This is a genomic window from Streptomyces sp. NPDC021115 (assembly GCF_044333065.1).
Classification (GTDB): Bacteria; Actinomycetota; Actinomycetes; order Streptomycetales; family Streptomycetaceae; genus Streptomyces.
The window spans coordinates 239,908-297,578 of record NZ_JBIRQF010000009.1 but is presented as its reverse complement, the minus strand read 5'-3'; the positions used below and the strand labels follow the sequence as shown (position 1 = coordinate 297,578).

At 71.8% G+C, this 57,671-nt stretch carries 48 protein-coding genes (1 of these 48 running past the window's edge); 15 read left to right on the top strand and 33 right to left on the bottom strand.

The features are described from left to right. On the bottom strand, nt 1-1,252 hold the 5' portion of the coding sequence (gene hisD, locus ACH4TL_RS27325; RefSeq protein ID WP_398319939.1) for a histidinol dehydrogenase. It extends 74 nt beyond the left edge of the window; only the first 1,252 of its 1,326 coding nucleotides appear in the window; its start codon is at nt 1,250-1,252; its stop codon lies beyond the left edge, outside the window. 157 nt (nt 1,253-1,409) lie between these two features. On the opposite strand from hisD, the gene ACH4TL_RS27320 reads away from it, so the two are divergent. From ACH4TL_RS27320 to ybaK, 3 genes are read left to right on the top strand one after another with little or no spacing between them, the layout of a single operon-like run. After that, complete coding sequence (locus tag ACH4TL_RS27320) at nt 1,410-3,005, top strand: oxidoreductase (RefSeq protein ID WP_398319942.1); 1,596 nt, start codon at nt 1,410-1,412, stop codon at nt 3,003-3,005. A gap of 56 nt (nt 3,006-3,061) precedes the next feature. Then, on the top strand, nt 3,062-3,802 hold the full coding sequence (locus ACH4TL_RS27315; RefSeq protein WP_398319945.1) for an LON peptidase substrate-binding domain-containing protein: 741 nt from the start codon (nt 3,062-3,064) through the stop codon (nt 3,800-3,802). A 17-nt stretch (nt 3,803-3,819) separates the two neighbouring features. Then, entirely contained in the window at nt 3,820-4,332 is a 513-nt protein-coding gene (gene ybaK, locus ACH4TL_RS27310; protein WP_398319948.1) for a Cys-tRNA(Pro) deacylase, read from the top strand. A 123-nt stretch (nt 4,333-4,455) separates the two neighbouring features. Here ybaK and ACH4TL_RS27305 read toward each other — a convergent pair whose 3' ends face one another. The 6 genes from ACH4TL_RS27305 to ACH4TL_RS27280 form a co-directional block, all read right to left on the bottom strand. Next, entirely contained in the window at nt 4,456-5,145 is a 690-nt protein-coding gene (locus ACH4TL_RS27305; RefSeq protein WP_398319951.1) for a hypothetical protein, read from the bottom strand. 62 nt (nt 5,146-5,207) lie between these two features. Beyond that, nucleotides 5,208-5,951 (bottom strand): SDR family NAD(P)-dependent oxidoreductase, encoded by a 744-nt coding sequence (locus ACH4TL_RS27300; RefSeq protein WP_398319954.1) that lies wholly within the window; start codon nt 5,949-5,951, stop codon nt 5,208-5,210. After that, nucleotides 5,948-6,727, bottom strand: coding sequence for an SDR family NAD(P)-dependent oxidoreductase (locus ACH4TL_RS27295; RefSeq protein ID WP_398319957.1), 780 nt, complete (start codon nt 6,725-6,727; stop codon nt 5,948-5,950). Before ACH4TL_RS27295 ends, ACH4TL_RS27300 begins: the two co-directional genes overlap by 4 nt. Before the next feature lie 22 nt (nt 6,728-6,749). Then, the gene (locus tag ACH4TL_RS27290; protein WP_398319960.1) at nt 6,750-8,105 is read right to left on the bottom strand and encodes an MFS transporter; all 1,356 of its coding nucleotides are present in this window, start codon (nt 8,103-8,105) and stop codon (nt 6,750-6,752) included. A 73-nt stretch (nt 8,106-8,178) separates the two neighbouring features. After that, a complete protein-coding gene (locus tag ACH4TL_RS27285) occupies nt 8,179-9,057 on the bottom strand; it encodes a polysaccharide deacetylase (RefSeq protein WP_398319963.1) in 879 nt (292 codons plus the stop codon). After that, nucleotides 9,050-10,069, bottom strand: coding sequence for an asparaginase (locus ACH4TL_RS27280; RefSeq protein ID WP_398319966.1), 1,020 nt, complete (start codon nt 10,067-10,069; stop codon nt 9,050-9,052). Before ACH4TL_RS27280 ends, ACH4TL_RS27285 begins: the two co-directional genes overlap by 8 nt. A 215-nt stretch (nt 10,070-10,284) precedes the next feature. Between ACH4TL_RS27280 and ACH4TL_RS27275 the strand changes: the two genes are divergently transcribed. Further along, entirely contained in the window at nt 10,285-11,310 is a 1,026-nt protein-coding gene (locus tag ACH4TL_RS27275) for a LacI family DNA-binding transcriptional regulator (protein ID WP_398319969.1), read from the top strand. A 9-nt stretch (nt 11,311-11,319) separates the two neighbouring features. On the opposite strand, the gene ACH4TL_RS27270 is transcribed toward ACH4TL_RS27275, so the two are convergent. The 4 genes from ACH4TL_RS27270 to ACH4TL_RS27255 all read right to left on the bottom strand — a co-directional run bounded on the left by ACH4TL_RS27270 (nt 11,320) and on the right by ACH4TL_RS27255 (nt 15,452). Further along, nucleotides 11,320-12,000, bottom strand: coding sequence for an ABC transporter permease (locus tag ACH4TL_RS27270; protein WP_398319972.1), 681 nt, complete (start codon nt 11,998-12,000; stop codon nt 11,320-11,322). A gap of 59 nt (nt 12,001-12,059) precedes the next feature. Further along, nucleotides 12,060-12,902, bottom strand: a complete 843-nt coding sequence (locus tag ACH4TL_RS27265; RefSeq protein ID WP_398320642.1) for an ABC transporter permease — start codon at nt 12,900-12,902, stop codon at nt 12,060-12,062. A gap of 142 nt (nt 12,903-13,044) precedes the next feature. After that, complete coding sequence (locus ACH4TL_RS27260) at nt 13,045-14,025, bottom strand: ABC transporter ATP-binding protein (RefSeq protein ID WP_398320645.1); 981 nt, start codon at nt 14,023-14,025, stop codon at nt 13,045-13,047. Between the two features lie 110 nt (nt 14,026-14,135). After that, complete coding sequence (locus ACH4TL_RS27255) at nt 14,136-15,452, bottom strand: NYN domain-containing protein (RefSeq protein ID WP_398319975.1); 1,317 nt, start codon at nt 15,450-15,452, stop codon at nt 14,136-14,138. 256 nt (nt 15,453-15,708) lie between these two features. On the opposite strand from ACH4TL_RS27255, the gene ACH4TL_RS27250 reads away from it, so the two are divergent. Then, the gene (locus tag ACH4TL_RS27250; protein WP_398319978.1) at nt 15,709-15,876 is read left to right on the top strand and encodes a hypothetical protein; all 168 of its coding nucleotides are present in this window, start codon (nt 15,709-15,711) and stop codon (nt 15,874-15,876) included. 73 nt (nt 15,877-15,949) lie between these two features. Here ACH4TL_RS27250 and dnaE read toward each other — a convergent pair whose 3' ends face one another. Then, the gene (dnaE, locus tag ACH4TL_RS27245) at nt 15,950-19,495 is read right to left on the bottom strand and encodes a DNA polymerase III subunit alpha (RefSeq protein WP_398319981.1); all 3,546 of its coding nucleotides are present in this window, start codon (nt 19,493-19,495) and stop codon (nt 15,950-15,952) included. A 239-nt stretch (nt 19,496-19,734) separates the two neighbouring features. Here dnaE and ACH4TL_RS27240 point away from each other — a divergent pair, with 239 nt between their 5' ends. The 4 genes from ACH4TL_RS27240 (at nt 19,735) to ACH4TL_RS27225 (ending at nt 24,576) form a co-directional block, all read left to right on the top strand. Continuing rightward, on the top strand, nt 19,735-21,060 hold the full coding sequence (locus ACH4TL_RS27240; protein WP_398319984.1) for a DUF2252 domain-containing protein: 1,326 nt from the start codon (nt 19,735-19,737) through the stop codon (nt 21,058-21,060). A gap of 130 nt (nt 21,061-21,190) precedes the next feature. Then, complete coding sequence (locus ACH4TL_RS27235) at nt 21,191-21,892, top strand: hypothetical protein (RefSeq protein WP_398320648.1); 702 nt, start codon at nt 21,191-21,193, stop codon at nt 21,890-21,892. 64 nt (nt 21,893-21,956) lie between these two features. After that, nucleotides 21,957-22,787 (top strand): DsbA family protein, encoded by an 831-nt coding sequence (locus ACH4TL_RS27230; protein ID WP_398319987.1) that lies wholly within the window; start codon nt 21,957-21,959, stop codon nt 22,785-22,787. A gap of 139 nt (nt 22,788-22,926) precedes the next feature. Further along, a complete protein-coding gene (locus ACH4TL_RS27225) occupies nt 22,927-24,576 on the top strand; it encodes an alkaline phosphatase D family protein (RefSeq protein ID WP_398319990.1) in 1,650 nt (549 codons plus the stop codon). 3 nt (nt 24,577-24,579) lie between these two features. On the opposite strand, the gene ACH4TL_RS27220 is transcribed toward ACH4TL_RS27225, so the two are convergent. Then, nucleotides 24,580-25,161 carry a dienelactone hydrolase family protein gene (locus ACH4TL_RS27220; RefSeq protein ID WP_398320651.1) on the bottom strand — a complete coding sequence of 194 codons (582 nt, stop codon included), beginning with the start codon at nt 25,159-25,161 and terminating at the stop codon, nt 24,580-24,582. Nucleotides 25,162-25,266: 105 nt separating this feature from the next. Between ACH4TL_RS27220 and ACH4TL_RS27215 the strand changes: the two genes are divergently transcribed. After that, entirely contained in the window at nt 25,267-26,391 is a 1,125-nt protein-coding gene (locus tag ACH4TL_RS27215; RefSeq protein WP_398320654.1) for a mechanosensitive ion channel family protein, read from the top strand. 13 nt (nt 26,392-26,404) lie between these two features. On the opposite strand, the gene ACH4TL_RS27210 is transcribed toward ACH4TL_RS27215, so the two are convergent. The 4 genes from ACH4TL_RS27210 to ACH4TL_RS27195 all read right to left on the bottom strand — a co-directional run bounded on the left by ACH4TL_RS27210 (nt 26,405) and on the right by ACH4TL_RS27195 (nt 29,296). Then, nucleotides 26,405-26,881, bottom strand: a complete 477-nt coding sequence (locus ACH4TL_RS27210; protein WP_398319993.1) for a GNAT family N-acetyltransferase — start codon at nt 26,879-26,881, stop codon at nt 26,405-26,407. Beyond that, nucleotides 26,878-27,819 (bottom strand): RluA family pseudouridine synthase, encoded by a 942-nt coding sequence (locus ACH4TL_RS27205; protein WP_398319996.1) that lies wholly within the window; start codon nt 27,817-27,819, stop codon nt 26,878-26,880. The genes ACH4TL_RS27210 and ACH4TL_RS27205 overlap by 4 nt, the downstream gene beginning before the upstream one ends. A 59-nt stretch (nt 27,820-27,878) precedes the next feature. Beyond that, the gene (locus ACH4TL_RS27200) at nt 27,879-28,460 is read right to left on the bottom strand and encodes a signal peptidase II (protein ID WP_398319999.1); all 582 of its coding nucleotides are present in this window, start codon (nt 28,458-28,460) and stop codon (nt 27,879-27,881) included. A gap of 71 nt (nt 28,461-28,531) precedes the next feature. Beyond that, nucleotides 28,532-29,296 carry a TraR/DksA family transcriptional regulator gene (locus ACH4TL_RS27195; RefSeq protein WP_398320002.1) on the bottom strand — a complete coding sequence of 255 codons (765 nt, stop codon included), beginning with the start codon at nt 29,294-29,296 and terminating at the stop codon, nt 28,532-28,534. A gap of 592 nt (nt 29,297-29,888) precedes the next feature. Between ACH4TL_RS27195 and ileS the strand changes: the two genes are divergently transcribed. After that, nucleotides 29,889-33,020 (top strand): isoleucine--tRNA ligase, encoded by a 3,132-nt coding sequence (ileS, locus tag ACH4TL_RS27190; protein WP_398320005.1) that lies wholly within the window; start codon nt 29,889-29,891, stop codon nt 33,018-33,020. 216 nt (nt 33,021-33,236) lie between these two features. On the opposite strand, the gene ACH4TL_RS27185 is transcribed toward ileS, so the two are convergent. The 16 genes from ACH4TL_RS27185 to rsmH form a co-directional block, all read right to left on the bottom strand. Further along, a complete protein-coding gene (locus ACH4TL_RS27185) occupies nt 33,237-34,424 on the bottom strand; it encodes a DivIVA domain-containing protein (protein ID WP_398320008.1) in 1,188 nt (395 codons plus the stop codon). A 49-nt stretch (nt 34,425-34,473) separates the two neighbouring features. Next, complete coding sequence (locus ACH4TL_RS27180; protein WP_009718667.1) at nt 34,474-34,770, bottom strand: YggT family protein; 297 nt, start codon at nt 34,768-34,770, stop codon at nt 34,474-34,476. A 73-nt stretch (nt 34,771-34,843) separates the two neighbouring features. Continuing rightward, a complete protein-coding gene (locus tag ACH4TL_RS27175) occupies nt 34,844-35,458 on the bottom strand; it encodes a cell division protein SepF (protein ID WP_398320011.1) in 615 nt (204 codons plus the stop codon). A 123-nt stretch (nt 35,459-35,581) separates the two neighbouring features. Beyond that, complete coding sequence (locus tag ACH4TL_RS27170; protein ID WP_398320014.1) at nt 35,582-36,301, bottom strand: YggS family pyridoxal phosphate-dependent enzyme; 720 nt, start codon at nt 36,299-36,301, stop codon at nt 35,582-35,584. A 3-nt stretch (nt 36,302-36,304) separates the two neighbouring features. Then, nucleotides 36,305-37,036 (bottom strand): peptidoglycan editing factor PgeF, encoded by a 732-nt coding sequence (pgeF, locus tag ACH4TL_RS27165; RefSeq protein WP_398320017.1) that lies wholly within the window; start codon nt 37,034-37,036, stop codon nt 36,305-36,307. Between the two features lie 40 nt (nt 37,037-37,076). Beyond that, on the bottom strand, nt 37,077-38,315 hold the full coding sequence (gene ftsZ, locus ACH4TL_RS27160; RefSeq protein ID WP_398320020.1) for a cell division protein FtsZ: 1,239 nt from the start codon (nt 38,313-38,315) through the stop codon (nt 37,077-37,079). 277 nt (nt 38,316-38,592) lie between these two features. Continuing rightward, nucleotides 38,593-39,390 carry a cell division protein FtsQ/DivIB gene (locus ACH4TL_RS27155; protein ID WP_398320023.1) on the bottom strand — a complete coding sequence of 266 codons (798 nt, stop codon included), beginning with the start codon at nt 39,388-39,390 and terminating at the stop codon, nt 38,593-38,595. Between the two features lie 13 nt (nt 39,391-39,403). Continuing rightward, nucleotides 39,404-40,498 carry an undecaprenyldiphospho-muramoylpentapeptide beta-N-acetylglucosaminyltransferase gene (gene murG, locus ACH4TL_RS27150; RefSeq protein ID WP_123106667.1) on the bottom strand — a complete coding sequence of 365 codons (1,095 nt, stop codon included), beginning with the start codon at nt 40,496-40,498 and terminating at the stop codon, nt 39,404-39,406. Nucleotides 40,499-40,504: 6 nt separating this feature from the next. Further along, complete coding sequence (ftsW, locus tag ACH4TL_RS27145; RefSeq protein WP_398320657.1) at nt 40,505-41,800, bottom strand: putative lipid II flippase FtsW; 1,296 nt, start codon at nt 41,798-41,800, stop codon at nt 40,505-40,507. 315 nt (nt 41,801-42,115) lie between these two features. Continuing rightward, nucleotides 42,116-43,552: a UDP-N-acetylmuramoyl-L-alanine--D-glutamate ligase gene (murD, locus tag ACH4TL_RS27140; protein WP_398320027.1), complete on the bottom strand. Its 1,437-nt coding sequence runs from the start codon at nt 43,550-43,552 to the stop codon at nt 42,116-42,118. Continuing rightward, a complete protein-coding gene (gene mraY / locus ACH4TL_RS27135; protein ID WP_398320660.1) occupies nt 43,549-44,616 on the bottom strand; it encodes a phospho-N-acetylmuramoyl-pentapeptide-transferase in 1,068 nt (355 codons plus the stop codon). Before mraY ends, murD begins: the two co-directional genes overlap by 4 nt. 59 nt (nt 44,617-44,675) lie before the next feature. After that, the gene (murF, locus tag ACH4TL_RS27130; RefSeq protein ID WP_398320030.1) at nt 44,676-46,103 is read right to left on the bottom strand and encodes a UDP-N-acetylmuramoyl-tripeptide--D-alanyl-D-alanine ligase; all 1,428 of its coding nucleotides are present in this window, start codon (nt 46,101-46,103) and stop codon (nt 44,676-44,678) included. 62 nt (nt 46,104-46,165) lie between these two features. Further along, on the bottom strand, nt 46,166-47,929 hold the full coding sequence (locus tag ACH4TL_RS27125) for a UDP-N-acetylmuramoyl-L-alanyl-D-glutamate--2,6-diaminopimelate ligase (protein WP_398320033.1): 1,764 nt from the start codon (nt 47,927-47,929) through the stop codon (nt 46,166-46,168). A gap of 12 nt (nt 47,930-47,941) precedes the next feature. Beyond that, nucleotides 47,942-49,924: a peptidoglycan D,D-transpeptidase FtsI family protein gene (locus tag ACH4TL_RS27120; RefSeq protein WP_398320036.1), complete on the bottom strand. Its 1,983-nt coding sequence runs from the start codon at nt 49,922-49,924 to the stop codon at nt 47,942-47,944. 4 nt (nt 49,925-49,928) lie between these two features. Then, on the bottom strand, nt 49,929-50,375 hold the full coding sequence (locus ACH4TL_RS27115; protein ID WP_398320039.1) for a septum formation initiator family protein: 447 nt from the start codon (nt 50,373-50,375) through the stop codon (nt 49,929-49,931). A gap of 83 nt (nt 50,376-50,458) precedes the next feature. After that, nucleotides 50,459-51,418 carry a 16S rRNA (cytosine(1402)-N(4))-methyltransferase RsmH gene (gene rsmH, locus ACH4TL_RS27110; RefSeq protein WP_398320042.1) on the bottom strand — a complete coding sequence of 320 codons (960 nt, stop codon included), beginning with the start codon at nt 51,416-51,418 and terminating at the stop codon, nt 50,459-50,461. 419 nt (nt 51,419-51,837) lie between these two features. Between rsmH and ACH4TL_RS27105 the strand changes: the two genes are divergently transcribed. From ACH4TL_RS27105 to ACH4TL_RS27090, 4 genes are all read left to right on the top strand, one after another. Then, on the top strand, nt 51,838-52,395 hold the full coding sequence (locus ACH4TL_RS27105; protein WP_398320045.1) for a beta-class carbonic anhydrase: 558 nt from the start codon (nt 51,838-51,840) through the stop codon (nt 52,393-52,395). A gap of 208 nt (nt 52,396-52,603) precedes the next feature. After that, entirely contained in the window at nt 52,604-53,653 is a 1,050-nt protein-coding gene (locus ACH4TL_RS27100) for an AAA family ATPase (RefSeq protein WP_398320048.1), read from the top strand. Beyond that, nucleotides 53,653-55,041 carry a DUF58 domain-containing protein gene (locus ACH4TL_RS27095; protein WP_398320051.1) on the top strand — a complete coding sequence of 463 codons (1,389 nt, stop codon included), beginning with the start codon at nt 53,653-53,655 and terminating at the stop codon, nt 55,039-55,041. Before ACH4TL_RS27100 ends, ACH4TL_RS27095 begins: the two co-directional genes overlap by 1 nt. Next, nucleotides 55,038-57,464 (top strand): transglutaminaseTgpA domain-containing protein, encoded by a 2,427-nt coding sequence (locus tag ACH4TL_RS27090; RefSeq protein WP_398320054.1) that lies wholly within the window; start codon nt 55,038-55,040, stop codon nt 57,462-57,464. Before ACH4TL_RS27095 ends, ACH4TL_RS27090 begins: the two co-directional genes overlap by 4 nt. Nucleotides 57,465-57,671 lie beyond the last annotated feature (207 nt).

Sequence of the window (57,671 nt, the reverse complement as noted above, 5' to 3'; positions counted from 1 at the left end):
CGGCGAGCGTCACCACATGCCCCGCGACCTCGGCCAGCGCCTCGCGGGTGTAGTCCACGACGTGGATGCCGCGCAGGAAGGACTGCACCGAGAGGCCCGAGGAGTGGCAGGCGCAGCCGCCGGTGGGCAGGACGTGGTTGGAGCCCGCCGCGTAGTCGCCGAGCGAGACCGGTGCGTACGCGCCGACGAAGATCGCCCCGGCGTTGCGCACCCGGGCGGCGACCGCCGCCGCGTCCCGCGTCTGGACCTCCAGGTGCTCGGCCGCGTACGCGTCGACCACCGCGAGGCCCTGGTCGAGGCCGTCGACCAGCACGATGCCGGACTGCCGCCCGGCCAGCGCCGGGCCGATGCGGTCCTCGACGTGCTTGGTGGCCGCGACCTGGACCGCAAGCTCCTTCTCGACCGCGGCGGCCAGCTCCTCGGAGTCGGTGACCAGCACCGAGGCGGCCAGCGGGTCGTGCTCGGCCTGGCTGATCAGGTCCGCGGCGACGTGCACCGGGTCGGCGGTGGAGTCGGCGAGGATCGCGATCTCGGTCGGCCCGGCCTCGGCGTCAATGCCGATACGGCCCTTGAGCAGCCGCTTGGCGGCGGCGACCCAGATGTTGCCGGGCCCGGTGACCATGGAGACCGGACGGCAGTCCTCGGTGCCGTACGCGAACATCGCGACCGCCTGGGCGCCGCCCGCCGCGTACACCTCGTCCACGCCGAGCAGCGCGCAGGCCGCCAGGATGGTGGGGTGCGGCAGCCCGCCGAACTCCGCCTGCGGCGGGGAGGCGACGGCCATCGAGCCGACCCCGGCCTCCTGCGCGGGCACCACGTTCATCACAACGGAGGACGGATAGACGGACCGCCCGCCCGGCGCGTACAGCCCGACGCGCTCGACGGGCACCCAGCGCTCGGTGACCGTGCCGCCCGGCACGACCTGCGTGGTGTGGTCGGCGCGCCGCTGCTCCCGGTGGACCAGCCGGGCCCGCCGGACGGACTCCTCCAGGGCCGCGCGCACGGCCGGGTCCAGCTCGTCGAGGGCGCGGGTCAGCTCCTCGGCGGGCACCCGGACCCGGTCCATGGTCACGCCGTCGAACCGATGCGCGTATTCGATCAGTGCAGCGGTGCCGCGATGGCGCACGTCGTCGCAGATGGGCCGCACCTTCTCCAGGGCGGCCTCGACGTCGAGCTCGGCACGGGGCAGCAGGTCGCGGTCGATCCCGCCCTCCGGGAAGGCGGCACCGCGCAGATCGATACGGGAGATCACGCGATCAATTGTCTCAGACGTGTTCCGGCGGCCCGCCCCCCGTATCAGTGAGTGATACGGACCCCCTAAGTTGATCCTGACCGTTGGCGTTCAAGCGGTTACTCAGCGGGAATGGGGATCCGTACGGGGAGTACGGAGGACAGGAGGCGACACGGCTGTGACCGAGCCACGCGACGGCGATCCTCCCCCGGGGCTCGACCTGACCACCGCCGAGTGGGGGATGTGGCAGGCGTTCCGCAACGGCAGTACGCACGATCTGCGCACCTCCCACCCCCAGCGGAACGACCCCTCGGGGCCGTATGCCTGGGGCCCGGAGCGCAGTGTGCGCGCCCGGGTCGTCGCCCTGCTGCTGCTGGACGGGCCGCCCGCCCAGCCCGGCCGGGTCTCGGCGCTCAAGCTCAACGGGGTGCACATCACCGGCACCCTAGATCTGGCGGGCGGCACCATCGACCCGTACGTGGAGCTGAAGAACTGCCGCTTCGAGCGGGAGGTGCTGCTTCCCGAATCGCACTTCACCACCCTCCGCCTGGTGGGCTGCTCGCTGCCCCGGCTGGAGGCGGCCCGGCTGAGCACCGAGGGCGATCTGCATCTGCCGCGCTGCGTGGTCGACCACGGCATCCGGCTCACCGACGCCCACATCGGCACCGATTTACTGCTGAACCAGCTGATCGTGCGCCGCGACCGCCGAGGCATGTCCATCACCGCCGACGGGCTGACCGTCGCGCAGGACTTCCAGGCCGACATGATCGAGTCGTACGGCGAGATCAGCCTGCGCGGCGCCCAGATCGGCGTGTCGCTCAGCCTGCGCGGCAGCCGGCTGCGCAATCCGTACGGGCGCCGGGCGCTGAACGCGCCGCAGCTGACCATCGAGCGCAGCCTGTACCTCACCGCGGGCGGGGTGAGCACCTACTCCAGCGGTTCGACGCCGCCGTACGGCACGGCCAGCACGCCGACCCGCGGCACCCGCATCCAGCGCTTCGAATGCGAGGGCGGCATCCGGCTGGACGACGGGCGGATCGGCGACGCCATCGACTTCGACCAGGCCCGCTTCGTCATGGAGAACGACCAGGAGCTGTCGCTGCGCCGGGTGCAGACGCCCGAGCTGCGCTTCCTCGGCGAGCGGCCGCAGCGCGGCCGGGTGATCCTGTCCGGCGCCAAGGTGGTCAATCTGGTCGACAAGTCGGTGAGCTGGCCGGGCCCCGGCGGGCTGACCATGGCGGGCTTCTCGTACGAGAACCTGATCCCGCGCGGCCACTTCCCGCTGTCCCGGCGGCTGGAGTGGGTGGCCGCCGCGACCCCCGAGTACGCGCCCGAGCCGTACGAGATGCTGGCCAACACCATGCGGGCCAGCGGCGAGGACGCCGACGCGCGCGAGGTGCTGCTCGCCAAGCAGCGGCGGCGCCGCGAAACGCTGCCGCTCGCCGGGAAGATGTGGGGCTACCTCCAGGACTGGACCGTGGCCTACGGCTACCGGCCGGGCCGGGCGGCGGTGTGGATGGCGGTGCTGTGGGCGGTCGGCTCGGTGTTCTTCGCGCACAACAGGCCGGAGCCCATCAAACCGGGTGAAACGCCGTACTGGAACGCCTCGCTCTACGCGCTCGATCTGCTGATCCCGGTCATCAACCTGGGCCAGGACGGCTACTGGAAACCCGCGGGCACGGTCCAGTGGGCGTCGATCGTGATGATCCTGCTCGGCTGGGTGCTGGCCACCACCGTCGCGGCCGGTGCGTCCCGGCTGCTGCGCCGCCAGTGACCGGCCGCGGCGGCGCCAGTGAACGAACACTGTTGAGGCCATTAGGCTTACGCCCCGTGACCTCCGCGCGCCTTCCGCTCTTCCCGCTGAACACGGTGCTGTTCCCGGGGCTCGTCATGCCCTTGAACGTCTTCGAACAGCGGTACCGCTCCCTGATGCGCGATCTTTCGGCGCTTCCCGAGGACGAACCGCGCCGGTTCGGGGTGGTCGCGATCAGGGACGGCCACGAGGTCGCGCCCAGCGCGATCGGCCTCCCGGAGTCCGCGCCCGCCCCCGACCCGGGCCCGGCCGCGGGCTTCGGCCCCGACCCGGCCAAGTCGTTCTACGGGGTGGGCTGCGTCGCGGACGCGGCCACCATCCGGGAGCAGGACGACGGCACCTTCGAGGTGCTGGCCACCGGCACCACCCGCTTCGAGCTGCTGTCCGTGGACGCCACAGGCCCCTATCTGGTCGGCGAGGTCAAGGAGTTGGAGGAGGAGCCGGGCGACGGCGCCGGAGCGCTGGCCTCCGGAGTGGTCCGGGCCTTCCGCACCTACCAGAAGCGGCTCGCGGGCGCCCGGGAGCGCACCCTGGCCGCCGAGCAGGACCTGCCGGGCGAGCCGTCGGTGCTCTCCTATCTGGTCGCTGCCGCCGCCGTGCTCGACACCCCGGCCAAGCAGCGGCTGCTCCAGGCGCCGGACACGGCGAGCAGGCTGGCCGACGAGCTGAAGATGCTGCGCTCCGAGAGCGCGGTCATCGGTAAGCTCCCGTCCCTGCCCGCCGTCGAGCTGACCCGCCGCCCCACCAGCCCCAACTGACGCGACCTCTTGTGAAGATGGCGAAGAAGACCAAGAAGAACTCCCCCGGTTCCACCGGAACCCCCGCCACCACCGCCCTCACCGCGGCGGGCACGGCCTTCACCGTGCACTCCTACGACCACGACCCGGCGGCCGCCTCGTACGGCGAGGAGGCCGCGCAGGCGCTGGGCGTGGAGCCGGGCCGGGTGTTCAAGACCCTCGTCGCGAGCGTCGACGACCGCCTCACGGTCGCCATCGTGCCCGTATCGGCCACCCTCGACCTCAAGGCGCTCGCCGCCGCGGTCGGCGGCAAGCGCGCCACGATGGCGGACCCGGCGGCGGCCGAGCGCACCACGGGCTACGTCCGCGGCGGCATCTCCCCGCTCGGCCAGCGCAAGCGTCTGCCGACCGCGCTGGACGCCTCCGCCGACGCCCACGAGACGATCCACGTCTCGGCGGGCCGCCGGGGCCTGGAGGTCGAGCTGTCCCCGAAGGACCTGGCGTCACTGACCGAAGCGGTAGTAGCCCCGATCGCCCGCTTCGACGCCTAGCCGCCATCGCGGACCGCGCAGCCCCGCACGGCCCGCGACGCCCGGCACACGCTCCCGGCTGACCGGGGGCAGGCCCGCCACCCGGACGCCGTCCGGAAGGTGCCCCGACCGTGCGGGCGGGTCCTACGCGATGTGGGTCGTCGCGCGCACCACGTGGCCGTCGCGGATCTCCACGTCGTATTCCGCGCCCGGCCCGAGGGGGCCGCGGGCTGCGAGGGCCGTGCCGTGCAGGCGGCCGGTCTGGCGCGTCCACTCCAGCCGGACCAGGTGGTCCGCGGCCAGTTCGGGGCAGCGCGGGCCCGTGGCGTCCACCGGGCGTCCCCAGGCCGCGGTGACGCCCTCCACCCGCTCCAGACAGCGGCGCGGGAACCAGCGCGGCGAGGCGAGCGCGGCCAGCACCTCGCGGGCGGTGGCCTCGCAGTCCACCACCGCCGCCTCCCCGTCCCGCCCGGCCAGCGCCGCGTCCGGGCAGTGGGCCCCGCCGGGACCCACCCGCAGCACGACGCCGGTACGCCGGTCCGGCTCGCCCGGCACCGACAGCCGCCCCGAGGGGCGCGCCGGGTCCCAGGGCGCGGGTTCCTCGGCGCCGGAGCCGCGCCGTACGGCCGCGACGAGCGCGCCGAGCCCGTCGCAGGCGATGGCCGCGCCCGTGGGCCCGGTCACCAGCCATCCGCCTCCGTCCGCGGTCACCCGCAGCCCGGGCCGGTCCGCCGCCCGGGCCGCGGCGAGGGCCACCGCCCGCCGGGCGGCGACCCCGGCGGTCCAGGCCCGGGCCCAGTCGAACGCCCCGCGCTCACCGCACGCCCCGCACATCCGGTCACCTCCTCCGTCCAGGTGCCGCCCATGGTCTCCGTCCGCGGCGCGAGCCACCGCGGCTAGGGCATGACGTCGCCGCTGTTGGGCCCCAGCGTCTGGCCGACGTACAGGTTGCCGCCCGGCTCGCTGGCCAGCAGGACGGCGGTGGGGGCCACCTCCTCCGGGCGGCCGAAGCGGCCCAGGGGGAGTTCGGCCTGCTTGGCGGCCTTCCACTCGGCGGTGATCCCGGCGACCATCGGCGTGTCGACGGGTCCTGGCGCGATGGCGTTGACCAGGACGCCGCGTTCCGCCACCTCCAGGGCGAGGGACTTGGTCAGCCCGATGACCCCGGCCTTGGCGGCCGCGTAGTGGGACAGCGAGCGGCCGCCCTTGATGCCGAGCTGGGAGGCGATGTTGATGACCCGCCCCCAGCCGCGTTCGGCCATCCCCGGCACGACGTAGCGGCAGCACAGGAAGACCCCGGTGAGGTCGACGGCGATGGTCTCCGACCACAGCCGCGGGTCCATCTCGGTCAGGGGCGCCTCGGTGAGGATGCCCGCGGCGTTGACCAGGATGTCGATGCCGCCGTACTCCCCCGCCACCGCGCCCGTCACGGCCTCGACGGCGGCGGGGTCGGTGACGTCCAGGGCGGCGTGTCCGGCCGCGCCGGTCCCCTCGGCGGCGGCCGCGGCGCGGAGCGCGTCGCGGTCGGCGATCACGACGCGGGCGCCTTCCCGCACGTAGGCCGCCGCGATGGCCCGGCCGATACCGCTGGCCCCGCCGGTGACGAAAGCGGTGCGCCCGTCCAGCGCCCCGGCCGTCATGCGGGCATCCTCACGGTGAGCCCGCCGTCCACCACGAGGCTCTGGCCGGTGACGTACGAGGCGCCCTCGGAGGTCAGATAGGCGATCGCGGCCGCGACCTCCTCGGGCCGGCCGACCCGCCCCCAGGGGATGGACGCGGCGGCGCGGGCGAGCCCGTCGGGGCCGAGCGAGTTGACCGGGTCGGAGGACTGCGGGGTGACGATGAGCCCGGGGATCACCGCGTTGACGCGGATGCCGCGCGGGGCCAGTTCGACCGCCAGGCTGCGGCACAGCCCCAGCACTCCGGACTTGGCGGCGGCGTAGTGGGCGTGGTCGCCCCAGCCGTAGACGCCGCCCGCGATGGAGGAGACGGCCACCATCGCGCCCGGCCCCGACATGCGCCCGGCGGCGGAGCGCAGGGTGCGCAGCACGCCGGTGAGGTCGACGGAGAGCATGTCGTCCCAGGCGTCGTCGGTGAGTTCGGCGAGCGGCGCGCGGCGCAGCACCCCGGCGTTCGCGACGGCGATGTCCAGGCGGCCGTACGCGGTGAGGGCGGCCTCCGCGAACGCCTCGACGGCCGCCGGGTCGGTCACGTCCACCTCGTGCCGTACGCAGGTGCCGCCCGCCGCCTCGACCAGCGTCACGGTCTCGTCCGGGTCGTGGGGGTCGCCGGGGTAGTGGCCGAGCACCGTCCGTACACCGCGGCGCGCGTAGGCGACGGCGAGCGCGCGGCCGATGCCGCTGGCCGCGCCGGTGATCACGGCGACCGGCCGCTCGGGCTGATCGTTCTGTATCACTGAAGAGACTCCTGGGTGGGGTTCAGGCTTCGACCGTGTCGACGCGGCGCGCCGCGAACATCACAAAGCCGGAGAGAAACGTTCCGACGGCTCCCACGAGCAGCGCGGTCTGGCCCCAGTGGGCACCGGAGGCGAGCATCGTGGTGGCGAGGGCACCGGCGATGACGGCCCCGGGCTGGCTGAAGGCGTTGATGAAGGAGGTGCCGGTGGCCCGGCAGCGGGTGTCGTAGCACTCGCCCATGTAGAAGAGCATCGCCGCGTACGGGCCGATCAGGAAGAACATCCCGAGGGAGTAGAGGACCACCACGGGCCCGGTGCCGTGCGCGACGGTAAGCATGAGGGCGAAGAGGACGCCGGAGACGATCCAGCCGCAGGCGATGACGTTGCGGCGGCCGAAGCGGTCACCGGCCCAGCCATGGAAGAGGTAACCGGCGAAGCCGACGGCGTTGATGACGATGAACAGCAGCAGGGAACCCTCGAAGCTGACGCCCTTGGCCTTGGTGAGCACCGTCGTGCCGAGCACGCTGAAGATCTGGATGCCGAACCAGTTGGCGAGCCAGGCGAAGCTGAGGACGAGGGTGTTGCGGCGCGCCCGGCCGCGGAAGATCTCCAGCAGCGGGGTGCCGGGGCTCTCGTCCACGCCGTACTCGGCGGCGAGTTGCCGCGCCTCCGCCTCCTTGCCCTCCTTCCGCAGGGCCCGCAGCCGCGCCTCCAGCTCGAACTGCGGGGTCTCCGGCAGTCCGCGCCGCAGCAGGGCGATGACGAGGGCGGGGAAGGTGGCGAGCAGGAAGCAGCCGCGCCAGCCGACGAGCGGCAGGAAGACGGCGACGAACGCGGCCGCGACCAGGGTGCCGACGGGCCAGCCGGACTGCACCATGCTGTAGACGAAGCCGCGGCGCTCCTTGATCGCCTCGTCCTCGGTGACGGCGTAGATCTCGTTCAGATAGGTCGTGTTGACGGCCTGTTCCGACAGGCCGAGACCGCCGATCGAGCGGACACCGACCAGATAGGCGGCGCCGGGGGTGACGGCCGAGGCGGCGGAGGCCAGGGCGGTGCCCGAGACGGTGAGGATCATGCCCCTGCGGCGGCCGAGCCGGTCGACGAGCGGGCCGACGCCGAGGACGACGACGGCGGTGCCGACGGAGATCAGCGTGGAGATCAGCGCCGCCCGCTCCTCGCTCCAGCCGAAGCGGTCGGAGATCTCGGGCAGCAGGGTGCCGAACAGGATGTAGTCGTAGACGGCGAACACCCAGGCGCAGAAGGCGATCGCGGTGGCCTTGCGCGTGGCGCGCACGCCGATGCGCGGCAGCCGCCGGGCGGGGGTGGTGGTGGGTCTGGAGCCGGAGGTGCCTCTGTCGTGGGAGGAGACGGTGGGCATGACGGATACCCCTTGTCGGGAGCGGAGGGAGACGGGGAGAGCGGAGGGGGACGGAAAGAGGTGCGGCGGGGGATCAGGCCCGGGGGGAGCGGGCCTTGAAGTCGGTGGCGATCTCGTCGAAGGTCGACCAGCGGACGCCCTCGTGGCCGCTGATGTACTCGATCAGCCGCTCCAGCATCAGCAGCGTCTGAGGACGCCCCGAGACATCGGGATGGATCGTCATGGTGAAGGCCGCGTAGTCCATTTCGCGGTAGACCCAGTCGAACTGGTCGCGCCAGGTCTGCTCCAGCTCGCGCGGGCTGACGAAGCCATGGCTGTTGGCGCTGGCCTTGACGAACATCATGGGCGGCAGGTCGTCGAGGTACCAGTTGGCCGGGATCTCGACCAGGCCGGTCTCCTCGCCGCGCACCAGCGGCTTCATCCACTCCTCGGCAGGACGCGAGTAGTCGATCTTCGTCCAGCTGTCGCCGACGCGCACGTAATAGGGCGTGAAGTCGTTGTGCATCAGGGAGTGGTCGTACGAGATGCCGCGCTCGATCAGCAGCTCGTTGGTCACCGGCGAGAACTCCCACCAGGGGGCGACGTAGCCGGTCGGGCGGCGCCCCGCGACCTTCTCGATCAGCTCGATGCTGCGGTCCAGGATGGCGCTCTCCTGGGCCCGGGTCATCGCGATCGGGTTCTCGTGCGAGTAGCCGTGCGCGCCGATCTCATGGCCGCCGGCGACCACCGCGCGGGTCTGGTCGGGGAAGGTCTCCAGGGAGTGGCCGGGGATGAACCAGGTGGTACGCAGCTCCTTGCGCTCGAACAGGCGCAGCAGCCGCGGCACCGCGACCTCCCCGGCGAACATGCCGCGGGAGATGTCACAGGGCGAGTCCTCGCCGCCGTAGCTGCCCAGCCAGCCCGCCACCGCGTCGACGTCGACGCCGAACGCCACAAAGATCTCTTTAGCCATGCTGGTTCCTCTCCAGTGATGTTTCCAGTGCTGTTTCCAGTGCGGTCCGCACCCGCGCCGGGTCGCCGTAGCACCCGAGCAGGGCGGTGAGCAGGACCCGCGCCTGGGAGGGGCGCAGGGTTCCGGTGGGGACGGCCCCGGCCCGGACCAGGTCGGCGCCGCCGCCGTTGCCGTACACCGCGGCGACCGGTCCGGCGTGGACCCGCGTCGAGAGCGCGACCACGACGCCGGAGCCGACGAGCCGGGCGACCTCGGCGGCGACCTCCGGGTTGGCGTTGCCCGAGCCGGTGGCCTCCAGGACCACCGCGCGGGCGCCCGCGTCGGCCACCGCGCGCAGGGCCTGGATGTCGCAGCCGGGGTAGACCGCGACGATGTCGGTGCGGACGCGCCCGGGGTCGCCGACCGGGAAGGCCGCGAGGTCGAGCGGTTCGGGGCGCAGCGGCGCCGCGGTGATCTCCACCTCGCCGTCGGCCACCCGCCCCAGCGGACCGCCGTCGGGGGCGGCGAACGCGGCGGGGGCCAGGGTGTGGGTCTTGCGGGTGCCGCGCGCGGGGTAGATCCGGCCGTCGAAGGAGATGAGCACGCCGAGGTCGCGGGCGCGGTCGGCGTTCGCGACGGCGATGGCGTCGGCGAGGTTGCGCGGGCCGTCGCCGTCCGGGGCGTCCGCCGGGCGCATCGCGCCGGTGAACACCACGGGCCGGGGGTCGGCGTGGAAGAGGTCGAGGAGGTACGCGGTCTCCTCCAGGCTGTCGGTGCCGTGGGTGACCACCACGCCCTGGACGCCGCTGTCGGCCAGTGCCTCGTGGGCGGCCACGGCGACGTCGCGCATATCGGCCGGGGTCAGCAGATAGCTGCCGAGGCAGAAGACGTCGCGCGTCTCGACCGATACGCCCGGGAGCCGGGGAAGCCGGTCCAGCAGGGCGTCCGCCGGGTCGGCGGCCAGCCGGGTGCCATGGGCGTCCTGACGGGTGGCGATGGTCCCGCCCGTCGACAGTACGACGATCCTGCGCACCCGGCCTCCTCTTGACGTGGCGCGAATCGGGCCACCATTCCTGGCCTGAAACAGCGCCCTGCGTGGCTCAAACTCGTGCCCAAACGTTTGGGGCAATCGTTTGGGTAGGATGTGTGCCACCGGCCACAGGTGTCAAGAGGTCCGCTGTTACCATCACGTTCGTTCGCCGCACGGGGTCGGGGTGCGGCGGTGGGACAACCGGAGGCCGAGCCGAAGTGGGCACGCAGCAATCACGACCGGTCACCCTGCGCACCATCGCCGATCAGCTCGGTCTGCATGTCTCGACCGTCTCGCGGGTCCTGCACGCCAAGCCGGACGAGAGCCTGCGCGCCGCCTCGGCCGAGACCGTGGAGCGGGTCCGCCGGCTCGCCGACGAACTGGGCTACCAGCCCAATCCCCATGCCACCAGCCTGCGCACCCGGCGCAGCAATCTGGTCGGCGTCCTGGTCCCCCGGCTGTCGGACATCGTGCTCGCCACGATCTACGAGGGCATCGAGGAGGCCGCGGCCGAGCAGGGCCTGTCGACGTTCGTCGCCAACACCGGCGACAGCCCCGAGGCGCAGCGCACCCGCACCAAGATGGTCATCGGGCGGCGCGTCGACGGCATGATCTTCGGCGACGCGCACGCGGACGGGCGCTTCCTGGCCGAGGTGGCCGGGCGCGGCATCCCGTTCGTCCTGGTCAGCCGGACCTGTGCCGACCATCCGTCGGTGACCTGCGACGACTATCTGGGCGGACGGCTGGTCGCCGAGCATCTGCTGGAGCTGGGCCACCGCGATGTCGCGGTGGTCGCCGGCGAGCCGTACGCGAGCACCGGTATCGACCGTACGGCGGGCCTGGTGGACCGCTACCGGGAGGCGGGGCTGCCCGTCCCGGCCCACCGGATCACGCACTCCCGCTTCGACGTGTCCGGCGGGCACGCCGCCACGGCGCGGCTGCTGGACACGCCGGAGCCGCCGACGGCGGTCTTCGCGGTGAACGACTTCGCGGCCATCGGCGCGATCGGCGCCCTCCGCGAGCAGGGTCTGCGGGCGGGCGCCGATGTGGCGGTGGTGGGGTTCAACGACACCCCGCTGGCGGCCGAGTTGCCGCTGCCGCTGACGACCGTCCGGTCCCCCATGCTGGAGATGGGCCGCCGGGGGTTGCGGATGCTGGTCCGGCTGCTGGAGGGCGAAGCGGTCGAGTCCGAGCGCCTGCGCCCGGAACTGGTCGTCCGCGCCTCCAGCGCGCCGCGGGTCTGAAGGCTGCCGTTACGCGGCGGTCGTGGCCTGGTAGTAGGTTTCCGGCTCCTCGTCGCGGGGGCCGAACAGGCCGGTCAGGGCCAGGTGCACGACCATCGCGGCCACCGACCACGCCAGCAGCGCGCCCTTGGCGTTCAGCTTCAGCGGGGCGTCGAACGTGACGCCCTTGCCGACCTGCTTGGCGTGCGCCACGACGTCCGTGGACGGCCCGAGCCAGACGCCAAGACGCCAGGCGATCACCGAGCCGAGGACGCCGCCGATCGCCAGCCCGACCACCAGGGCGACCCCGCCGCGGCGGCAGAACAGGAAGGCCAGCAGCGCCGAGACCAGGCCGAAGGCCAGCGCGGCCAGCACGAACACCCCGTCCGCGCCGATCGCGTCCTCGCCCTCCGAGTTCTTCAGATACACGGCCCTGCCGTCCGAGATCAGCGCCACCCGCGGCGCCAGCCACAGCCACAGCAGCCCGAGCAGCACGCCCGCGACCGCCACCGCGATCGCCGCGACGGATGCCTGGACCAGCTCGGCGCGCAGCTCCTCCCCCGGTTCTGAGTGCTCGGAGTGCTCGGCCTCCGCTGCGCCGGGATACGGCTCGGGATGCCCCTGAGCAGCCGGTTCGCCCGGTGTGGGCTGCCCGTGCTCGGCGTCGTCGTGCGGCGAGGGCTGTTCATGCGGCGTCAACGGTGCGGTCACCCCGTCATCGTGCCAGGTGGACGGCGTACTTCGGTCGGCGGGAGGTCCGCTGCGGCGCGTCACCGCACGGCGGCCCGACGATAGGCCCAGGTCGCGGCGGCGAGTGACACCACGGCCACCCCCGCGCACACCCCGAGGTCCGCGCAGACGGCCAGCCAGTCGGGCTGGCCGTCGAAGGACCGGGCCAGGGCTTCCACACCGTACGTCGACGGCAGCAGATCGCGCGCGTACGACACTACCTCCGGCATCCGGCCGGCGGGCAACACTCCCAGCAGCAGCGCGGCCGACATCCCCAACTGCCCCAGCAGCGTGGCCAGTTCCTGGCGCGGGGCGAGCAGCCCGAGGGCCGCGCCCAGACCCGCGAGAGCGGCACCGGACAGCGGAATCACCGCGGCGAGCACCCACAGGTGGCCCATCGGCAGCTGGAACAGCACGCTGCCGACGACCGCGGTGACGGCCGTCCCGGGCACCGTGAAGGAGGCGTACGCGGCGGCCGCGCCGAGCACCACCGCGGCGGGCGGCACCGGGAGTGTCGCGTAGTGGTCGAGCCCGCCGCTCGCCCGCAGCTGGCCGAAGTACTGCGCGAGCAGGTTGAGCGCCACGAAGGCCACGACGAGCACGCTCGACCCGGCCACCACGGACCGCGCCGCGCTGCCGCCCTCGTCCACCACACCGCGCATCAGGACCATGATCCCGACGGACTGGAAGGTCGCCACGAACAGCAGCGGAATCCGGGCCACCCGCGCCCGCGACAGCTGCGCCCGGTAGACCGCGACCAGCGCGGGCAGCAGCCGCGCTGAGGCCGCGAGCGGCGCCGGGTCCACGAGCGGGTCGGGGGCGGCGTCGACCGGCCGGGGCACGGCACCACCGGCCTCCTCGGCCGGCGCACCGGCCTTCGGCATGGCGGGCACGGCCTGCGCGGGCACGACACTCACGTCTGCGCTGCTCCTCTTCCGTCTGGCTCGGTCACGGTCTTGGTTACGGACACGACCACGGGCGCGTTCACCGTACGCCGCGCCGCATGCCGTCCCCGCATGCCGCCCCTCACGTCTTCACCAGCCCCTCCGCGCCCTCCGTACGCCCGCCCAGCGCCACGTACACGTCCTCCAGGCTGGGCGTGGCGAGGGTGAAGTCGTCCAGTGCGGAGAAGGCGGGTCCGCCGGTCACGGTGGCGATCGCGGCGCGCGCCGCGTCCGGGGCCAGCCGGAGCGTCCAGCGCCGCCCGGAGGCGTGTGCGGCGTCCCGCAGCGCGGCGACACCGGGGATGTGCAGCGGCGCCTCGGCGCGCCACACCAGCTCCACCCGCACCTCGTCCGCGACCATCGCCTTGAGCCCGGCGGGGGTGTCGCAGGCGATGACCCGGCCGCGGTCGAGCACCGCGACCCGGTCGAGCACGGTCTCGGCCTCGATGACGTTGTGCGTCACCAGCAGTACGGTCACCCCGCGCTCGGCCCGCCGCCGGTCCACGGCGGCCCAGACGGCGCGGCGGGCCACCGGGTCCATCCCCGTGGTCGGCTCGTCCAGCACCAGCAGCGGCCGCTCCCCCACCAGGGCCGCGGCGACGCAGGCCAGCCGGCGCTGGCCGCCGGAGAGCTTCTTCAGCGGCCGCCCGGCGATCCCGGCGAGCCCCAGCTCCCCGATCACCTCGTCCCGCTCGGCGCGGGCCGCGCGCGCGTCGAGCCCGCGCAGCCGCGCGGTCGTCTCGGCGGCGAGCGCGACGGTCAGCTCGTCCAGCGCGGTGGAGTCCTGGCCCAGGTAGCCGAGGAGCCGGGAGGCGCGCTCGGGGTGGCGTACGAGATCGTGGCCGAGCACCCGGACCTGGCCCTCGTCGGGCCGCAGCAGACCGGTGAGCTGCCGTACGAGGGTCGACTTCCCGGCGCCGTTCGGCCCGAGCAGCCCGAACACCTCACCGCGCACCACGTCCAGGTTGATGCCGTCGCTGGCCCGCACCTCGGGCGTGGCGGGCGCACCGCGGCGGCCACGCGCCGCGGGATAGGTCTTGACCAGGCCGCGCACGGTGCACACCACATCGCCTGCCGTCGCCTGTTTCGCGCCCGTCCTCACGAGTGATGAGGGTACGCGCCCAAACACCCGGAGCCGTCCGCGGGGGCCCGGGCGCTACTGACGCCAGGGGTCTACTCCCCCGCCGGGGCGTGCTCGGCGGCGGTGCGGACGTCGATCTCGCGCCAGAACCCGGCCCGGATGGCGTAGCGGTCGTGCTCGTCGATCTGGTCGTCCTTGTGGGCGAGCAGGCCGAAGCGGGCCGCGTAGCGCAGCAGCTCGCCGTCGATGCGGTGCGGGATGCGCGGGTACTCCGTCGACAGCTGGTGGAGGTGGCCCGCGTCGGACAGCCGCTCCATCCAGCGGCGGGCGAAGACCTGGCCGACCTCGAAGGGGTCGCCGCTGACGGCGGTGATGTCCTCCTCGCGGTCGGCCCAGCGCTGCTCGGCGCTGGTGAGCTGGGCCAGCATGGGCAGATTGGCGGTCTCCGGCGGCTCGCCGACCCCGGAGCCGGGGCCGCGGTCGACCCAGCCCTTGTCGGAGGACCACCGGAGGGTGGCGCTGGGGGCCGGGTGCGGTGCGGCGGGGCTGCCCGGCCCACGGCCCAGGCCCGCGAGGTCCTTCGGGGTGGGCACGCCCTTGGCCCCGCCCGGCGCCGGGGCGTCCGGTGCGTCCGGTGCGGCGGGGGCCGGTCCCGAGGCCGTGCGGGCGTCCGCTCCAGCCGCGGCGGGGGCGGCGCCGGGGGCGCCGGCGGCGGGCCGTGCCGTGCCGTTGTGGGTGGCGGGCGACTCGCCCGCGGCTGCCGCCGCCGCGGCAGCGGCGGCGGTCTCCGGCAGCGGGGCGGCGAGGATGGCGGCGATCTCGGGGCGCGGCTCGGTGGTGGGGGCGCAGGGCCCGGGAAGCTCCTTGGCGCGCACCGCGCCGGTGATCCACGCCCGGTCCAGGACGCGCCGCTCGTCGGCCTCGGCGACCAGGTCCTCGGACTGGTTGTAGTCGCCGTCGGCGGCCTGGACGGCCCACAGATGGACGGCGACGCCGTGCTCCTTGGCCGACATCAGCCCGGGCAGCAGATCGCCGTCGCCGGTGACCAGCACGATGTCGGAGCAGGCGCGGTTGCGGGCCAGCTCGGTCAGCTCGGCGTGCATGGCGGCGTCCACGCCCTTCTGCGCCCAGCGCCCGTCGCTGCGGGTGAGCGCGCCGAGCCGGACGGTCACGCGGGGCATCACGCGCAGCCGCCGGTGCTCGGGCTGCGGTACGCGGTCGGGGGCGCCGTCGAACCAGTAGATGCGCAGCAACGGGCGCTCGGTCTCGGCCTCGGCGCGCTCCCGCAGGCCCTGGATCAGGGTCGCGTGGTCGACGGAGATGCGGGAGCGGGCGGGCTCCCCGGCAAGCAGGCTCGCGGCGGCGCCCAGCAGATAGCCGGCGTCCACCAGGACGACGCAGCGGTCCACGTTCCACCCTCTTTCTGGAAGTCCAGTCGTCGGTCGCCCCCCGACACAGCCGTGCCCCGGATCTCTTCTTTCGTCCCCCCTTCGAGTCTGCCCGACCGCACGGGGGTTATCAGTCCGAACTGGATCACCGGCGTGGCGGATACGGCCTCCTCGACAGGACCGCCCTTCTCACTCACGGTAATTGCCCGAAATGCACGGGTCACCGAGGCGTGTCACTGTTCTTCCGGGGGCTGATCCCAACTGGAGGCACACCACCATGGGTAAGAACAAGAACCGCGATCGCAAGCAGCAGCAACAGCAGAACCGCGGTCAGGCCGACCAGGCGCAGCAGTCCTCGGTGGAGGGGCAGTCCCAGCAGATGCCGCCGGAGGGAGCCCCCTCGTCGGCGCGCAAGGGCCGCCAGAAGAGCTTCGGTCACAACTGACCGCCGCCCATGAGCGATTGAGGGGCGCGCCCGGCCCGCCGGGCGCGCCCCTCACCTGTTCACGGCCGGTCCCTCAGCCCGCCAGGCAGGAGGCTCCCAGCAGCACCTTGAGGTCGCCGAAGAGGGCCGGGTCGGGGGTGACCCGGTGCCGGTCGAGCCGCAGCACGGTGGTCTTGCGCGCCCCCTGCAGCTTGATCCGCACCTCGGTGGAGCCTCGGTGGTGGGTCAGCACCTCGCCCAGCTTCTCGACCAGCGGCGGGGTGACCTTGACGGTCGGAATGGTGATCGTCACCGGGGCGTTGGTGCCCGCCTCGGACAGGTCGGGGACCATCATCTCCATGGCGACCAGCCGCGGGATGTCCTCCCGCTTGTCGAGGCGGCCCTTGACGAAGACGACGACGTCCTCGACGAGCTGGGTGGAGACCAGCTGATAGGTGGCCGGGAAGAACATGCACTCGATCGACCCGGCCAGATCCTCGACGGTCGCGATGGCCCAGGCGTTGCCCTGTTTGGTCATCTTGCGCTGTAGGCCGGAGATGATGCCGCCGATGGTGACGATCGCCCCGTCGGCGTGCTCACCGCCGGTGAGCTGGGAGATGGCGGCGTCCGCCTTGTCGTTGAGGACGTGCTCGATGCCGAAGAGCGGGTGGTCGGAGACGTAGAGGCCCAGCATCTCGCGCTCCTGGGCGAGCAGATACGCCTTGTCCCATTCGATGTCGGAGAACTCGATGTCGAGGCCGAAGCCGGGCGCCTCCCCGTCGCCGCTCTCGCCGCCCATGCCGCCGAAGAGGTCGAACTGCCCCTCGGCCTCCTTGCGCTTCACCGCCACCACGTTGTCGATCATCGTTTCGTAGTGCGCGGTGAGGCCCTTGCGGGTGTGGCCCATCTCGTCGAAGGCGCCCGCCTTGATGAGCGATTCGGTGGTGCGCTTGTTGCAGACGACCGCCTCGACCTTGTCCAGGTAGTCGGGGAACGAGCTGTACTTCCCCTTGGACTTGCGGCCCCGGATGATCGCTTCCACCACGTTCTGACCGACGTTGCGGACCGCGGTGAGGCCGAAGAGGATCACATCGTCACCCTGGGCGGTGAAGTTGGCCTCGGACTCGTTGACGTCGGGCGTGAGCACCTTGATGCCCATGCGGCGGCATTCGTTGAGGTAGATCGCCGACTTGTCCTTGTCGTCGCGGACCGAGGTGAGCAGCGCCGCCATGTACTCGGCGGGGTAGTTCGCCTTGAGGTACGCGGTCCAGTAGGTGACCAGGCCGTACGCGGAGGAGTGCGCCTTGTTGAACGCGTATCCGGCGAACGGGACCAGCACGTCCCACACGGCCTGGATCGCCTCGTCGGAGTAGCCGCGCTCGCGGCAGCCCTTCTGGAAGGGCACGAACTCCTTGTCCAGGACCTCCTGCTTCTTCTTGCCCATCGCCCGGCGCAGCAGGTCGGCCTGTCCGAGCGAGTACCCCGCGAGCACCTGGGCGGCCTTCTGCACCTGCTCCTGGTACACGATGAGGCCGTAGGTGATGCCGAGGACCTCCTTGAGCGGCTCCTCCAGCTCGGGGTGGATCGGGGTGATCTCCTGCTGGCCGTTCTTGCGCAGGGCGTAGTTGATGTGCGAGTTCATGCCCATCGGGCCCGGCCGGTAGAGGGCCGAGACGGCGGAAATGTCCTCGAAGTGGTCGGGCTTCATCATGCGCAGCAGGGAGCGCATGGGGCCGCCGTCGAACTGGAAGACGCCGAGGGTGTCGCCGCGGCAGAGCAGTTCGAAGGTCTTGGGGTCGTCCAGCGACAGATCGAGCATCTTGAGGTCGACGCCCTTGTTGGCGCGGACCATCTTGACCGCGTCATCCATGATGGTGAGGTTGCGCAGGCCGAGGAAGTCCATCTTCAGCAGGCCCAGCGACTCACAGGTCGGATAGTCCCACTGGGTCACGACCTGACCGTCGTTCTTCGGCGAGAACACCGGGACGTGGTCGGTCACCGTCTCGCTGGACATGATCACGCCCGCGGCGTGCACGCCCATCTGCCGGACCAGGCCCTCGATGCCGCGCGCGGTGTCGATGACCTTCTTCACGTCCGGCTCGTTCTCGTACATCCCGCGCACCTCGCCCGCCTCGCTGTAGCGGGGGTGCTTCTCGTCGGTGATGCCGGACAGCGGGATGCCCTTGCCGAGGACGTCGGCGGGCATGGCCTTGGTGATGCGGTCACCCATCGCGTACGGGTAGCCCAGCACCCGGGCCGAGTCCTTGATCGCGTTCTTGGCCTTAATGGTGCCGTACGTACCGATCTGGGCGACCTTGTCGGCGCCGTACTTCTCGGTGACGTACCGGATGACCTCACCGCGCCGACGCTCGTCGAAGTCGATGTCGACATCGGGCATGGACACGCGCTCGGGGTTGAGGAACCGCTCGAAGATCAGCCCGTGCTCGACCGGGTCGAGGTCGGTGATGCCCAGCGCGTACGACACGATCGAACCGGCCGCGGAGCCTCGGCCGGGGCCCACCGCGATGCCGTTGTTCTTGGCCCACATGATGAAGTCGGCGACCACGAGGAAGTACCCCGGGAACCCCATCTGGATGATGACGTCCATCTCGTACTGGGAGAGCTTCTCCCGGTCCTCGGGAACGCCGCCGGGGAAGCGCTGGGCCATCCCCTTGCGGACCTCCTCCTGGAACCAGGTGACCTCGGTGTACCCCTCGGGCACGTCGAAGCGCGGCATCAGGTCGCGCTTCTCGAACCAGCCGGTGGCATCGACCTGCTCGGCGACCAGGAGGGTGTTGCGGCACCCCTCCTGCCAGGCGTCCGAGGAGTCGATGGCGTACATCTCCTCGGTGGACTTCAGGTAGTAGCCGGTGCCGTCGAAGCGGAAGCGGTCCGGGTCGGAGAGGTTCTTGCCGGTCTGGACGCACAGCAGCGCGTCGTGCGCCACGGACTCGCGGGAGTAGGTGTAGTGCGAGTCGTTGGTGACCAGCGGCGGGATGCCCAGCTTCTTGCCGACCTCCAGCAGCCCGTCCCGGACCCGGCGCTCGATCTCGATGCCGTGGTCCATCAGCTCCAGGAAATAGCGGTCCTTGCCGAAGATGTCCTGGTACTCGGAGGCCGCCTTCACCGCCTCGTCGAACTGGCCGAGCCGCAGCTTGGTCTGGAGCTCGCCGGACGGGCAGCCGGTGGAGGCGATCAGCCCCTCGGACCACTGGGCGATGGTCTCCTTGTCCATCCGGGGCCACTTGACGAAGTAACCCTCCATATAGGCGTCGGAGGAGAGCCGGAAGAGGTTGTGCAGACCGGTCTTGTTCGACGCCCAGAGGGTCTTGTGGGTGTAACCACCGGAACCGGAGACGTCATCGCGCTTCTGATGCGGCTGACCCCACTGGACCCGTCGCTTGTAGCGCCGCGACTCCGGGGCGACATACGCCTCGATACCGATGATCGGGGTGACCCCGGCGGCCGTCGCCTGCTGGTAGAAGTCGTACGCACCGTGCAGGTTGCCATGGTCGGTCATGGCGATGTGCGTCATGCCCATCTCGTTGCAGGCGTTGAACATGTCCTTGAGCCGCGCCGCACCGTCCAGCAGCGAGTACTGGGTGTGGACATGCAGGTGCGTGAAGGGCGGCTTGGTCACGGTGACAGACCTCCGGCGAACGGTCGATGACAGCTGGGTGGGACAGGACCGAAGGTTACCCCTCCGGACTGACAGCGGACGGGCACGGGCGAGTAGCCTCAGGCGTTGATCCTCTCGGGATCCTCCGTCCCGTCATGTACGTCGGAACGTATGTCGCACGGGATGAAGAACACCCTGTCGCACACGTCACCACCCACATCACCACGCCGTAATCCCCATGCCCCAGGAGGCGCTCCGCGATGTCGACCCAGCAGACCCAGGCGGAACAGCGCGGCGAGCACATCCTCGCCGTCTTCGACACCGCCTTCGGCGAGCTGCTCGCCGCCGACCCGGCCGCCTTCCGGGTGAAATTCCGGAAGATGGCGGCCTCGGCGTTCGCCTTCTACCGCGGCACCGCCTGCCTCTTCTACTCCGACGTGGAGCGCGAGCGCGCCGGCGGTCCTTACCTGGACGACCGCACCAGCCGGGTGTGGATCCACGGTGATCTCCACGCCGAGAACTTCGGCAGCTACATGGACGCCAACGGGCGTCTGGTCTTCAACGTCAACGACTTCGACGAGGCGTACGTCGGCCCCTTCACCTGGGACCTCAAGCGCTTCGCCGCCTCCGTCGCGCTCATCGGCTACACCAAGGCGCTCAGCGACGAGAAGATCACCGAGCTGGTGCGGGTCTACGCCGCCGCCTACCGCGAGCGGATCCACGCGCTGGCCACCGGCGCCAAGAACGACGAGGTGCCGCCCTTCACGCTGGAGACCGCCGAGGGCCCGCTGCTGGACGCGCTGCGCGTCGCCCGCTCGCTGACCCGCTTCGGGCTGCTCGACTCGATGACCGAGATCCGCGACTTCGAGCGCCGCTTCTCGCCGGGCGGCGGCTCCATCGAGCTGGACGCCGCGACCCGCTACAAGGTGCTGGCCGCCTTCGACGGCTATCTGGAAACGCTTCCCGAGTCCAGTCTCGCGCGTCCGGACTCCTACCGCGTCAAGGACGTCGTGGGCCGCCGGGGCATCGGCATCGGCAGCGCCGGGCTGCCCTCGTACAACATCCTCCTGGAGGGCAACAGCGACGCCCTGGAGAACGACGTGGTGATCTACATGAAGCAGGCGCAGACCCCGGCGGTCTCCCGGCACATCACCGATGAGCAGGTGCGCGCCTACTTCCACCACGAGGGACACCGCACGGTGATCTCGCAGCGCGCGCTCCAGGCGCACGCCGACCCGTGGCTGGGCTGGACCGAGCTGGACGGCGCCGGGCAGCTGGTCGCCGAGATCTCGCCGTACGCGGTGGACCTGGACTGGAGCGACATCGACGACCCGGCCGAGATCGCGGCGGTCGTCGCGGACCTCGGGCGGGCCACGGCCACCATGCACGCCGCCGCCGACGACCAGAGCGGCCACTCGCTGGTGCCGTTCTCCACCGAGCGCGCCATCGACGCGGTGATCGCCGCCGACGAGGACGGCTTCGCGGAGCTGCTGGTGGACTTCGCCCACACCTACGGCGCCCGGGCGCGGGCCGACCACCAGATCTTCGTGGACCTCTTCCGCAACGGCCGCATCCCGGGGCTGTGACCAGGGGGTGTGGCCAGGGGCTGTGACCAGGGCCTCCGGGGTGCCCGCAGGGGCGCCCCGCGGGTCCGGCGGCCCCCTCTTGATGTCACTCCTACAGGCGAACGTGGCACAATCCGACCTTATGGACGGGATGGCCAGCGCCGTGGGGACCGGCGGCACCGGGCCCCAGCTGAGGGCCCTGCGCGCGGCGCTCTTCACAGCGCTGTGCGTGACCCTGTCCTCGGCCTCCCATGTGCTGCTCTCCCGCGTCCCGCTGCCGCTGTCCACGGTCGCGCTGCTCGCGGTGGCCGTCTTCGCCCTCGCGTACGCCCTCGCGGGCCGGGAGCGGGGCTTCTGGGGCATCGCCGCCCTGCTGGTCCCGCTGGAGCTGGCCGCCGACACGATCTTCACCACGGGCCAGGACGCCTGTTACGGCCAGTCCGGCGGCCCGGTGGCCGGTCCCCTGCGCTCCATGGGCGTCGACCTGCTCTGCGGCAGCGGCGATGTGGGCACCCCCCTGGCCGGCGTCACCCATTCGGGGGATGCCGGTACGGCCCTGTCCACCGCCGTCAGCTCCGCCACGCCCTGGCTGCTGCTCGCCGCCCATGTGGCCGTCGGACTGATCGCCTCGGCCTGGCTGCGGCGCGGTGAGGCCGCCGTCGCGCGGCTGCTGGGCGCGCTGGCCGGCTTCGCCTTCCGGCCGCTGCTGCTGGCCGTCGCGGTGGTCACCGCGGCCCTGCGGCCCAAGGCTCCGGCCGCGCTGCCGACGCGCCCCGCGCGCCGGGCCCCCGCGCTCCCCCTTCTGGTGCACTCCGTCGTGCGTCGTGGACCGCCCTGCTCAGTCGCCGCCTGAGCACAGCGTTTCCCTTCCACGTACGCATTACCGACCGACGTAGAACGACGGAGATCGATCACTCATGAGCAACCGCAACAGCCACCAGAACAAGCAGGCCGCGCGCGAGCGGCTGCGCGCCGAGCGCGAGCGCCAGGCCAAGAAGGAGCGGATGCGCCGCCAGCTGTTCGTCGGCGGCGCGGTCCTCGCGGTCCTCGCGATAGCGGGCGGCATAGGCTACGCCGTCACCAACATGAACACGGACAACGTCAACCAGAAGTGGCGGGCGGCGGCCGACAAGAAGACGATGGCCAAGCCCGCCAACACCAGCGGGCCCCAGGGCACCACGGTCGTCATCGGCGACAAGAAGGCCAAGAACACCCTGCACATCTACGAGGACATGCGCTGCCCGGTCTGCGCCATGTTCGAGCAGAAGACCGGCCCGACCGTGCTCAAGGACATCAAGGACGGCACCTTCAAGGCGCAGTTCACGATGGGCACCTTCCTCGACGACAACAAGCAGATGCCCGGCGCCGGGTCGAAGAACGCCCTGAGCGCGCTCGGCGCGGCGCTCAACGAGAGCCCGCAGGCGTTCCTGGACTACAAGTCGGCGCTCTACTCCCTGAAGAACCACCCCCAGGAGACGGACGACGCGTTCGCCGACGACCAGAAGCTGATCGACGTCGCCCAGCAGGTCAAGGAGCTGAAGGGCAACGCGGCCTTCGAGAAGGCCGTGAAGAAGGGCACCTACGACCGGTGGGCGCTCGCCATGTCCGACTCCTTCAACAAGGCCAAGGACGTCGACGGCACCCCGGCCTTCAAGCTCAACGGCAAGGTGCTGGAGACCCCCCAGAAGAATCCGCCCATGACGCCGGACCAGTTCACCCCGCTCCTCCAGCAGAACCTCAAGAAGTAGCCGCACCGAAGCAGCAGCCGCACCGCCGGGTCCGCGCGGATGTCCCCGAGGGCACGCCCGCCGACCCGGCGGTGACCCCGCGGCGACGCATCGGCGAACTTCCCCCTGAGGGCCTGCCCTTCGGGGCTACTTGCCAGTAATGTCGTCGGCCGTGACCGACGCCAAAAACCACATATCCCGCCGCAGCGCCGTCACGGCCGTAGCGGCCACCGCCGCCCTGCTGCCGCTCGCCGCCCAGACGGCCGCCCACGCCGACTCCGGTCCCGCCTTCCTGCACGGCGTCGCCTCCGGCGATCCGCTGCCCGACGGCGTCCTGCTGTGGACGCGCGTCACCCCCACCCCCGACGCCGTACCCGGTTCGGGCCTCGGCCCGGCCGTCGAGATCGGCTGGGAGGTGGCCACGGACCGGCAGTTCGGCACGGTCGTGGCGCACGGCACCACCAAGGCCACCGCCTCCGCCGACCACACCGTCAAGGCCGATGTGCGCGGACTGCGCCCGGCCACCGACTACTTCTACCGCTTCCAGGCGGACGGCGGCGCGTACTCCCCCGTCGGCCGCACCCGGACCGCCCCCGCGGCCGACGCCGCGGCCACCGGCATCCGCTTCGGCGTGGTCTCCTGCGCCAACTGGGAAGCGGGCTACTTCGCCCCGTACCGCCATCTCGCCGCGCGCACCGACCTGGACGCGGTCCTGCATCTGGGCGACTACATCTACGAGTACCAGAGCGGTGGATACCCCGACCGGAAGTACGTCGTCCGGCAGCACGCCCCCACCCACGAGATCGTCACCCTCGCCGACTACCGCACCCGGCACGGCCGGTACAAGACGGACGCCGACCTCCAGGCGCTGCACGCCGCCGTGCCGATGATCGCCATCTGGGACGACCACGAGTTCGCCAACGACGCCTGGTCGGGCGGGGCCGAGAACCACACCCCCGGCACCGAGGGCGCCTGGGCGTCCCGGATGACCGCCGCCAAGCAGGCGTACTTCGAGTGGATGCCGGTGCGCCCCTCCACCGAGGGCACCACCTACCGGCGGCTGCGCTACGGCACCCTCGCCGACCTCCACCTGCTCGACCTGCGCTCGTTCCGCTCCCAGCAGGCGTCCGTGGGCAGCGGCGCGGTGGACGACCCCGACCGTACGATCACCGGGCGCGCCCAGCTCGACTGGCTCAAGTCCGGGCTCAGCGGCTCGGACACCACTTGGCGGCTGGTGGGCAACTCGGTGATGATCTCGCCGGTCGCCTTCGGCGCGCTCCCCGCCGAGGTGCTCGCCCCGCTGGCCGAACTCCTCGGGCTGCCCAAGGAGGGCCTGGCGATCAACACCGACCAGTGGGACGGCTACACGGACGACCGGCGCGAGCTCCTCGCCCACCTGACCGGGAACGCCATCGGCAACACCGTCTTCCTCACCGGTGACATCCACATGGCGTGGGCGAACGACGTGCCGGTGAAGGCCGCGACCTATCCGCTCTCCGACTCGGCCGCGACCGAGTTCGTGGTCACCTCGGTGACCTCCGACAACCTGGACGATCTGCTCCACGTACCGGCGCACACCGTCTCACTGGCCGCGGCCGCCGCCCTGCGTGCCGCCAACCGCCATGTGAAGTGGCTGGACATGGACGCCCACGGCTACGGCGTGCTCGACGTCACCGCCGAGCGCGCCCAGATGGACTACTACGCCGTCTCCGACAAGACCGACGCCCGCGCCACCGCGTCCTGGGCCCGGTCCTACCGCACCCGCTCCGGCACCCAGCGGATCGAGCGCGCCGACCGGCCGGTGGTCTGACCGCTACCCCACCTCGTCGAGGAAGCCGAGCGCCACCCGCCAGGTGGCCTCGGCGGCCTGCTCGTCGTAGTCCGGCAGCTCCGGGTCGGTGTACAGATGCCCGGCACCCGGATAGCGGAAGACCTCCACCTCGGCCCCGGCCCGCCCCATCCGCAGGTACCAGGCGTTCAGCCAGTCGTGCGGCTCGAACGGGTCGGGGTCGGCGACGTGCAGCTGCACCGGCAGCTCGTCGGTCGTGGTGTCGTCGGCGATGTCCGAAGTGCCGTGCAGCAGGAGCAGCCCGCGCGCCTTCGCGTCGGCCAGCGCCAGGTTCTGCGCGATCGAGCCGCCGAGCGAGAAGCCCGCGTAGACCAGACCGCGGTCGGAGACCGGCGCCGCGGCCCGCACCGCCCGCTTCAGCAGCTCGTCCGCGCCGATCTCCTCCTTGAGGGCCATGCCCTCCTCGGCGGTGTCCGCCGTCCGCCCCTCGTACAGATCGGGTACGTGCACCTCGTGCCCCGCGGCACGCAGCCGGTCCGCGGCCGCGTGCACGGCGGGCCGCAGTCCGTACATGGAATGGAGAAGCAGGATCGGGGAACGGGTCACAGTGTTCACTTCCTAGTGGGTGGAACGCGCTTCGCCCATCGTGCCAGGTAAGGCCCGGGAAGGCGGAACCCGGAAAACTCCGACGGAAGGATGAGGAAGATCTTCATGGAGGACGTGCTGCGTCCACTCATCGTCATCGGCGGCTCCCTCGCCATCACCCTGTTCATCGGCTGGGGAGTCGACTGGCTGCTGCGGCGGATCGACGCCCGGCACCCGGAGACCCCGCTGTGGGACCTGCTGCGCGGCTGTCGGCTGCCCCTCCAGGTGACGGTGTGCACGGCGCTGCTGCGCGGCTCGTACGACACGATCAACGCGGACGCCATCAACGCCCACCAGACGGCCATCGGCCGGCTGCTCAGCCTGGTGCTGATCGCGGCGACCGCCTGGCTGGTGATCCGGGGCTCCGGGGCCATCGTGGAGTCCTCGTACTCGCGCTACGCCGCCAGCGCGCACGACGCGGCGCGGGTGCGGCGGGTGCGCACCCAGGTGACGCTGATCCAGCGGGTGGTGGCCGCGGTGGTCGGGGTGGTGGCGGCATCGGCGATGCTGCTGACGTTCCCCGCGATGCGCGCCGTCGGGACGTCCATGCTGGCGTCCGCCGGAATCCTGGGCATCGTCGCCGGTGTCGCCGCCCAGTCGACGCTGGGCAACCTCTTCGCCGGACTCCAGATCGCCTTCGGCGACATGGTGCGGATCGGCGACACGGTGGTGGTCAACGGCGAATGGGGCACGGTCGAGGAGATCACCCTGACCTTCCTGTCCGTGCGGACCTGGGACGAGCGCCGGATCACCATGCCGGTGTCGTACTTCACCGGCCAGCCGTTCGAGAACTGGTCGCGCGGCGGCACCCAGAAGACCGGAACGGTCCTCTTCCACCTCGACCACCACGCCCCGATCGAGGAGATGCGGGCCAAGCTGCGCGAGATCGTGCAGCAGTCCAAGGCGTGGGACGGCCGGGACTGGAGTCTGGTCGTCACCGACACCAGCCCGAGCACCATCGTGGTGCGGGCGCTGGTGACCGCGCGGGACTCCGACGACGCGTGGACGGCGCGGTGCGAGATCCGGGAGCAGCTGATCACCTGGCTGCGCGAGGAGCATCCGTACGCGCTGCCGCGGATCACGACCGCACCCGCGGTGCAGGCCCAGATGCCCGCCCCGGCACCCACGCGTCCCGAGCGCGAGCGCGAGGACCACTTCGCCCGCTTCGACAACGGCTTCCGCAAGGGCTAGTGCGTTACGGCGACTACAGCGCCCGGCGCATCGCGCGGTGCGGGATGCCGCTGCCCTCGTCGAACTCCGGCCCGAACGCCTCGTAGCCCAGCCGCTCGTAGAACGCGAGCGCGTGCGTCTGCGCCTCCAGGTAGACCTGGGACAGCCCGCGCCGCCCGGCCTCCGCCTCGACGGCCCTGACCAGCCCCGCACCCAGCCCCGTGCCGCGCGCGGCGGGGGCCACGGCGAGACGGCCGAGGGCGGCGGTGGTGGCGCCGTTCACCCCGGCGTGGCCGTACTTCTTGTCGGCGGCCGCGCCGTGCAGAAAGCGGACGGTGCCCACGGGGCGGCCCGCCGAGGAGGCCAGCAGATGGACGGCGTGCGCGTCGTACGCGTCCATCTCCTCCTCCAGGGAGATGCCCTGCTCGACCACGAACACCTCGTGGCGCACGGCATGGCAGGCCGTGAGGTCGCCGTCGGCGACCACCTCGATCGCGTACGGCACGCTCACGCGCTCTCCGCCCGCACGATGTCCAGCGCCCGCTGGAGATCGTCCGGGTAGGGGCTCTCGAACTCGATCCAGCTGCCGTCGGACGGGTGCTCGAAGCCCAGCCGCATCGCGTGCAGCCACTGCCGGGTCAGCTTCAGCCGCTTGGCGAGCGTGGGGTCGGCACCATAGGTGAGGTCGCCGACGCAGGGGTGGCGGTGGGCCGACATGTGCACCCGGATCTGGTGGGTGCGTCCGGTCTCCAGCTTGATGTCGAGGAGGCTGGCGGCCCGGAACGCCTCGATGAGGTCGTAGTGGGTGACGCTCGGCTTGCCGTCCGCGGTCACGGCCCACTTGTAGTCGGCCTGCGGATGACGGCCGATCGGCGCGTCGATGGTGCCGCTGAGCGGATCGGGGTGGCCCTGGACCAGCGCGTGGTAGCGCTTTTCGACCGTACGCTCCCGGAACTGCTGCTTCAGCAGGGTGTAAGCGCGCTCGGACTTGGCGACGACCATCAGCCCGGAGGTGCCCACGTCCAGCCGGTGGACGATGCCCTGGCGCTCGGCGGCGCCCGAAGTGGCGATCCGGAACCCGGCGGCCGCGAGCCCGCCGATCACGGTGGTGCCGGTCCAGCCGGGGCTGGGGTGGGCGGCGACGCCGACCGGCTTGGCGATGACCACGATGTCGTCGTCGTCATGGACGATCTCCATGCCCTCGACGGGCTCGGCGACGACCTGGACCGGCGGCGCGGCCTGCGGCATCTCGACCTCGAGCCAGGCCCCGCCGGAGACCCGGTCGGACTTTCCGGCGACGCTGCCGTCGACCTGCACCTTCCCGGCGGCGGCCAGCTCGGCCGCCTTGGTCCGCGAGAAGCCGAACATGCGGGCGATCGCGGCGTCGACGCGCTCGCCCTCCAGTCCGTCGGGTACGGGCAGGGTGCGGATCTCGGGAATCGTACTCACCCATCGAGTATGACGGACCGCGCGGACCGGTTCGTACGCCCGTCGGATACCGCCCGGCGTCAGTCCTTGTGGACCGTGCCGTCCGGGTCCAGACCGCGGAACGACAGGATCACGATCAGGAAGCCGCCGCACACGATCGCCGAGTCGGCGAGGTTGAACACCGCGAAGTGGGCGGGCGCGATGAAGTCGACGACCGCCCCCTGAAGGTCGCCGGGCGCCCGGAAGACCCGGTCGGTCAGGTTGCCGAAGGCGCCGCCGAGCAGCATGCCGAGCGCGATGGCCCAGGGCAGGCTGTAGAGCTTGCGCGCCAGCCGCGCGATGACCACGATCACCGTGGCCGCGATCACCGTGAAGACGATGGTCATCGCCTCGCCTATGCCGAAGGCCGCGCCGCGGTTGCGGATCACCTCCAGCTGGAGCCAGGTGCCGATCACCTCGACCGGAGCGCGGTGCTCCAGCTTCTCGACCACGGCCAGCTTGCTGCCCAGATCCAGGAGGTACGCGAATGCGGCGACCGCGCTCAGCACCCCGATCCGCCGCCTCTTCCCGGCTCCGTCCGCGGGCCCGGCAGCGCTGGTCCCGGCGCCCTCCTCGGCCTTCCCCGCGTCTGGCGTACCGATGGCCTGCTCCGCCTCTGTCAACGTGTGTCCCTCATCGTCCGGGCCAGTCTCCCCCTGGCTCAGACGAGGGTACGGCACAGGCGTGCGGACGGTCAGCGGCGCTCCTGACGCTGTTTGCACTCGACACACAGCGTGGCGCGCGGGAACGCCTGCATCCGGGCCTTGCCGATCGCGTTTCCGCAGTTCTCGCAGAGGCCGTAGGTCCCGGAATCCAGCCGCTCCATGGCGCGCTCGGTTTGCAGCAGCATCTCGCGGGCGTTCCCGGCGAGGGCCATCTCGTGCTCGCGCGTGATGTTCTTGGTGCCGGTGTCGGCCTGGTCGTCGCCCGCGCCGTCGCCGGAGTCCCGCATCAGCCCGGTGATCGCCTCCTCGGAGGCGAGGATCTCGGTGCGCAGCCGCCCGGCCTCGGTCAGCAGCTCGGTGCGCGCCTCCTCCACCTCCTCCGCGGACCAGGGGTCCTCACCGGGGCGTACGGCGAGATCGGCGGGGTCAACGGGGCCGTCGGCCACGCGTGCCTTGGGCACGCCGGACGGCGCGAACGACGCCTGCTTCGCGGCCGGCGCGCCGCCCGGGCTCTTCTTCGCAACCACTTTCCTGGCTCCCGTCTTCTTCGCGGGCACCGCCTTCTTGGCCGGTGCGGCCGACGCGGTCTTCTTGGCCGTGGCCTTCTTGACCGCGGCCTTCGTGGTCTTCTTGGCCGCCGTGGTCTTCTTGGCCGCGCTCTTCTTGGTGACCTTGGTGGCCTTCGCGGCCTTCTCGTCCGAGCTGTTCCTACCGGCCGTGGCGCTCTTCTTGGCGGACGCGGCCTTCGTCGCCTTCGCCGTGCTCTTCTGCACGGCGGTCTTCCTAGCCACCATGGCCGCGGCCCCTTCACATATTGTGATCTTGCTCGCGAATCGTTCCGGAACGATAAATCGACTCCGGGTGCGCGGCAACGGGGCACGCCGCCCGATTCGCCCGGCTTGCCCGTACGACAACCCGGTCTCCACCGTTGTGCCCCACCCGCCGCCCGGTAATCCGGCCCGTAACCGGTACCGGAGAGTGACGTGCGACGGCTCCCGGACTCCAGCACCCGGCGTATCGGCATTCGGGTCATCTCGGGTCCCGCCCGTCCCCCGGTCGGCGCAGCCGGATAAAGCGGTCGGCCGCGGTCCGTCCGGCCCCGTACACTGGGCGCAGCGAAAGGCGTGGATGGGGACGAGTAGCGTCGTAGGCGGCCAGGAGCGACCCGGGGACGGTGTGAGCCCGGGGGCGAGCGCGATGTGAAGGATCACCCCGGAGCCGCCGGAAGAACGCCCGCACCGGGCCAGTAGAACCGGCATCGCGACCCCAATGAGGGGGCCGGGAGCGCACCGCTCGCGGCCAAGGAGGGTGGTACCGCGGGAGCGCTCATGGCTCTCGTCCCTCCGACGGAAACGACGAGACGTATCCGCCGGAGGACGTATTCCGATGACGCAGTACCGCCAGGTGCCCGCCCAGGTCGACCTGCCCGCCCTCGAGCACGCCGTGCTCGACTTCTGGCGCGAGAACAAGATCTTCGCCCGCACCCTCGAACAGTCCGAGGGGCGGCCGGAGTGGGTCTTCTACGAGGGCCCGCCCACCGCGAACGGCATGCCGGGCGCCCACCACATCGAGGCCCGCGTCTTCAAGGACGTCTTCCCCCGCTTCCGCACCATGCGCGGCTACCACGTCGCCCGCAAGGCGGGCTGGGACTGCCACGGCCTGCCGGTGGAGCTGGCGGTCGAGAAGGAGATGGGCTTCAACGGCAAGAAGGACATCGAGGCGTTCGGCATCGCCGAGTTCAACGCCAAGTGCCGGGAGTCGGTCACCCGGCACACCGACGCCTTCGCCGAGCTGACCCAGCGCATGGGCTACTGGGTCGACCTGGACGACGCGTACCGCACGATGGACCCCGAGTACGTCGAGTCGGTGTGGTGGTCGCTCAAGGAGATCTTCAACAAGGGCCTGCTGGTCCAGGACCACCGGGTCGCCCCCTGGTGTCCGCGCTGCGGCACCGGTCTGTCCGACCACGAGCTGGCGCAGGGCTACGAGACCGTCGTCGACGCCTCGGTCTACGTCCGCTTCCCGCTGACCTCCGGCCCGCTGGCGGGCGAGGCGTCCCTGCTGGCGTGGACGACCACCCCGTTCTCGCTGGTCGCCAACCTGACCGTCGCCGCCCACCCCGATGTGACCTATGTGGTCGCCACGGACGGCAACGAGAAGCTGGTCGTCGCCGAGTCGCTGGTCGAGCAGGCGCTCGGCGAGGGCTGGCAGACCACGGGCCAGAGCTTCACCGGCGCGGAGATGGAGCGCTGGACGTACCAGCGCCCCTTCGACCTGGTCGAGATCCCCGACGCGCACTTCGTCGTCAACGCCGACTACGTCACCACCGAGGACGGCACCGGACTGGTCCACCAGGCGCCCTACGGTGAGGAGGACTTCAAGAGCAGCCGCGCCTACGGGGTCCCGATCGTCAACCCGATCCGCACGGACGGCACCTTCGAGGAGGAGCTGGACCTGGTCGGCGGCCAGTTCTTCAAGAAGGCCGACGAGGCGCTGGTCCGGGACATGGACGAGCGCGGGCTGCTGTTCAAGCACCTGGCGTACGAGCACAGCTACCCGCACTGCTGGCGCTGCCACACCCCGCTGATCTACTACCCGCAGCCGTCCTGGTACATCCGCACCACCGCGATCAAGGACCAGCTGCTGCGGGAGAACGAGCGGACCAACTGGTTCCCGGACTCGGTCAAGCACGGCCGCTTCGGCGACTGGCTCAACAACAACATCGACTGGGCGCTCTCCCGCAACCGCTACTGGGGCACCCCGCTGCCCATCTGGCGCTGCGAGGAGAACCACCTGACCTGCGTCGGCTCCCTCACCGAGCTGTCCGAGCTGACCGGCACCGACCAGACCGGGCTCGACCCGCACCGCCCGTACATCGACGAGGTCACCTTCGGCTGCCCCGCCGAGGGCTGCTCGCTCACGGCCGAGCGGGTGCCGGAGGTCATCGACGCCTGGTACGACTCGGGTTCGATGCCGTTCGCGCAGTGGGGCTACCCGTACCGCAACAAGGAGGTCTTCGAGAAGCGCTACCCGGCGCAGTTCATCTCCGAGGCCATCGACCAGACCCGCGGCTGGTTCTACACGCTGATGGCGGTCGGCACGCTCGTCTTCGACCGGTCGAGCTATGAGAACGTGGTCTGCCTCGGTCACATCCTGGCCGAGGACGGCCGGAAGATGTCCAAGCACCTGGGCAACATCCTTCAGCCGATCCCGCTCATGGACCAGCACGGCGCCGACGCCGTGCGCTGGTTCATGGCCGCGGGCGGATCGCCGTGGGCGGCCCGCCGGGTGGGCCACGGCACCATCCAGGAGGTCGTGCGCAAGACACTGCTCACCTACTGGAACACGGTCGCCTTCCAGGCCCTGTACGCCCGCACCTCGGGCTGGGCCCCGTCCGCCGCCGACCCGGCCCGGGCCGAGCGCCCGATGCTGGACCGCTGGCTGCTGGGCGAACTGGGCACGCTCACCGAGCAGGTCACCCAGGCGATGGAGGCGTACGACACCCAGCGCGCCGGACGGCTGCTGTCGGCGTTCGTGGACGACCTGTCCAACTGGTACGTGCGCCGCTCGCGCCGCCGCTTCTGGCAGGGCGACGCGGCCGCGCTGCGCACCCTGCACGAGGTCATCGAGACGGTCACCCGGCTGATGGCCCCGCTGGTCCCGTTCATCACCGAGCGCGTCTGGCAGGACCTGGTCGTCCCGGTGTCCCCGGATGCCCCCGACTCCGTCCACCTGACGTCGTGGCCGGAGGCCGACCAGGCCATGATCGACCCGGCCCTCTCGGCGCAGATGGCCCTCGTACGGCGCCTGGTGGAGCTGGGCCGGGCCACTCGCGCCGAGTCCGGCGTGAAGACCCGCCAGCCGCTGTCGCGCGCGCTGGTCGCCGCGTCCGGCTTCGACGCCCTCGGGCCGGAGCTGCGCGCCCAGATCGAGGAGGAGCTGAACGTCTCCTCGCTCGCCACGCTGAGCGAGGTCGGCGGCTCGCTGGTCGACACCACCGCCAAGGCCAACTTCCGCGCCCTCGGCAAGCGCTTCGGCAAGGGCACCCAGCCGGTCGCCAAGGCCATCGCGGACGCCGACGCGGCCGCGCTGTCGGTCGCCCTGCGCGAGGGCACCGCCTCGGTCGTCGTGGACGGCGAGCCGGTCTCCCTCTCCCCCGACGAGGTCATCATCACCGAGACCCCGCGGGAAGGCTGGTCGGTCGCCTCGGACTCCGGCGCCACGGTCGCCCTCGACCTGGAGATCACCCCGGAGCTGCGGCGCGCGGGCCTGGCCCGCGACGCGATCCGGCTGATCCAGGAGGCCCGTAAGAACAGCGGCCTGGACGTGGCCGACCGCATCGCCCTGCGGTGGCAGTCGTCCGACGACGACCTCCGCCAGGCCCTCACGGACCACGCGACCCTGATCGCGGACGAGGTTCTCGCCACGGACTTCGCCTCCGGCGAGGCCGACGCCGCGTACGGCACCCCCTTCGAGGACCAGCCCCTGGGCCTGACCTTCCGCCTCCGCAAGGCGTAACGCGGACGGGGGTCCGTACCCCAAGCGCCGGACGGGCTGATTTTCAGCCCGTCCGGCGCCTGAGGACCGGGGGTTCGGGGGCGGAGCCCCCGGGTCGGGAAGGGGCGGGTCGGGGAAAAGCCCCCCATCCCCCCGCGCACGGCAAAGGGCTGGCCCCGGGAGCGATGCTCCCGGGGCCAGCCCTTTGTGATTGCCGAAACGCTTACGCGTACCGCGTCAGTTGTCGTCCTCGTCGATGAGGAAGCCCCGCATCGGGCTCGGCGCCTGCTGCATCGGCTGCGGACTCTGCGGCCGCACCGGTGCCATCGGCTGGGTCATGGCGGGAGACATCTGCTGCTGCCCACCGTACGACGGCGCGCCGCCGTTCTGGTTGTGGCCGCCGCCCATCGACTGGTTGCCGCCCATCGTGTGGCCACCCATCGAGCCGGCACCCGAGGAAGCCATGGACCCGCTCATCGAGGGGGACGGCGGCAGCGACGCGGTCGCCGGGGTACGCGGCGGGGCGAGCGAGTCGTCGGACTGGTTCTCCAGCTGGCGCAGCTGGCTCTCCAGGTACGACTTCAGCCGCGTGCGGTACTCGCGCTCGAAGCCGCGCAGGTCCTCGACCTTGCGCTCGAGCGTGGCACGAGCGGACTCCAGGGAGCCCATCGCGACACGGTGCTTCTCCTGCGCGTCCCGCTCCAGCGCGTCCGCCTTGGCGCGGGCGTCCCGCTCCAGGCCCTCGGCGCGGCTGCGGGCCTCGCCGACGATCTTGTTGGCCTCGGAACGAGCCTCAGCGATCGCCTGGTCGGCGGTCTGCTGCGCGAGCGAGAGCACGCGCGCGGCGCTGTCGCCGCCCGGGCCCTGACCCGGCTGCGGCAGCTGCGGGCCACCAGGACCGCCGGGGCCACCGGGACCGCCCATCGGGCCACCCATGGGCCCGCCGGGACCCATGGGACCGCCCTGGCCCATCGGGCCGGGACCACCGGGACCACCAGGACCGCCCTGGCCCATCGGGCCGGGACCACCGGGGCCGCCCTGGCCCATCGGACCGGCCGGCAGCTGCGGGGCGCCGCCCGGAAGCTGGGGCGGGCCGCCCATCTGCTGCTGCTGTTGCTGCTGCTGAGGCGGCGGGCCGGGCTGGCCCTGCTGCTGCGGCGGTCCGGATATGGCGGCGGGAACAGGCGCGCCGGGTCGCTCCTGCTGTTCCGGAGGTTTGCGCATGCCTTGTTGCTGCTGACTCTGTGCGGCGGCCCGGGTGGCTGCGGCCAGCTTGGCCCGCAGGTCCTCGTTCTCCCGCAGCAGCCGGGTCAGTTCGGCTTCGACCTCGTCGAGGAAGGCATCGACCTCGTCCTCGTCATAGCCTTCTCGGAGGCGGACGGTCGTGAACTGCTTGTTCCGCACGTCCTCGGGGGTCAACGGCATCTCTACTTCACCTCAACGTAGTCGTCGGCAATCGGCAAGACCGTATCGTTCACACCCTGCTCGCAAAATTGCTCACGACGGTGATCAGGATCCAGACGATGATCATCAGCACGAAGAAGGACAGGTCGAGCGCCACACCCCCGAGACGCAACGGCGGGATGACCCGCCGCAGCAGCTTGAGTGGCGGATCGGTCACAGTGTAGGTGGCCTCGAGGATGACCACCATCGCCCTACCGGGTTGCCACGAGCGTGCGAACTGGAAGACATAGTCCATCACCAGCCGGAAGATCAGCACGATCAGGAAGCAGTACAGCGCGATGTAGATCACCTGTAGTGCGATGCTCATCTCGCGCGTCCCTCTCCCCTGTTTCGTACGCGGCCTTGCGGCCTCGGATGACTCGGTGTTGCCGTGTTGCGTCTCAGCTCTGGTTGAAGAACCCGCCCTCTGCGATACGGGCCTTGTCCTCCGCCGTGACATCGACGTTAGCAGGAGACAACAGGAACACCTTCTGCGTCACCCGCTCAATGCTCCCATGGAGACCGAACACGAGTCCGGCGGCAAAGTCGACAAGTCGCTTCGCGTCCGTGTCGTCCATCTCCGTCAGATTCATGATCACCGGGGTGCCCTCACGGAAGTGTTCCCCGATAGTACGGGCCTCGTTGTAGGTCCGGGGGTGCAGTGTGGTGATGCGGTACGGCTCCCGCTCGGACACAACCTTGGGCATGATCACCGGTGCGTTCTTCTCCAAGTTCTGACGTTCAGGTGTGATAGACGCCACGGGGGCAATTCGCGCGGGTTGTCTGCTTTCCGTCACAAGCGGAGCCGGTTCACGCTGTGCGGGGGGATGGACCACTCGCACAGATTCACCCCTGTCCGGCCGGGGTTCGGTCTCCGCCGCCGGATGACGCCGACGCTCCCGCTCGGGCTCCGGCTCGGGTTCGAATTCGTCGTCGGGGTCGAACCCCCGGCCGTCGTACCCATCGTCCTCCACGAGGCCGAGGTAGACCGCCATCTTGCGCATCGCGCCGGCCATTCTCTGCGTCCTCCGCTCTGTGGTGGATCGGCTCCGCCACCGGATGCCCTGGATCCACGTGGCCTGCCCGCCTTTTGGCGGGAATGACCATATTTTTTGCTGTGGTCCGACTTCTTCGCGACGTTACCGGAGCCTGGGTCGGACTCCGAGTACCGCGGTGCCGACGCGCACATGTGTCGCTCCCGCCGCAACCGCTTCTTCCAGATCTGCGCTCATTCCCGCGGAGACCATGGTGGCAGCAGGATGAGCCACGCGCAGGCCGGATGAGATTTCCATCAGCCGGCCGAACGCCGCCCGCGGCTGGTCCGCGTAGGGACCGGCCAGCGGCGCCACGGTCATCAGGCCGTCCAGCCGCAGTCCGTCGGCCGCGATCACGGCCTCGGCCAGGGCGCCGACTCCGTCCGGAGCGATGCCGCCCCGCTGACCCCGCTCCCCGGAGTCCGCGTCGAGCGCCACCTGGATCAGGACACCCAGCTCGCGCGCGGCCCCCACGGCCGCACCCGAGAGGGCGTCGACCAATCGCTTGCGATCAACCGACTGCACCACATCGGCATAACTGCACACAGAACGCACCTTATTGGTCTGCAATTGCCCGACAAAGTGCCAGATCAGGGGCAGATCGGCGCATTCCGCAGCCTTGGGAGCGGCCTCCTGGTCGCGGTTCTCCGCGACGTGCCGGACGCCGAGTTCCGCGAGCAAACGGACGTCGCTCGCCGGGTACGTCTTGGTGACCACGATCAGGGTCACCTCTTCGCGCTCGCGACCGGCGGCGGCGCAGGCGGCAGAGATACGTTCCTCCACCCGGGCCAGGTTCGCGGCCAGTTCCGTCTTGCGATCCGTCACAGCTCAGCCGTCCCACCAGACATAGCTCGCGAGCCGCCCCGTCGTGCGGTCGCGCCGGTACGAGAAGTGGTCCGCGGATTCCAGCGTGCAGATGTGAGATTGTCCATCCATCTCCACACCGGCGCGGGCGAGTTGGGCCCGCACCCCCGCCGCCACGTCCACCGCCGGGGTGCCCCAGCTGGTCTCTGCCCAGGACTCGGGCACCGTCTCGGCGACCTCGGCGCGCATGGCCGGGGGGACCTCGTAGCACCTGCCGCAAACGGAGGGACCGGTTCGGGCCACGATCCGGGCCGGGTCCGCGCCCTGAGCCGTCATCGCCTCGACCACCGCCGGGACCACCCCGGCGACCAGGCCCGGCCGTCCCGCGTGGGCCGCACCGGCGACACCGGCGACCGGATCGACCAGCAGCACCGGGGTGCAGTCCGCGGTGAGGACGGCGAGGGCGAGCCCCCGACGCGCCGTCACCACCGCGTCCACGGCGGGGACCTCACCCGTCGTCCAGGGGCCCTCGACCACGGCCACGTCCCGGCCGTGCACCTGGTTCATCCAGACGACGGAGGCCGGGTCCAGGCCGAGCGCCTTGGCCGCCAGCTCGCGGTTGGTCCGTACGGCCTGGGGGTCGTCGCCCACCGCGCCGCCGAGGTTGAGCTCGTCATACGGAGCGGCGCTCACCCCGCCCCACCGGTCGGTGAAGGCGAAGTGCGCGCCGCTGCCGTCGTGCTGTTGCGCTATCACTGCGGAATCGCTTCAGCGTCGCTGTGGAGCCATGGGAGGCTCACTTCAGGAAGTCCGGCACGTCCAGCTCCTCGGCCTGGCTGTCCTGGTACGGACGGGCCGGCGGGACCTGCGGGGTGGACACCGGGGGCGCCGGCGGAACTTCGGCGACCGGAGCGGGCTCCGCCGGGGCGGGCTCCTCCTCACGCGGAGTGACGCTGCCGAGGCCGCCGAAGGACGGACGGCCGGGCTCCGGGGTGGCCGGACGGGGGGCCTGGCTGCCCGCGCTCTCCTCGCGGCCGCCGCTGTACGAACCCAGCACCTTGTCGCGGTTCTGGTTCTTCGCGGGCGGCTGGCCACCGTCGAAGCCCGCGGCGATCACGGTGACCCGGACCTCGTCGCCGAGCGCGTCGTCGATCACCGCGCCGAAGATGATGTTGGCCTCGGGGTGGGCGGCCTCGCTCACCAGCTGGGCGGCCTCGTTGATCTCGAACAGACCGAGGTCGGAGCCACCGGAGATGGAGAGCAGCACGCCGCGGGCGCCGTCGATGGACGCCTCCAGCAGCGGCGAGGAGATCGCCATCTCGGCGGCGGCCACCGCGCGGTCGTCGCCGCGCGCCGAGCCGATGCCCATGAGCGCCGAGCCCGCCTCGGACATCACGGACTTGACGTCCGCGAAGTCGAGGTTGATCAGGCCGGGGGTGGTGATGAGGTCGGTGATGCCCTGAACACCCGACAGCAGCACCTGGTCCGCCGACTTGAACGCGTCGAGCACGCTCACCTGGCGGTCGGAGATCGACAGGAGCCGGTCGTTGGGAATGACGATGAGGGTGTCGACCTCGTCGCGCAGCCCCGCGATGCCGTCCTCCGCCTGATTGGCGCGGCGGCGGCCCTCGAAGGTGAACGGACGGGTGACCACACCGATCGTCAGTGCGCCGAGCGAGCGCGCGATGTTGGCGACCACGGGTGCGCCGCCGGTGCCGGTGCCGCCGCCCTCGCCCGCCGTCACGAAGACCATGTCGGCCCCCTTGAGGACCTCCTCGATCTCCTCGCGGTGGTCCTCGGCGGCCTTCCGGCCGACATCGGGGTTGGCGCCGGCGCCCAGTCCACGCGTGAGCTCGCGGCCGACGTCGAGCTTGACGTCCGCGTCACTCATCAGCAGGGCCTGCGCGTCGGTGTTGATCGCGATGAACTCGACGCCCTTGAGCCCGACCTCGATCATCCGGTTGATGGCATTCACGCCACCGCCGCCGATGCCGACGACCTTGATGACTGCGAGGTAGTTCTGCGGTGCTGCCACGTCGAAGGCCTCTCGCCTCGAGTTACGTGTCGCCACCCCGCTGTTGTCGCGGTGCGCCGACTGATGCCGAATGGGACGGTTCCGATTGCCGACCCCAACCCTAACGCTGAAGTTTAGGGTTACCAGTGCCTCTGTTTCCCGGAGTCTTCGGAACAGGACACTAAGTCGACAAGTGGCGCGCGTTCAATGAACACGCCGAACCTCCCGCTTTTCTTTTCACCCTATGTGATCACCCAGTGGTCCAGCCAACCAGGGTCCTGGCCTGCAGCTATCCCCGTCAACTGCGGGACACCGCGGGGGCGCTCGGCGCGCTGACGTCGAAGTGACCGGCGTCGGGCCGCGCTTTCATGAGCGCGGTGAGCGCCTTGGCCTTCGCGGCCCCGCGCTCATCGCTCCCCCAAGCGACCGTACGGCCCCGCGTCAGCTCCAGGGTGATCGAGTCGTACGAGCGGACGCGGACCGAGCGCGTGTCCGTACGGACCTTCGCCGGGAGCCCGACGACTACCCGGACGGCCTCGCGGCGCAACCGCGTCGGGCCGAAATGGCGTGAACTCGGCGACCGGTCCGGCTCCATTTCGAGCAGCGGAACGCCCTTCGGCCGCTCGGCCACCCGGGAGAACCGCACGCCGTGGGCGTCCACTTCGCGGAACTTCCCGCCCTCTTCGACAATCACTTCGGCCTTGCGTTCCGTCACATCAAGACTGATGGTGTGCGGCCATGACCGGGATACATCCACTTTCGCTATCCGCGGGAGCCGCTCGCGGAGCCGGTCCCCGATCACGCCGGTGTCCACGGCGACCAGGGGGGTGTCCAGCGGGACGGCGGCGGCCTTGCGGACCTCGGCCTGGGTGAGCGCGTCGGCGCCGGTGACCGTCACCCGCTCGGCCCGCAGCCAGCTCGATCCGTACAGCAGCCAGCCGGTCCCCCCGCCCAGCAGGGCCGCGGTCACCGCGGCGATCACCAGGGTGCGGCGGCGGGGCAGGCGGAGCCTGCGCCGCACCGCGAAGACGCGCGGGGGCGGGCCGGACGGCGACGTCCTGCGGGGGCCGCTCTCGGCGGTCGTCGGTCCGGCCACGCTCCCTGCCTTCTCACGCCTGGCGGCGTGCCGCGATTGCCTCGTACACCATGCCGACCAGCAGCTCGTCGGCGTCCCGGCGGCCGAACTCGGCGGCGCGCCGCGACATCTCGTACAGCCGGTGCGGGTCGCCGAGCACCGGGAGCACATTGCTCTGCACCCATTCGGGCGTCAGTTCGGCGTCGTCGACCAGCAGTCCACCGCCCGCCTTGACCAACGGCTGGGCGTTGAGCCGCTGCTCACCGTTGCCGATGGGCAGCGGGACGTACGCGGCCGGCAGCCCGACGGCGGACAGCTCTGCGACGGTCATCGCGCCCGCGCGGCAGAGCATCATGTCGGCCGCGGCGTACGCGAGGTCCATCCGGTCCACGTACGGTACCGGGATATAGGGCGGCATTCCGGGCATGTTGTCCACATGCGGCAGTTCGTTTTTCGGGCCGACCGCGTGCAGCACCTGGATTCCGGCCCGCTGGAGGAACGGCGCGACCCGCTGGACCACCTCGTTCAGCCGGCGCGCGCCCTGCGAGCCGCCGGAGACCAGCAGCGTCGGCAGGTTGGGGTCGAGGCCGAAGGCCGCGCGCGCCTCGGGGCGGACCGCCGCCCGGTCCAGGGTGGCGATGGAGCGGCGCAGCGGGATGCCCACGTAGCGGGCGCCCCGGAGCTTGCTGTCCGGGGTGGAGACGCCGACGGACGTGGCGTAGCGGGAGCCGATCTTGTTGGCGAGACCGGGCCGGGCGTTGGCCTCGTGGACGATGATCGGCACGCCCAGCCGCTTGGCGGCCAGATAGCCGGGCAGGGCCACATAGCCGCCGAAGCCGACCACGCAATCGGCCTTGGTGCGCTCGAGGATCTGCTCGGCGGCCTTGATGGTGCCGCGCAGCCGCCCGGGGACGGTGATCAGCTCGGGCGTTGGTTTGCGTGGCAGCGGCACGGCCGGGATGAGGCCGAGTTCGTAGCCGCGCTCGGGCACGAGGCGGGTCTCCAGCCCGCGCTCCGTGCCGAGCGCCGTGATCCCCACGGTCGGATCCTGCCTCCGCAGGGCGTCCGCGAGGGCGAGCGCGGGCTCGATGTGGCCGGCGGTCCCCCCACCGGCGAGTACGACATGCACCGAAATTCACCGCTCTCCAGACGGCGGTTCCTTGACGCGCCGTCTCATCGTCTTCCGTCTCACCCGGGCCAGCTTCTTCCGCAAAGCAGGCTGCCGCATGGCCAGTGCCGCCCGTGCAGCGGGCTCGGCCCGTGCGAAGGCGATCAGCAGGCCAACGGCGAACATGGTCGGCAGCAGGGCGGACCCTCCGTAGGAGAACAGCGGGAGCGGAACCCCGGCGATCGGCAGCAGACCGAGCACCGCACCGATGTTGATCACGGCCTGGGCCGTGATCCAGGTGGTCACGCCTCCCGCGGCGTACCTCACGAAGGGGTCCTCCGTGCGTCCGGCCACGCGGATACCCGCATAGCCTAGAGCCGCGAAGAGGACGAGCACCGACAGCGTCCCCGCCAGGCCGAGTTCCTCCCCGGTAATGGCGAAGATGAAGTCAGTGTGCGGTTCAGGTAGTTCGCCCCATTTCTCCATGGACGCACCGAGTCCGGAGCCGAACCATCCGCCGTTGGCCAGAGCATAGATCCCATGCACCGCCTGCCAGCACTGATCGTTGGCTCCGGGCTCGGTGGCGCCGATGCAGGCGAGCCGGGACATCCGGTTGGCGCTGGTTTTGATCAGCAGCACGCCGATCACCCCGGCGAAGGCGAGCACGCCGGCGAAGAGCCGGGTGGGGGCGCCCGCCAGCCAAAGCAGGCCGAAAAGAATCGCCGTGAGAATGATCGCGGTGCCCATGTCGCCGCCCAGCATGATCACCCCGAGCAGCAGGGCGGCCGCCGGGACGAGCGGCACCAGAAGGTGCTTCCACTGCGCGAGCAGCCGCTTGTCCTGCTTGCGGGCCAGCAGATCGGCGCCCCACAGGACGAGCGCGAGCTTGCCGAACTCGCTCGGCTGGAGCATGAAGGGGCCGCCGAAGGAGATCCAGTTCTGGTTGCCGTTGACCGAAATCCCTATCCCCGGCACCTGGACCAGGCACATCAGGAAGACCGAGGCGGCCAGCAGCGGATAGGCGAAGGCGCGGTGCAGCTTGATCGGCATGCGCACGGCCAGCAGCATCAGCGCGGCGCCGAGCGCCGCGGCGAAGAGCTGCTTGCGGAAGAAGTACGAGGGCGCCAGGCCCGACTGGAGCGCCTTGATCTGGGACGCGGAGTAGACCATCACCAGGCCCAGCACGGTGATCAGCGCGGCGCCGCCGAGGATCAGGTAGTACGCGGTGAGCGGCCGGTCCCAGGCCTTCTTGGTGCGCTGCTGTGCGCTCCGCAGCGCGTCCAGGACGCTGCCCTTGGAGGGACGGCGGGGCGTGCGGATCATCGGGCGCCGGGGCGGCCTCGGCGCGCTCTGACGGGCCTTGCCCGCCGCGGCCTTGCCCGCCTTCCCGGCCCTGTTCTTGTCCTGGGGGGCCCGGTCGGTCCTGGGCTTGTCCTGGGGGGTCGCCTTGCCGCGGCCGCCCTGCGCGCGCCCGGGCGCCGCGGCCCGCGGCCGCCCGCCGCCGCCCGCCCGCTGCGCGGTGCGGCCGGTGGCTGCCGGGGCCTGCCGGGACCGCGGCGCGGCGGGCTGGTCAGGCGTCATGTCGTATCCCCTCCAGGTTCTCCGCGCGAGCGGTGGTCCTCGCGGGGGACCGGCGGGCTACTGCTCGTCCGTGACCGGACCGGAGGCCAGGTCGTGAACCGCCGCGGCGAAGGCGTCGCCCCGCTTGTTGTAGTTGGTGAACATGTCCATCGAGGCGCAGGCCGGGGCCAGAAGGACGGTATCGCCCGGCCGGGCGAGCCGGGCCGCTTCCCGGACAGCCGCCGCCATCGCCCCAGTGTCGGTCCGGTCGAGGTCCACGACCGGGACATCCGCTGCGTGTCGCGCGAGCGCTTCCCCGATCAGGGCGCGGTCGGCGCCGATCAGCACCACGCCGCGCAGCCGCGGGGCGGCCGTGGTCACGAGGTCGTCGAAGGTGGCGCCCTTGGCGAGGCCCCCGGCGACCCACACGATGTGCTCGTACGCGCCCAACGACGCCTCGGCGGCGTGGGTGTTGGTCGCCTTGGAGTCGTCCACGTAGCTCACGCCCTCGACGTCCGCGACGTGCTCCACCCGGTGCGGGTCCGGGCGGAAGGCGCGCAGCCCGTCCCGTACGGCCGCGGGCGGCACGCCGAAGGCGCGGGCCAGGGCCGCGGCGGCGAGCGCGTTGGCGATGTTGTGCGGGGCGGGCGGGTTGACGTCGGCGACCTCGGCCAGCTCCTGGGCGTGCTTCTGCCGGTTCGCGACGAAGGCCCGGTCGACGAGGATGTTCTCGACGACGCCGAGCTGGGAGGGGCCGGGGGTGCCGAGGGTGAAGCCGATCGCCCGGCAGCCCTCCTCGACGTCGGCCGCCCGGACCAGGTCCTCGGTGGCGGGGTCGGCGGCGTTGTAGACGCAGGCCACCTGGTTGCCCTCGTAGATCCGGCCCTTGTCGGCCGCGTAGGCCGCCATGGAGCCGTGCCAGTCGAGGTGGTCGGGGGCGAGGTTGAGCACCGTGGCGGAGTGGGCGCGCAGCGAGGGCGCCCAGTGCAGCTGGTAGCTGGACAGCTCGACGGCGAGCACGTCGTACGGGGTGTCACCCAGCACGATGTCCAGGAGCGAGACGCCGATGTTGCCGACGGCGGCGGTGCGCAGCCCGGCCGCCTCCAGGATGGACGCCAGCATGCGCACGGTGGTCGTCTTGCCGTTGGTGCCGGTGACGGCGAGCCAGGGCGGGGCGTCCGGGCCACGCAGCCGCCAGGCCAGCTCCACGTCGCCCCACACGGGGACGCCCGCCTTCTCGGCGGCCAGGAAGAGCGGGCTGGTGGGCTTCCAGCCGGGCGTGGTGACGACCAGCTCGGTGCCCTCGGGCAGGGTGTCCCCGTCGCCGAGCCGGACCGTGATGCCGAGCGGCTCCAGTTCGGCGGCCTGGGCGCGCTGGGGGTCGCCGTCGCTTCCGTTGACGACGGTCACCGTGGCCCCGAGGCCCCGCAGCGCACGCGCTGCGGGGACCCCGGAGACGCCGAGTCCGGCGACGGTGACATGCCGTCCGGCGAGGTCGGTGACGTCGATGGTCACGAAGCCCGCCAGCCCGCGTAGAAGATGCCGAGTCCGACGATCACGCACATGCCCTGGATGATCCAGAAGCGGACCACCACAAGGACTTCGCTCCACCCCTTGAGTTCGAAGTGGTGCTGGAGCGGTGCCATCCGGAAGACCCGGCGCCCGGTGAGCCGGAACGAGCCGACCTGGATGACCACGGACAGGGTGATCAGGACGAACAGCCCGCCGAGGACGGCCATCAGCAGCTCCGTACGGGAGCAGATGGCGAGCCCCGCGAGGGCGCCGCCGAGCGCGAGCGAGCCGGTGTCCCCCATGAAGATCTTGGCGGGCGAGGTGTTCCACCACAGGAAGCCGAAGCAGGCGCCCATCAGCGCGGAGGCGACGACCGCGAGGTCGAGCGGGTCGCGCACCTCGAAACAGGACGAGGGGTTGGTGAGGGTCTGCGCGTTGGCGCAGGACTCCTGGTACTGCCAGACTCCGATGAAGGTGTAGGCGCCGAAGACCATCACGGAGGCGCCGGTGGCCAGGCCGTCCAGGCCGTCGGTGAGGTTCACGCCGTTCGACATCGCGAGGATCATGAACAGCGCCCAGATCGCGAAGATCACCGGGCCGAAGGACCAGCCGAAGTCCTGGACGAAGGAGAGCCGGTCGGAGGCCGGGGTCTGCTGGCGGGCGTCGGCGAAGTTCAGCGCGAGGATCGCGAAGGCGACGCCGACGATCAGCTGTCCGGCCATCTTGGCCTTGGCCCGCAGGCCCAGGCTGCGCTGCTTGACGATCTTGATGTAGTCGTCGAGGAAGCCGACCAGGCCCATGCCCGCGAACAGGAAGAGCACCAGCACACCGGAGAAGGTCGGCTGGCTGCCGGTGATCACCTTCGTCACGGCGTAGGCGATCAGCGTGGCCAGGATGAAGGAGATGCCGCCCATGGTGGGCGTGCCCTTCTTGCTGCCGTGCGTCCGCGGGCCGTCGTCCCGGATGTACTGGCCGTAACCCTTGCGGGCGAGCAGCTTGATCAGCAGCGGGGTGCCGATCAGGGTCAGAAAGAGCCCGATGGCTCCGGAGAAGAGGATCTGCCTCATGGCGGGTACGTGTTCTTCTCCCGCGGCGAGGCCACCGGCGAGGAGGATCTGCCCCATGGTCATCGCCCGGCGACCTCACCCTCGAGCAACGCCTGCGCGAGTGCCTCCAGGCCGACCGACCTGGACGCCTTCACCAACACGACATCCCCCGGTCGCAGCTCGCTCCGCAGCAGATCGACCGCTGCCCGCACGTCGGACACGTGCACCGACTCCTCACCCCACGAACCCTCGTTCTTGGCGCCCATGTCCAGCCACGCGGCCTCCCGGCCGCCGACCGCCACGAGCTTGCTGACGTTGAGCCGGACGGCCAGCCGCCCGACCGCGTCGTGCTCGGCCAGTGACTCATCGCCCAGCTCGGCCATCGGGCCCAGCACCGCCCACGTACGACGCCCCGGTTGAGCTGCGCCCATCGCGGCCAGCGCGCGCAGCGCGGCTCGCATGGACTCGGGGTTCGCGTTGTAGGCGTCGTTGACGACCGTCACGCCGTCCGAGCGCTCGGTGACCTCCATCCGCCAGCGGGAGAGCTGCCCCGCCTCGGAGAGCGCCACGGCGATCTCGTCGACGGACATGCCCGTCTCATGGGCGACGGCGGCCGCGGCGAGCGCGTTCGACACGTGGTGCTCACCGTACAGGCGCATGGTCACGTCACCGCACCCGGTAGGGGTGTGAAGCGTGAAGGCGGGGCGGCCACCGTCGGCAAGCCGGACATTCGAGGCACGCACCTGGGCGTCCTCGGTCTCGCCGAACAGGACGGTACGGGCCTTCGTACGGGACGCCATGGCGCGCACCAGGGGGTCGTCGGCGTTGAGCACCGCCACCCCGCCGTCCTCGGCGGAGGGCAGCGCCTCGACCAGTTCGCCCTTGGCCTCGGCGATCTGCTCGCGGCCGCCGAACTCGCCGATGTGCGCGGTGCCGACGTTGAGGACGAGCCCGATGCGGGGCGGGGTGAGGTCCGTCAGATAACGGATGTGGCCCTTGCCTCGGGCGCCCATCTCCAGCACCAGGTGCTGGGTCGTCGGATCGGCGCGCAGCGCGGTCAGCGGCAGCCCGATCTCGTTGTTGAACGAGCCGTGCGTCCACACGGTCGGGCCGTGCCGCTGGAGCAGCTGGGCGATGAGGTCCTTGGTGCTGGTCTTGCCGGCGGAGCCGGTGAGCGCCACCACGGTGGTGCCCAGACGCTCGACGACGGCGCGGGCGAGCGCGCCCATGGCGGCGACGACGTCGGGGACGACGATCGCCGGAACGGGGGCGTCCGGTGTGGAGACCGGGCGGGTGGCCAGGACCGCCACCGCGCCCGCCTCGACCGCGCCGCGCGCGTAGTCGTGGCCGTCCACGCGCTCGCCGGGGAGCGCGGCGAACAGGCTCCCGGGCCGCACCTCGCGGGAGTCGATCACGACGGGTCCTGTGACCTTCAGGTCAGGGTCCGGTATGTCGTGCGGCTGCCCACCGACGAGGCCGGTGATCTCGGTGAGGGACAGTGGGATCACTGATCACCTCCGGCCGTGCGGGAGAGCTGCCTGGAGGGGGCTGGTGCGCGCATGGCGGTCTGTCATCCCTGGTTGTCTTGAAGTGTGTGCCCGTGCGGTTCGCTGGCCTCGGGGCGTCGCGGACCGCGCCCCTTGGCTCGCTCGCTGAGCTCGATGGCTTCCCGCAGGACCTGGCGGTCGTCGAAGGCGCGAACCACCCCGGCGATCGTCTGGCCCTGCTCATGGCCCTTGCCCGCGACGATCACGGTGTCGCCGGGTTCCGCGCGGGCGACGGCGGCGGCGATGGCGTTGGCCCGGTCCTCCTCGACCAGGACGTCGCCGCGCTCGTGCGCGGGCACCTCCGCGGCGCCCGCGAGCATCGCGGCGAGGATGGCGAGCGGATCCTCGGAGCGGGGGTTGTCCGAGGTCAGCACGGCCGTGTCGGCGTACCGGGCCACCGCGGAGCCCATCGGCCCGCGCTTGAGCCGGTCGCGGTCGCCGCCGCAGCCGAGGACGGCGTGCAGCTTGCCGTCGGTGACCTTGCGCAGGGCGCGCAGCACCGACTCCACGGCGTCGGTCTTGTGGGCGTAGTCGACCACCGCGAGGTACGGCTGGCCCACGTCGACGCGCTCCAGCCGGCCGGGCACGCCGGGGACGGCGCCGATGCCGTCCGCGGCCGTCTGCGGGTCGATTCCGGCGACGGCGAGCGCGACGAGGGCGGCGAGCGCGTTGGCGACGTTGAACGGACCCGCGATCGGGGCGGCGGCCCGTACCGTCTCGCCGTTCGGGCCGATCGCGGTGAACGTCGAGCCGAGCGGGCCGACCTCGACGTCGTCGGCGCGCCAGTGGGCGTCGGGGTGGCCCTCGGCGGAGAAGGTGGTGACCGGGACCTCGGACTCCTCGATGAGCCGACGGCCGTACTCGTCGTCGTAGTTGATCACTCCGGCCCGGCTGCGGGCCTTGGTGAACAGCTGCGCCTTGGCCTGGAAGTAGTCCTCCATCCCCGAGTGGAACTCCATGTGCTCCGGGGAGAGGTTGTTGAAGACGGCGACATCGAAGACGCAGCCGTCGACGCGGCCGAGGACCAGGGCGTGGCTGGAGACCTCCATGACGACCGAGTGGACGTCGCGCTCGCGCATGACCGCGAACAGCGCCTGGAGGTCGGTGGCCTCGGGGGTGGTGCGCTCGGACTTGATGCGCTCGTCGCCGATGCGCATCTCGACGGTGCCGATCAGCCCCGTCGGACCGCCGCCCGCCTTCTCCGCGGCCGCCCTGAGCCCGCCGTCGACGAGGTAGGCGGTGGTGGTCTTGCCTGAGGTACCGGTGATGCCGATCTGGAGCAGGCTGTGGCCCGGCTCGTCGTAGATCGTGGCGGCCAGCGCGCCCATCCGGCCGCGCGGGTTGTCCACGACCAGGACCGGCAGCCCGGTGGCGGCGGCCCGCTCGGCACCGTCCGGGTCGGTCAGCACGGCGGCCGCGCCGAGGTCGGCGGCCTGGGCGGCGAAGTCCGCGCCGTGCAGCCGGGCGCCGGACAGCGCGGCGTACACATCGCCCGGGCGCACCGCGCGCGAGTCATGGGTGATCCCGGTGACCGCGGCCTCCGCGGGGAGACCGGAGGCATCGATGCCCAGCTGGTCGGCCAGCTCCGCCAGCGGTACGGGCCGGACCTGGAGAGGGCGGGGCGCTCCCGGGTATTCCACAGAAACGTCCTTCTGAGGGGTTTGAGACTGATCAGCTTCGGGCACGGCGGTGAGCGTACCCGGCCCACCCGCTCCGTCGCGAAATCCGGCGGCGGAGCAGCGGCGCACCGGCCCCTGGTTCCCGGGCTCCGGCGTGATCGTCGTCACGGCTGGACCCGCTCACTGGCCCGGGCTGTAGCTCACGGGGAGCCGCTTGGGCTGCGCACCCGTAGGCGGGACCTGGAGCGACTTGAGCCCGAACTCCATGACCTTCTTGTAGACCGGACCGCAGACCTGCCCGCCGAAATAGCTGCCCTTGGTGGGATTCTGCACCGCGCAGTAGACCGTGAGGCGCGGTTTGTCGGCTGGTGCGAAACCGGCGAAGGAAGCGGTGTAACCGTGGTAATGGCCGGTTTTCGGGTCCACGCGGTTGGAGGTGCCGGTCTTGCCGGCGACCAGATAGCCGGGGATCTTCGCCTTGGCGCCGGTGCCCTCCTGGTCGTCCACGACCGACTCCAGCATCTCGGCGAGCGTCTTCGCGGTCTTCTCGCTCACCACCCGGGTCTTCTTGGGCGCCGGACCGGGGCTGAAGTCGCCGCCGGGGCCCCGGGTGCCGCGCACCAGGCTGGGGGCGATGCGCTGGCCGCCGTTGGCGACGGTGGAGTAGACGGAGGCCGCCTGGACGGCGTTGAGCGACAGGCCCTGGCCGAACGGGATGGTGTACGCCTGCGAGGGGCTCCAGTCCCGCGGCTTGGCCAGGATGCCCGGGGTCTCGCCGGGGAGGTCGAGCCCGGTGGGCTGCCCGATGCCGAACCGCCGCAGATAGGAGTAGAGGATCTGGTTCCTCCGCTTCTCGTTCTTGGCCAGCTGCTCGGTGGCGAGGATGGTGCCGATGTTGCTGGACTTGGCGAGCACCCCGTTGAGCGTGAGGTACCAGGTGGGGTGGTCGATGTCGTCGGCGAAGGCCCGGCCCGCGCGCGGCAGCCGGTTCGGGACCTCCACCTGGGTGTCCCAGCGGGCGGCGCCCTCCTGGAGCACGGCGGCCATCGACATCAGCTTGCTGACGCTGCCCGGTTCGTACGCGTCGGAGACGGCGGCGTTGCCGAGGGCGTCGCCGTCCGCGGCGGAGATGTCGTTGGGGTCGAAGCCGGGGGCGTTGGCCATGGCCAGCAGCTGTCCGGTGCGGGTGTCCTGGACGACGACGTAGCCGCGGTCCGCCTGTGACTTCTTCACCTGCTCGGAGATGGCGCTCTGGGCGGCCCACTGGATGTCGCGGTCGATCGTCAGCTCGACGTCGCTGCCGGGCACCGCGGGCTTCTCGCTGAGGTCCCCGGTGGGCACCTGATGGCCGCCGGACTGGGCGTAGACGCGCTTGCCGTCCTTGCCCGCGAGCTTGCCGTTCAGATGCTGCTCGATCCCCGCGGCGCCGCGCCCGTCGGCGCCGATGAAGCCGAGGATCCCGGCGGCGAGGGAACCGCCCGGGTAGACCCGCTTGCTGTGCGACTCCCGGTTGACCCCGGCCAGGACGTTGGTGCCCTTGCCCTTGGCCGCGGCGTCGTCCAGGTTGCTCTTCAGGTCCTTGATCTGGTTCCAGACCTGCGGGGTCTGCTGCCGGGCCAGCACGGCGTACTGCGACTTCGGGTTGTCGGTGAGCTTCTCCTCGAGGTCCGCCTCGTTCTTCCCGAGGATCGGCGCGAGGAGGGCGGCCGCCTGCCGGGGCGCGTCCTTCATCTTGGCGTTGCGCGGGGTGAGCAGATCGGGGGCGGCGGTGATGTCGTACGCGTCCACGGTGGTGGCCAGGTTGACGCCGTCGCGGTCGGTGATGGAGCCGCGCTCCGCGGACAGCTTCACCGGGATGTAGCGGTTGACGTTGGCCTTGGCGGCGTACGCGGAGGCGTCCACGGCCTGCACCTGGAGCAGCCGCACGACGAAGACCAGCATGACCAGGGTGAGGCCGAGGCTGATCAGCCGCAGCCGGGGCCGCGGGCTGCCAAGACGCAGCTGCGACGAGGCGCCCCCGGGGCGCCCGCCGCGCTGTGCGCCGGGGCGCGGGGCGCGCCCGGCGGGGCGGCGCTGCGCCCCCTGGCGCGGGCGGCGGTCGCGGTCGCCGCGCGGCGCCGCCGGGCCGGGCACCCGCCGGCGGGGGTCCTGGGGTCGCGTCACCGTGTCACCTGCCAGGGGCCGGGGTGGTCGGGGCGCCGGTGGCGGCCGCCGGGGGCGCGGGGCTCGCCGACGGCAGGACGGCCGGGGCCTTGGTGGAAGCCGAGGGCGCCGGGGTGGGGGTGGGGTCGAGCACGAGCGGAGGCAGCGGGCCGGGGGCGTGTGCCACCGAGGGCTGCCCGGTGGCCGGTGCGGGCACCCCGGCGATCGTGCCGTCCGGGTTGAGGAAGGCCGGGCTGCCGCCGGGCACCATGCCCAGCTCCCGGGCGCGCTGCTCCAGCGCGCCGGGGGCGGAGAGCTGATCGACCTCCTGCTGGAGCGCCTGGCGCTCGTCGCTCAGCTCGTCGGTCTGCTTCTCCAGCTTGGTCAGCTCGAACGAGCCCTGGTTGAGGGAGGAGTTCAGCAGCAGCAGCGCGATGAGGCCGGAGCCGAGCAGGACGACGACGAGCAGCACGAAGGGCGTGCGCCTGGCCGTGGCCGCCCCCTGCGCACTGGTAAGCCTTCTGGCCCCGGCGAGCCCTTTCGCCCCGGCCGCCCTCACAGGGCGTCCTCGCGGATGCGCTCCGCGCCCCGGAAGCGGGCCGGGGCGGCGCGGCGGTTCTCGGCGATCTCTTCCTCGGTGGGCAGCTCGGCGCCGCGGGTCAGCAGCTTGAGCCGGGGCTGATAGCGCTCAGGGACGACCGGCAGGCCGGGCGGCGCGGTGTTGGTGGCACCGGCCGCCAGCACCTGCTTGACCAGCCGGTCCTCAAGCGAGTGGTACGACAGCACGGCGATCCGCCCGCCCACCGCGAGCGCCGCCACGGCCGCCGGAACGGCCCGCTCCAGCACCGCCAGCTCGCCGTTGACCTCGATGCGCAGCGCCTGGAAGGTGCGCTTGGCCGGGTTGCCGCCGGTGCGCTTGGCGGCTTGCGGCAGGGCGTCGCGGATCAGCTCCACGAGCCGGGCACTGTTGCTGAACGGCTCCTTGGCGCGCTCCCTGACCACCGCGTCCACGATCTTCTTGGCGAACTTCTCCTCGCCGTACGCCCGCAGGATGCGCACCAGGTCGCCGGGCGGGTAGGTGTTCAGCACCTCGGCGGCGCTGATGCCCGCCGTCTGGTCCATCCGCATGTCCAGCGGGGCGTCCTGCGCGTAGGCGAAGCCGCGCCCGGCCTCGTCCAGCTGCATGGATGAGACGCCGAGGTCGAACAGGACGCCCTGGACGCGCGGCACCCCGAGCCGGTCCAGCACCTCGGGCAGCTCGTCGTAGACGGCGTGCACCAGGGTCGCCCGGTCGCCGTAGGGGGCCAGCCGCTCACCGGCCAGCCGGAGCGCGTCGGGGTCGCGGTCGAGGGCGATGAGCCGGGCCGCGGGGAAGCTGCTCAGCAGCGCCTCGCTGTGCCCCCCGAGGCCGAGCGTGCAGTCGACCACCACCGCGCCGGGTTCGGCGAGGGCGGGGGCCAGCATGTCCAGGCAGCGCTGAAGCATGACGGGAACGTGGAGAGCGTTGCTGCTCATTGCGCTGCTCGTGCGCCCTTCTGAGGGTCTGGCGTGGCGGGTACGCACCGCCGGGTCCCCACCCGCTCTGAAGGGGAAGCGGCCGACTGGCGCCGGGGAAGTGACGTCAGGCGACCGGAGCGGGAGGAGGCCGAGGGGTACGTACGCACCGCGCTCACGCGAAATTTCCGGGATCCAAGGGGAGCGTCACGCCTCCCACTTCGCGCCACTTTAGTCCACTCGTCCCTTCGGTCAACCAACCGGCCAGCGCGTCCCGCCACCGGAGTCGACAGGAGCGGAACGGTTCCGTCCGAACGCGCCGGGACGGGGCGCACGGGAGCGTGAAGTGGCTCACAATCACCCCTTCGGAGCACCTGATGCCCTCCTTTGCGCAACCTAAAGAAAAGACAAAATCCCCTGGTGGGCTTAGGGTCATAGCCATGTCGATATCAGCGTCGCAGCCGCAGTCCCAGTCCTCCGACAGCGCCGCCGGCACCGCCGGTTCGGTCACCGATCGCCTCGTCGAGGCCAACCGTCAGTACGCCGCGGGCTTCACCGACCCCGGTATGGACGCGCGCCCCGTGCAGCACGTCGCCATCGTCGCCTGCATGGACGCACGTCTCGATCTGCACGAAGCGCTCGGCCTGGAGCTGGGCGACTGCCACACCATCCGCAACGCGGGCGGTGTGGTCACCGACGACATCATCCGTTCCCTGACCATCAGCCAGCGCGCGCTGGGCACCCGCAGCGTCGTGCTGATCCACCACACCGGCTGCGGCCTGCTGAACCTCACCGAGGACTTCCGGCACGAGCTGGAGGAGGAAGTGGGCCAGCGGCCGTCGTGGGCGGTCGAGTGCTTCAAGGACCTCGACGCCGACGTACGCCAGTCGATCGAGCGGGTGCGCACCTCGCCGTTCCTGCTGCACCGCGACGATGTGCGGGGCTTCGTCTTCGATGTGACGACCGGTCTGCTGCGCGAGGTCGAGCCCCGCGCCTGAGTGGATTTTCAGCCCTAACTCGTACAAGCGTGACAAATAACCCCGGGTTATCCACAGCCGAGTGACGCGAGACGGCGAAGACCGCAAGAATGCGTAGATGACATCGTCCCCCGCAACCCCGCGGGGGACGGTGACAGCGTTTGCGGTGGGCCGGTCCGTCCCTGGGTGGGACAACAGTCGGCCCTGAGAACGGGCCGAGGAGGGCCGGGTGACGACCTATGACGAACGAGCGAGCCTCAGCGATCTGACCACCACAGTGGAGCGCGTCCGCCGGTCGGTGGAGGGTGTGATCGAGGGCAAGCCCGAGGTCGTACGGCTTTCGCTGACCGTGCTGCTCGCCGAGGGGCATCTGCTGATCGAGGATGTCCCTGGCGTGGGCAAGACCATGCTCGCCAAGGCGCTCGCGCGGTCCATCGACTGCTCGGTGCGCCGTATCCAGTTCACTCCCGACCTGCTGCCGTCGGACATCACCGGGGTGAGCATCTACGACCAGCAGCGCAAGGAATTCGAGTTCAAACCGGGCGCGATCTTCGCCCAGATCGTCATCGGCGACGAGATCAACCGCGCCTCGCCCAAGACCCAGTCCGCGCTCCTTGAATCGATGGAAGAGCGCCAGGTCACCATCGACGGCAAGAGCTACGAACTGCCCGGCCCCTTCATGGTGGTGGCCACGCAGAACCCGGTCGAGATGGAGGGCACCTATCCGCTGCCCGAGGCGCAGCGCGACCGCTTCATGGCGCGCGTCTCCATCGGCTACCCCAGCCCACAGGCGGAGCTGGAGATGCTGGACGTGCACGGCGGGGTCTCCCCGCTGGACGACATGCAGCCGGTCGCCCACGCCCACGAGATCGTCAAGCTGGTCGAAGCGGTGCGCTCGGTGCATGTCGCCGAGGCCATCCGGCGGTATGCGGTGGACCTGGTGTCCGCCACCCGCAACCATCCCGATCTGCGGCTCGGCGCCTCGCCCCGGGCCACCCTGCACCTGCTGCGGGCCGCCAAGGCGGCCGCCGCGCTGGCCGGGCGGGACTTCGCCCTCCCCGACGATGTGCAATCCCTCGCCGTCCCCGTCCTGGCCCACCGGCTGCTGCCGACCGCCCAGGCCCAGCTGAACCGGCGCACCGCGGAGCAGGTCGTCGGGGACATCCTCCAGCGCACCCCGCTGCCCACCTCCGGGCAGCGGTCCGGCGGCCCTGTGCCGCCGGTGCCCCCCATGCCCCCGATGGACTACGGGCAGCAGCCGGGCAGCCGGAGGCTGTGATGACCACAGGGGGGACGGGCGCGGGCCCCGGGAGCGCCGGAAGCGGGGAGGACCGGGGCACGATCCGGGCGGCGCTCGCCGGGCTGACCACCCGCGGCCGGTCCTTCCTGGCCGCCGGGGTCGCCGCCGCGGTGTGCAGCTATGTGCTGGGCCAGGCCGATCTGCTGCGGGTGGGGCTGCTGCTGGCGGCCCTGCCCCTGGTGTGCGTGGCCGTCGTCCACCGCACCCGGTACCGGGTCGCGGGCAGCCGGCGGCTCGCGCCCGCGCGGGTCCCGGCGGGCTCCGAGGCCCGGGTGCACCTGCGGATGGACAACGTGTCGCGGCTGCCCACCGGGCTGCTGATGCTCCAGGACCGGGTGCCGTACGTGCTGGGGCCGCGCCCCCGCTTCGTGCTGGACCGGGTGGAGCCGGGCGGCCGCCGCGAGGTGTCCTACCGGGTCCGTTCCGATCTGCGCGGCCGCTATCCGCTGGGCCCGCTCCAGCTGCGGCTCGACGACCCGTTCGGGATGTGCGAGCTGACCCGCGCCTTCAGCGCGTACGACACGCTCACCGTGGTGCCCCGGGTCGAGCCGCTGCCCGCGGTGCCGCTGACCGGCGAGGCCGCGGGGTACGGGGACGGGCGGCACCGCTCGCTGGCCCTGGCCGGTGAGGACGATGTGATCCCGCGCGGCTATCGCCACGGCGACGATCTGCGCCGGGTGCACTGGCGGTCCACCGCGCGCTACGGAGAGCTGATGGTGCGCCGGGAGGAGCAGCCGCGGCGCGCCCACTGCACCGTGCTGCTGGACACCAGGGGCATCGCCTACGAGGGCGCGGGGCCCGACGCCCCCTTCGAGTGGGCGGTGTGCGGCGCGGCCTCGGCCTCGGTGCACCTGCTGGAGCGGGGCTATGCGGTCCGGTTGCTGACCGACACCGGAACCTCGGTGCCAGGACCGGAGGGCGGGGGCGGATTCGCCGGTTCCACGCATGACTCCGCGGAGACGGCCGGGCTGATGCTGGACACCCTCGCGGTGGTGGACCACTCCGACGAGGACGGGCTGTCCCTCGCGTACGACGTGCTGGGCGGCGGCGGTGAGGGTCTGCTGGTGGCCTTCCTGGGCGATCTGGACGAGGAGCAGGCGGCGCTCGTCGGCCGCATGCGGCACCGCGCCACGGCGGCCGTGGCGTTCGTCATGGACGGCCCGGCCTGGTCGCGCGGGCTGGAGCCCGCCGACCCTGGGCAGCTGGAGGACGCGCTGCGCCGGCTGCGCGAGGCGGGGTGGACGGCGCTGCCGGTCGCCCCGGGCGCCTCGCTGGCGGAGCTGTGGCGGCAGGCCGACGGGCACGGCGCCACCCGGGCCGACACCGGGCATCCGGTCGTCGGCGGCATGACAGGGAGCTGGGGATGAGTGGGAGCGTTCGGCTGGCGGTCTGCGCGGCGGTGGCCACGGCCGCGGCCGCGTGTGCGCTGCTGCCGCTGGTGAATCCGGCCGGGTGGCTGCTCCAGGCCGTGCTGCTGCTGGCGGTCCAGAGCGCGGCGGGCGTGGCCGCCCGCCGGGTGCCGCTGGCCCGTCCGCTGACCGTGGCGGGGCAGGGCCTGGTGATGATGCTGCTGCTCACGGCCGTCTTCGCCTCCGGGCAGGCGTTCGCCGGAGTGGTGCCGAGCCCGGAGGCCCTCCATGAGTTCGGGCTGCTGCTGCGCGAGGGCGCCAGCGACGTCGGCCAGTACGCGACCCCGGCGCCGGTCACCGACGGCATCCGGCTGCTGCTGGTCGGCGGGGTGCTGCTGATAGGGCTGGTGGTCGACGCGCTCGCGGTGACGTACCGCAGCGCGGCCCCCGCCGGGCTGCCGCTGCTCGCGCTGTACTCGGTCGCGGCTGGCCTGTCGGACGACGGCAGCGACTGGGTGTGGTTCCTGGTAGCGGCGGCCGGTTATCTGCTGCTGCTCCTGGCCGAGGGCCGGGACCGGCTCTCCCAGTGGGGCCGCGTCTTCAGCGGCGGCGCCCCGCGCGCACCGGGCATGCCGCCCTCGGGGCTCGGCGGAGCCGGTGGCGCCCCGGCGTCGGCCCCGGTCCGGGCGGGCCACCGGATCGGCGTGCTGGCGCTGGGCATCGCGGTCGCGGTGCCCGCGGTGCTGCCGTCCCTGGACGGCGGGCTGCTGGACCGGCGGGGCAGCGGCGGCGGGCCGAGCGGCGGCGGCACCATCTCGGCGGTGAATCCGCTGGTGTCGCTCCAGGACAGCCTGAACCAGCCGGAGAACAGGGAGGTGCTGCGGTACCGCACCTCCTCGCAGACCACCCAGGACATGTATCTGCGGATCGTGGCACTCGACAAGTTCGACGGCGCCTCCTGGAAGTCGTCGGAGCGGCACGTCACCGATGTGCCGAACCGGCTGCCGTCGCCGCCCGGCCTCAGCCCCGCGGTCCGGACCACCTCCGTGGACACGTCCATCTCGGCCGCCGAGTGGTACGCGCAGAACTGGCTGCCCCTCCCCTACCCGGCCGACAAGGTGCAGATCGACGGGCGCTGGCGGTACGAGCCGGAGGGCCGCACGCTGGTCGGCGACCGCGGCCAGACCACCCGGGGCGCCCGCTACCGGGTCACCAGCCTGCTGGTCGAGCCGACCGCCGACCAGCTCGCCAGCGCCCCGCCGGCGCCCCCGCGGGTGCAGCGCGAGTACACCGAGGTGCCGGACTCGCTCCCGCCCGTGGTCTCCCGGACCGCGCGCGAGGTGACCGCGGGCGCGTCCAACGCGTACGAGAAGGCGGTCAAGCTCCAGGACTGGTTCGCGGTGAACGGGGGCTTCCGGTACGACACCGAGGTGCAGTCCGGCAGCGGTTCGGCCGCCATCGCGAAGTTCCTGAAGCAGAAGGCGGGCTTCTGCGTCCACTTCTCGTTCTCCATGGCCGCCATGGCCCGGACGCTCGGCATACCGGCGCGGGTGGCCGTGGGGTTCACTCCCGGCACCTCGCAGGCGGACGGTTCGGTGTCGGTCGGGCTCAAGGACGCCCACGCCTGGCCCGAGCTGTACTTCGAGGGGGTCGGCTGGACCCGCTTCGAGCCCACCCCGAGCCGCGGCACCCAGCCCGACTACACGATGGAGCAGACGCCGTCGGGCGAGGTCCCCGACGAGCCGTCGTCCCAGCCGAGCACCAGCTCCGAGCCGTCGGCCGCGCCGTCCGCCTCGGACAGCTGCGCACCGGAGCTGCGGAAGCAGGGCGGCTGCGAGGCCGCCGCGGTGCCGCAGCCCGGTGACGGCGCCTCGGGCGGCGGATTCTCGGTGGCCACGGTCGCCGGCTGGAGTGCGCTGGCGCTGCTGCTCGTGGTGGTGCCGCTGCTGCCCATGCTGTGGCGACGGCGGCTCCGGGCCCGCAGACTGGACGGCTCCGGCGGGCGCACCGAACAGGACGCCGCCGACCGGACCCTGGCGGCCTGGCACGAACTGGTCGATTCGGCCTGGGACTTCGGCGTCCTGCCGGACGACTCGCAGACCTCGCGCAAGGCCGTGGCCCGGATCGTGCGGCTCGCCGAGCTGGACGACGAGGCGAGCCGGGCGGCGGAGCGGGTGGCCATGGCGGTCGAGCAGGTGCTGTACGCGCCACGGCCGCGCCCGGTTGCCGGGGTCGCCGACGATGTGCGGCGCGTCCTGGCCGGTCTCCAGGCCGGGGCCGGGCGCCGGGAGCGGCTGCGGGCCCTGCTGGCCCCGCGCTCGGCGGCCCAGGTGGTGTGGTCGGGCGCCCAGCGCTGGTCCGCCCTGGTCGACCGCTGGGGAGCCCCCCGCTGGGCCCGCTGGGCAGCCCAGCTGCGCACCCCCCGCGGCGAGCGAGGCTGAGAACCGCCCCGGGCCCCTTCCACCGTCGGCACCACCGCCGGTGGAAGGCACCGGGTGGGGGTGGGCTTGGTGCGGCCCGGCGCGGGGCTCGTCCGATACGGACCGGGGCGGCTGGTGCCCGTACATGAGTGAGGGGCGGGGGGCGGGGGGGGCCCCCCCCCACAAAATCGTTATCAGTCGCCCAGGGCCCGCTCAAAAACCCCGCCC

Coding starts and splice junctions, on each gene's coding strand:
- ybaK (WP_398319948.1), top strand. CDS start 3,820: ATGGCGAAGAAGACCAAGAAGAACTCCCCCGGTTCCACCGGAACCCCC.
- ACH4TL_RS27305 (WP_398319951.1), bottom strand. CDS start 5,145: ATGTGCGGGGCGTGCGGTGAGCGCGGGGCGTTCGACTGGGCCCGGGCC.
- ACH4TL_RS27300 (WP_398319954.1), bottom strand. CDS start 5,951: ATGACGGCCGGGGCGCTGGACGGGCGCACCGCTTTCGTCACCGGCGGG.
- ACH4TL_RS27290 (WP_398319960.1), bottom strand. CDS start 8,105: ATGCCCACCGTCTCCTCCCACGACAGAGGCACCTCCGGCTCCAGACCC.
- ACH4TL_RS27285 (WP_398319963.1), bottom strand. CDS start 9,057: ATGGCTAAAGAGATCTTTGTGGCGTTCGGCGTCGACGTCGACGCGGTG.
- ACH4TL_RS27265 (WP_398320642.1), bottom strand. CDS start 12,902: ATGCCGAAGGCCGGTGCGCCGGCCGAGGAGGCCGGTGGTGCCGTGCCC.
- ACH4TL_RS27250 (WP_398319978.1), top strand. CDS start 15,709: ATGGGTAAGAACAAGAACCGCGATCGCAAGCAGCAGCAACAGCAGAAC.
- ACH4TL_RS27240 (WP_398319984.1), top strand. CDS start 19,735: ATGTCGACCCAGCAGACCCAGGCGGAACAGCGCGGCGAGCACATCCTC.
- ACH4TL_RS27235 (WP_398320648.1), top strand. CDS start 21,191: ATGGCCAGCGCCGTGGGGACCGGCGGCACCGGGCCCCAGCTGAGGGCC.
- ACH4TL_RS27230 (WP_398319987.1), top strand. CDS start 21,957: ATGAGCAACCGCAACAGCCACCAGAACAAGCAGGCCGCGCGCGAGCGG.
- ACH4TL_RS27225 (WP_398319990.1), top strand. CDS start 22,927: ATGTCGTCGGCCGTGACCGACGCCAAAAACCACATATCCCGCCGCAGC.
- ACH4TL_RS27215 (WP_398320654.1), top strand. CDS start 25,267: ATGGAGGACGTGCTGCGTCCACTCATCGTCATCGGCGGCTCCCTCGCC.
- ACH4TL_RS27195 (WP_398320002.1), bottom strand. CDS start 29,296: ATGGTGGCTAGGAAGACCGCCGTGCAGAAGAGCACGGCGAAGGCGACG.
- ileS (WP_398320005.1), top strand. CDS start 29,889: ATGACGCAGTACCGCCAGGTGCCCGCCCAGGTCGACCTGCCCGCCCTC.
- ACH4TL_RS27185 (WP_398320008.1), bottom strand. CDS start 34,424: ATGCCGTTGACCCCCGAGGACGTGCGGAACAAGCAGTTCACGACCGTC.
- ACH4TL_RS27180 (WP_009718667.1), bottom strand. CDS start 34,770: ATGAGCATCGCACTACAGGTGATCTACATCGCGCTGTACTGCTTCCTG.
- ACH4TL_RS27175 (WP_398320011.1), bottom strand. CDS start 35,458: ATGGCCGGCGCGATGCGCAAGATGGCGGTCTACCTCGGCCTCGTGGAG.
- ftsW (WP_398320657.1), bottom strand. CDS start 41,800: ATGATCCGCACGCCCCGCCGTCCCTCCAAGGGCAGCGTCCTGGACGCG.
- mraY (WP_398320660.1), bottom strand. CDS start 44,616: ATGAGGCAGATCCTCTTCTCCGGAGCCATCGGGCTCTTTCTGACCCTG.
- rsmH (WP_398320042.1), bottom strand. CDS start 51,418: ATGAGCAGCAACGCTCTCCACGTTCCCGTCATGCTTCAGCGCTGCCTG.
- ACH4TL_RS27105 (WP_398320045.1), top strand. CDS start 51,838: ATGTCGATATCAGCGTCGCAGCCGCAGTCCCAGTCCTCCGACAGCGCC.
- ACH4TL_RS27095 (WP_398320051.1), top strand. CDS start 53,653: ATGACCACAGGGGGGACGGGCGCGGGCCCCGGGAGCGCCGGAAGCGGG.
- ACH4TL_RS27090 (WP_398320054.1), top strand. CDS start 55,038: ATGAGTGGGAGCGTTCGGCTGGCGGTCTGCGCGGCGGTGGCCACGGCC.